This is a genomic window from Aliiroseovarius sp. S253, from assembly GCF_049800855.1.
Classification (GTDB): Bacteria; Pseudomonadota; Alphaproteobacteria; order Rhodobacterales; family Rhodobacteraceae; genus Aliiroseovarius.
Map to the genome: position 1 here is coordinate 226,349 of NZ_JBNAFW010000002.1, position 55,414 is coordinate 281,762.

The window sequence follows — 55,414 nt, forward strand, 5'->3', positions numbered from 1 at the left end:
CAGATACAGAACCGCAACCCGCGTGCCGAAATGTTCAACCACGCTTAGATCGTGGGTGATGAACAGATAGGTCAGACCGCGGCTTTCCTTGGCTTCCAGCATCAGGTTCAGAACCTGCGCCTGAATAGAGACGTCCAGTGCGCTGATCGGCTCATCTGCAATGATGAACTCGGGGTCCACAGTCAGGGCACGCGCGATGGCGATCCGCTGACGTTGCCCGCCCGAAAACTCGTGCGGATAGCGTTTGATCCAGGTGGGATCGACACCGACGGACATCATCACCTCGGTCACCTTGTCCCGCACCTCAGCCGCCGAGTACTTCGGATTGTGGTGACGCACCGGCTCTTCCAGCGCTTGCAGGATCGTCATACGCGGATTCAGTGACGCATAGGGGTTCTGGAAGATCATCTGGATCTTCTTGCGCAGGGGCAACATGTCATGGCGCGACAGATCATCAATGCGCTGCCCTTCGTAGTGGATCTCGCCTGCGCTGGGGGTCAGAAGACCAGCCACCAGACGGGCCACCGTGGACTTGCCGCAGCCGCTTTCACCGACCACGCAAAGCGCCTCGCCACGACTGACGTCCAGCGACACGTTGTTCACTGCATGGACCGAGCGCGCTTCCCGCGTGATCCGCCCACCTTTGAACTTCACCGTCTCAAGAAAGCCCTGGTCCAGATCAAACCGCTTCTCAAGCCCCTTGATTTCCAACAGGGGCGGCTGGGTTGCCATGTCCTTCATGCTTTGACCTCTCGCCGGGCGTCATTGGATTGCAGGCGCTGAACCTCGTGGCAGGCAACTTCGACCTCGCCGAAATGCGAGATCTCGGGGATGCGCGAGCGGCACAGGTCGGTCGCATATTCGCAACGCGGATTGAATGGGCATCCCGGGGGGATGTTCGTGAGTGATGGCATATTTCCCGGGATCTGCTTGAGCCGTTGGCCCGGCAGTGTCTGTTGTGGCAGGGCGTTGATCAGCCCTTGCGTATATGGGTGCTGCGGATCGTTGATGATCTCGCGCGTGCGGCCAGCTTCGATGATACGGCCCGCATACATGACTAAGGTACGTTCAGTCATCTGGCTGACCACGCCAAGGTCGTGCGTGATCAGGATCAGACCGACCTGATTGGACTGGCACAGCTCAAGCAGCAGTTCCATGATGTCCGCCTGAATGGTCACATCCAGCGCGGTGGTCGGTTCGTCTGCGATGATCATCTGCGGATCCAGCAAAAGCGCAATCGCAATGATAATCCGCTGCCGCATCCCGCCTGAAAGCTCGTGCGGATACTGATCCAACCGTTCTTCAGGCGAAGGAATATAGACCTCGCGCAGTTTCACGATCGCAATCTGGCGCGCCTCTTCGCGCGACAGCTTGCGGTGCGCCATCAGCGTCTCGATCATCTGCTGCCCGATGGTCAGAACCGGGTTCAGCGTCACCATCGGATCCTGAAAGATCATCGCCATGCGGTTGCCACGCATCCCGCGCAGCTGCCGGTCGTTCATGGTGACAACGTCTTCGCCCTCGAACATGATCTCACCATGGTCGATAAAACCGGGGCGGCTGAGCAGGTTCATCAGGGCAAAGCCGGTGATCGACTTGCCCGCCCCGCTTTCCCCAACGATCCCAAGGCGTTCGCCTTTCGCAAGATCAAAGGAAATGCCGTTCAAAGCGGTGACCGTCTGTTCGCGCATCGCGAATTTTACGGTCAGGTCACGGACGGAAAGAAGGCTCATCGCGTCACCCCTTATAAAGTTTCGGGTTCAGGACATCGCGCATCCAGTCGCCCAGAAGGTTGATGACAAGGACCAGCACGACCAGCACGACACCCGGAATGACGGTTATCCACCAGCTGCCCGAGAAGATATAGTCGAAGCCCGACGAGATCAGCGAACCAAGCGAAGGCTGGCTGGGCGGCATGCCCAGACCAAGGAAACTTAGCGACGCCTCCGAGATGATGGCGTTCGCCACCTGCACGGTCGAGATAACAAAGATCGGCGACAGCGAGTTCGGCAAGATATGCCGTACCATGATGCGCCCCGGCCCAAAGCCCAGCACACGAGCACTGTCGACATACTCTTTCTTCTTCTCGGCCAAAACGGTAGCCCGCACGGTCCGCGCATATTGCGGCCACTCAGCCACGCCGATCACGGCGATCAGGAAGAACACGGCATATTGGTTGAAGGTCTCGGACCCAAACATCGCTTGGGTCACTGCAAGGAAGATGATCGCAACCATCAGGGTCGAAAAGCTGAGCTGGATATCGGCCAGACGCATCAGAAGGCTGTCCAGGCGTCCGCCGACATAACCTGCAATCAGACCGATTGAGATGCCAAGGAAGGCTTGTAGCGCCACCGCGCAGACACCGATCAGCAGCGATAGGCGGGTGCCATACAAAATTGTCGACCACAGGTCGCGGCCCTGATCGTCGGTCCCAAGCGAGAAGTCAGGCAAGGAACCATCCACCCAGAACGGCGGATACTCCGAGTTCATGATGTCGATCGACGCCGGATCATAGGGATCAAAGGGAGCAAGCAAAGGCGACAGCAACGCGGATATCGCAATGATCAGGAAGATCGCCATGCTGAAAATCGCAACGGGGTTCTTGCGGAAACTATACCCGATGTTCGAGTTCCAGATCTTCGCAAAGCGCGAAGGGTCGGTGCCCGGGGTCATGGTGTTGCTGCTCATGCGCCCATCCTCGCAATGTTCACGGTCGGGTTCACAAGTCCATAGATCAGGTCAACGATCGTGTTGGTCACCACGAAGATGAAACCCACAACGATCAGATAGGCCACGATCAGGGGCGTATCGACGCGGTTCACAGCCTCAAGGAACATGAAACCCATGCCCGGCCATTGGAACACCGTCTCGGTCAGGATCGTATAGGCCACCATCGTGCCGATCTGCACGCCACCCACGGTGATAACCGGCAGAAGCGTGTTCTTCAGCGCGTGCAGGAAATAGATACGGCGCGGGCTAATGCCCTTGGCCTTGGCGAATTTCACGTACTCGGATTGGAGCACTTCCATCATTTCCGAGCGGATCAGACGCACAAACAAAGGCAGCATGATCGACGCCAGCGCAAAGGATGGCAGGATGATATGCATCCACCCATCGACAGTTGCGAAGTTGGTCTCCCAATAGCCGAACACGTGCACGACATCGCCACGGCCGAAAGATGGGAACCAGCCATAATGAACCGAGAAGACGAAGATCATCATGATCGCGGTCAGGAACACAGGGATCGAAATCCCGATAATCGATAGGCCCATGATCAACCGGCTTAGGATCGTGTCCGGCTTGATCGCCGTATACACACCCAGCGGGACCGACATGCCGATGATGATAATTGTTGCGCCCAGCACCAGCTCAAGCGTGGCGGGCAATTTTTTCAAGATCACGTCCAGCGCCGGTTCTTTGAAGAAGTACGACGTGCCCAGATCCCCCTGAAGCGCATTACCTGCGAACCGAAGATATTGGGTCATGAAGCTGTCGTTCAGCCCCAACTCGTCGCGCAATTGCTGACGCGTTTCTTCTGATACCGATTGCCCGACCAGCTCGCGCAGCGGGTCGCCCAGATTGCCCTGGATGGCAAAGCCGATCACCGAGATGACAAACATCACTGCAATCGCCTGAAATACTCGCTTTACGAGATAGGCAAACATCGTTTTGACCTTTGTAGACGTGTATCTGTTGCGCACCGTGTGATGTCAGGAGACAGGATGCTTCGCAAGAGCCAAGCAGAGACTGTACGCAATCAGGGTGTGATCCGGGCCAGCACATGGCCAGCCCGGAGATTACCTCTTACTGGACGACCAGGTCGCCGAAGTAAGGGAAGTTCAGAGCGTTGACGATGTCAGCCGAGTTCATGTTCGACTTCGATCCCCAAGCAAGGTTCTGCCAGTGCAGCGGAATGAAGGCCGCTTCGTCGTACAGGATACCTTCCAGCTTCTGCAGCTGCTCGGCACGTGCTGCCGGGTCGGTTTCGCTGTTCGACGCGTTCATCAGGTCATCCGCCATCGAGTTACAATATGCACCCGAGTTGTACTGACCATTGCCGGTAGCTTCATCCGGGCAAGCCGACAGGAACTGGTGGAAGTTCGCCGAATCTTCGGTATCTGCGTGCCAACCGATCATCATCATGTCAGCAGCGCGCTCGTCAAACTTGGGCCAGTATTGGGCTTTCGGCATGGTCTGCAGGTCAACCTTGATGTTGATCTGCGACAGCATCGAGGCAACAGCTTGTGCGATCTTGTCGTCGTTTACATAGCGGTTGTTCGGAGCCATCATCGTGATCGAGAAGCCATCAGCATAACCAGCTTCAGCCATCAGAGCCTTCGCTTTTTCCAGATCGAAACGCGGCGTGATTTCCGGGTTGTACCCCAGATAGCCAGCCGGCGATGCCTGAGCACCCACGGTGCCGAAGCCACGCATGATGCGGTCTACGATACCAGCGTTGTTCACGGCATAGTCGATGGCCAGACGCACTTTCGGGTCCTTGAAGGCCTCGACGCGGTTCTGGTTCATCTGGAAAGTGATGATGCGTGTGCCAGCCATGGTGATCAGGTCAACACCGTCAGCATCGCCAACGCGTTTCAGATCAGTCGGCGGAACAGGCGCGATGAAGTCAACGTCACCCGACAGAAGCGCGGCCACACGGGTCGGGTCTTCTTTAATCGGGGTCAGGATGATCTTGTCGACGTTGCCAGCGGTTTCAGTATCCCAGTAATCGCCGAAACGATCGAAGACCACTTTCACACCCTGCTCACGCTCGGACACAACGAACGGGCCAGTGCCCGAGATGTTACGCGAGGCAAAGCTGTCGCCGTGCTTTACGATTTCCGACTTATCTTTGCCGTCATCGGTGGTGCCGGTATAGAACGCGCTGTCCATCGGGAAGATGTAGGTCGCGGTGTGCAGCACCAGCGGATAGGGCTCGGCCGTTTTCAGGTCGAAGGTCATGTCGTCAACAACTTCAACATCCGTGAAGGGTGCGAAGATGCCTTTGAAATCGTCGCTGGCCTTCAGGCGGTCAAAGGTCCAGTCCACGTCTTTCGCGGTCAGCATGTTGCCTGAATGGAACTTCACACCGTTCTTCAGCTTGAAGCGCATGGTGGTGTCGTCGATCTGTTCCCAGCTTTCGGCCAGACGGGCTTCGAACTGCAGATCTTTGGTCCAGCGCACCAGCGGGTCAAAGACCATGTGCGACAGCTGAAGCGTGCCGCCAGACAGCTGTTCATGCGGGTCCATCGAGACCGGGTCAGCGTCATAAGCAACGCGCACGGTGGTTTCGGCATAAGCTGCCGATGCCAACGTCGCCACTGCGGCGGCTGCCGCAAGGCTACGGACAATCTTAGTCATGGATTTACTCCCCTGTGGTTGTGATCAAAACGCTAGAGCCGGGGGCAGATGGGCGCAAATGCCGATATCGAATAGGGTATGCAATGGGCGCATGAGGCAATCCACATCCAAGTTTAATCTTTTAAATCCATATTGTTACAAGCGCATCAAGATCCCTTCGGACTTAGTTGGGTCAAGCCAACAACGCTAGTTCCGCCCGAAACCAGCAGCCAGATGCTCGACCAGCAAGCGCACCCGTCGCGGCAAAAAGCTTGTTTCCGGACGCAAGACGAAGACACCTCCGCCGGCGGTAGAATCTGTGAATTCCGACAGCACTGGGATCAGGTTACCCTCGTTCAAATCCCGTTCGATCAGAAACTCTGGTAGCCACGCAATTCCAACCCCGTGAAGGCATGCAGATTGGAGCGCTTCAAGGCTGTTACACGTCATTCCAGGGCCAAGGCGAGCATGATGACTGTCACCGTTGGCCATGCCCCAATCCGCCACCAGCTTTTCCTGTTTCAGACGCAAGCACCTGTGATCCGCAAGCTCCTTTGGGTTCTGCGGAGCCCCATGCACCTCAGTATATTTGGGCGCAGCACAAATTACCCGCCTGTTCTCTGCGATTTTCCGCGAGATCAGAGTCGAGTCCGTCAGGGTGCCACTTCGGATCGCAATGTCGAACCCCTCGCCCACAAGATCGACAAGCTTGTCCGTCATTAGAAGCTCAATTTCCAGGTCAGGATGAAGCGACATGAAATCGTTCACCAATGGAACCACAAGCCGACGCCCCAGTGCTGCCGAACAAGTCATCCTGACGACGCCCCGTAGCCGACCGTCATCTTCGGCAATACCTTCTTCCAACGCTGTCATCCGCGCCAGAATGTCTCGGGCTTCCCCGACATAGCGTTGCCCGGCCTCGGTCAGGGACATGCGCCGCGTCGACCGGATAAGCAGGGGAACGCGCAGGCGTTTCTCAAGAAGATGCACACGTTTTCCAACCGCCGATGGCGTATATCCAAGCATACGCGCAGCTGCTGAAAAGCTGCCATGGTCGACAACGGCCAACAGGATTTCCAACTCTGATCTTTGCACCACTTGATCCTTTTCGGATCAGTTTATGATCCTAACTGCAGCATTTTCTACTTATCTTATCCATTTTATACCACAATAACATCCAACCCAAGGAGCCTCTCTGTGTCGACGACTACCAACTCCTCGCTGTTCTCGCCGCTTACATTGCCGAACGGGCGTGTTCTTAAAAACCGGATCATCAAGTCAGCCATGTCGGATTCTCTGGGGGATGGTCGTGGTAATCCGACACCCTCGCAGATGCGCCTTTATGAACGTTGGGCCGAAGGCGGACTTGCGGCGTCGATTATTGGAGAGGTCCAGGGCGATCCGCTTTACCCCGAGAAGCCGGGAAATCTGGTTCTGGACGACACCGCAGATAGCGTGGCGTTCCAAGAGCTCGCGCGGCGCGGCACGGTTAACGGGGCAGAGCTATGGCTGCAGCTTGGCCACGCGGGTGCCTTGTCGCATCTTCCAATCAGCCAGCCCAAAGGCCCCAGCGCCATGACATTCCCCGAATTTCGAGCAGAAGAGATGTCGTTGGCCGAGATCCAAGCCATCCCCGAAGGTTTCGCAAGAACGGCACGGCGCGCATCAGCATTGGGATATGGCGGCGTACAGATCCACGCTGCCCACGGCTTTCTTCTTAGCCAATTTCTGTCTCCGCTGTTTAATCGCCGGACAGATGCCTATGGCGGCTCGATCCAAAAGAGAATGCGGCTTCTAATCGACACGGTCGAGGCTGTTCGCGCGGCCGTACCTGACGACTTCACAGTAGCGATCAAACTGAATGCGACCGACCAACTTGATGGTGGGCTAACTGAAAACGATTCAGTGCAGGTTGTTGCGGCCCTTGAAGGCAAGGGCGTCGATTTGCTGGACATCAGCGGCGGCACCTATTTCCCCGGTGCGCCTTCAAGCTCTGAGCGGACAACCAAGGGGCCATATTTCCTCGACTTCGCACGCGCAGCCCGCACGGTGACGTCTATCCCGCTAATGGCGACAGGCGGTTTCAAGCACCGCCAGGAAGCCGAGCAGGCCATTGCGTCCGGGGATGTTGATGCCGTTGGGCTGGCACGTGGTTTTGTGCTTGATCCGAACCTGCCAATGACGTGGCGAACCAGTGGCGACGATCCCAGTTTTCCCCGTTTTGACACCCTGCCCCCCGGCGGCATGACCGCTTGGTTCACCATGCGAATGCTGGATCTTGGGCAGGATCGGGAAGCGGATGTTCACCGCAATCTTATCGAGGCAATCGACGAGTATGAAAGCCGGGACGATCAACGCATCACGCTTTGGCGCGATCGCTTTCAAGCGGCAAAGTCGCCAGAAATACGCGGCTAGAAAGAAGTTGGGCGACACTCGTAGATCCACGAATGCCGCCCAAACCTTAAACTGCGTCCTGAATTGATCAGAAGTCCAAGTTCTCCACAGACAGAGCATTCTGCTGAATGAACTCGCGGCGCGGTTCGACCACGTCGCCCATCAGCTTGGTGAAGATGTCGTCCGCCTCGGCCAGATCATCCACTTTCACTTGCAGAAGGGTACGCGCCTCGTGGTCCAATGTGGTCTCCCACAGCTGATCGGGGTTCATCTCGCCCAGACCCTTATAACGCTGCAAGGTCAGCCCCTTTTCACCTTCAGCCAGAACGGCACTCAACAGGTCAATTGGGCCCTGCACAAGGATCTCGCGATCCTTCCGCGAAAGATGCGAATGCTCGCGATAGATGTCGCGGGTGTCTTGCGATACTTCCGACAAACGCCGCGCTTCGCCCGAGCGTAGTACGGCACCGTCTAGCGTGCGGATTTCTTCGACGCCGCGCAGAACGCGCGCCAAGCGGATGCCATGATCCTGCGTGATCCGACCCTGCCAACCGCGCTCATATTCCACGGCGACTTTGTCCAGACGTGCGGCCACATCGTCGGCCACCAGCTGCAAATCTGCATCTGCACGGCCCGGATCAAAAGCGCCTGCAAGGGCGGCTTGCTCCAGAATGTTGCGCGGATAATGGGTCGGGAACGCATCCAGAATTCGTTTGAAATTCCGGGCTCCTTCGACCACGCGGGACAGATCGGCACCGGCGATTTCTTCGCCATTTGCAAGGCGCAGAACCGTTCCGTCGATCCCCTGATCGATCAGATAATCCTCAAGCGCGATCTGGTCTTTCACATAGACCTCGGACTTGCCACGGCTGACCTTATAAAGCGGCGGCTGCGCGATATAGAGGTATCCGCCCTCGATCAGTTCCGGCATCTGACGGAAGAAGAAGGTCAGAAGCAGCGTCCGGATGTGCGCGCCATCCACGTCGGCATCGGTCATGATGATGACCTTATGATAGCGCAGCTTTTCGATGTTGAACTCGTCGCGGCCAATCCCGGTGCCCAGCGCGGTGATCAGCGTACCGATTTCCTGACTGGACAGCATCCGGTCAAACCGCGCGCGTTCCACGTTCAGGATCTTCCCGCGCAGGGGCAGAACCGCCTGATCGTGACGCGACCGACCCTGCTTGGCAGACCCGCCAGCCGAGTCACCCTCGACCAGGAACAGTTCACGTTTCGCAGGATCTTTTTCCTGACAGTCGGCCAGTTTGCCGGGCAGAGATGCCACATCAAGCGAAGATTTCTTCCGCGTCATCTCGCGCGCTTTACGGGCGGCTTCGCGGGCCAAGGCAGCCTCGACGATCTTGCCGACAATCATGCGTGCGATCTGCGGGTTCTCATCAAACCACTCTTGCAGTTTCTCGTTCATCAAACCTTCGACCGCCGGGCGTACTTCGGACGACACCAGCTTGTCTTTGGTCTGCGAGCTGAACTTCGGATCGGGCACTTTCACGGACAGCACACAGGTCAAACCCTCGCGCGCATCGTCCCCGGTGAAGTTCACCTTTTCCTTCTTCGCCAGACCCGAGGAGTTGGCATAGAGGTTCAAAGTCCGCGTCAGTGCTCCGCGGAAGCCCGCAAGGTGCGTTCCGCCATCACGCTGTGGGATGTTGTTGGTGAAGGGCAGCACATTTTCGTGGTAGCCATCGTTCCACCACATCGCGACCTCAACCCCGATGCCATCCTTTTCGCCGGTGACAAAAATAGGTTCTTCCATAAGAGGTGTTTTCGAGCGGTCGAGATACTTCACGAACTCTTTCACGCCGCCATCGTAGTGCAATTCCGAGGTCAGCTTCTCGGCCGGGCGTTCGTCTTCGATGATGATCCGCACACCCGAGTTCAGGAACGACAGCTCGCGCAGGCGGTTTTCCAGCGTCTTGAACTGATAATCAAGGTTCGAGAACGTGTCGGTCGAGGCAAGGAACCGCACCTCGGTCCCGGTGCGGTCGCCACATTCGCCAACGACTTCCAGATGCTTCGCCGTCTCACCACGTTCAAAACGGGCAATATGCTCTTTCCCATCGCGCCAGACGCGCAGCTCTAACCAGTCGGACAGAGCGTTCACAACCGAAACGCCCACGCCGTGCAGACCGCCCGAAACCTTGTACGAGTTCGAGTCGAACTTACCACCAGCATGCAGCTGGGTCATGATAACCTCGGCCGCAGACACCCCTTCTTCGGGGTGCGTATCCACCGGAATGCCGCGACCGTTATCATAGACCGAAACCGAGTTATCAGCGTGGATCGTGACTGTTACGGCGTCCGCATGACCGGCCAGCGCCTCGTCAATGCCGTTATCTACGACCTCGTACACCATATGATGCAGGCCCGACCCATCGTCGGTGTCACCGATATACATCCCGGGGCGCTTACGCACCGCTTCTAAGCCTTTGAGAACCTTAATGGATTCAGCACCATAATCGGCACCGTTCTGCGCGTCATCAGCCATGAGGGCCTTCCTGTTATTCGTTCCCGAAAATATAGAGAATCAGGGCAGGAATGTCACGCAAGTGACACAAGTTTTCCGCCCCTGATGGCGATGTTTTTCCTATGCGAAGGGAATGATCAATCCAACGATGATCAACAGGCCCCCAGCAAGCTGATTCATCCGCTGAACCGAACGTTCGGACGACAGCAATGTACGCGCGCGCCCGACGAAAAATGCGATCGTCAGATTGCCCACCAAAGGCACCACGAAAGACGCAGTCGCAATCAACATGATGTCCTGTCGGGTCATCGCAGAAAGGTCAAAGAATCCGGGCAAGACGCCCATATAGAACAAGATTGCCTTCGGGTTCGCCAGGATCACAATCAGCCCCGCCAGAAAACCCGCCAGTACACCCGGTTGTGTCAGCTTGCCATCCGTGCGGATCTTACCCTGCGCGGACCGCAAAATTGTGACGCCCATCCACAGAAAGAACAGCGAGGCTACGATTTTTAGGGCAAACATCGCCCCATCAAAGCTGGATGCGATCCAGCCCATGCCCAGCGCCGCGGCAATCGCCCAGAAAAAATCCCCAATGGCGACGCCCATCGTCAGGGGCCAAGCTTGCGCGAACCCACCTGCCATGGTCCGCGCCACCAATGCCACCCAGACCGGTCCCGGGGTCAGGAACAGGATGAACAGGCCGATTATGTAGAAACCGAGCTCTGCGAACGTGATCGTCATGTCAGGTGACCATCCTCGTCCAGCTCCCAAAAGGGATTCATCGCATATTCCCAGACATGCCCGTCCGGATCCGCGAAATAGCCGGAGTATCCGCCCCAGAAGATCTTGTCAGGCCGCGTGACGACCGTGCCACCAGCGGCAATGGCAGCATCATAAGCAGCGTCAACCTCGGCCTCGGTCGGGAAATTCTGGCCCAGCGTCATCGCGCCTGTGCCCAGCGCCTCGACCGGGCGCTTCATGTCTTCGGCCAACCCGTCCAGAGTATAAAAGCCGAATTTCATGCCATTCATGTCATAGAAAGCCACCTTATCCATCACATTGGACGGCTCCCAGCCGATGGCACCATAGAACGCCACAGCGCGCTCCAGATCTTTGACGCCCAGAGTGATCAAGGTCACGCGATTGGTTTTCATGGCTTCACCTCTTGTACATCCGACACGCCGTCGGTCTCGGTCACTTCGAAATGTGCGGCGCGATCGCCAAGCTCTTCAAAAAGCTCTGGCCCTGTGCCGGTCATAAAGGCCTGCGCGCCCAAGGCGCAAATTTCATCATAAAGTGCGGCACGACGCCCAGCATCAAGATGCGCGGCCACCTCGTCCAGCAAAAGGATCGGAGGCGCCCCGAAATCCCGCGCCAACGCGCGGCCATTGGCAAGGATCAAGGATACCAGAAGCGCCTTCTGCTCGCCGGTCGAGCAATCTCGTGCAGCCACGCCCTTTGCCGCGTAAACCGCGCCAAGATCCGTGCGATGTGGCCCAACCAGAGACCGACCCGCCAACAGATCCCGCGACCGGCTATCGGCAAATGCGACCGCCAAATCGCCCTCGCTCTCTGGCAGGGCGCTGTCATCCACCTGCACCAGCGACAGGTCCGCTACGGGAAATGCGGTTTCGGCCAAGGCTTGCGCCTCTTTCAACTGCTCCAGACAATAGGCGCGGTTTGCGATGATGCGGGCACCCGCTTGCGCCATCTGCACCTCGAGCGCATCATACCAATGCGCATCGCGTTGTCCGTCTTTCAGCAAACGATTGCGTTCGCGCATCGCCTTTTCATAGGCCAGAACCGCGTCCGCATGGCCGGGCTCGAAGCTCATCGTCATGCGGTCTAGAAAACGCCGACGACCTTCCGCGCCTTCGACCCACAGACGGTCCATCACCGGGACAAGCCAGACAATCCGCGCGATCCGACCCAGCGCCACCTGCGCGGCTGCCTTGTCGTCGATCTTTACCTGTCGAGATGCCCCGGCCTCGCACCAAGTTTCAACCTCGTGCATTTGGTGCAGGCTTTGCAGCACGGCCGAGATTTTCCAGCCCACTGCTTCGGGCTTTCGGATCATCTCGTCCAGCGCGGCACGACGCAGTCCACGTCCGGGGGACAGCATGGACACAGCTTCAAGGATGTTGGTTTTACCCGCCCCGTTGCACCCGTGAAGGACAACAGGCCGCCCATCCAAGGACAGGCGGGCCAATTTGTGACTTCGAAAATGGCTGAGTGTCAGCTCGCGAAGGGCGAGTGTCATCACGCCCTCCTTTTCAACGCTTCAAGGACCGACAGGTCACACGCGCATCGGCATGACGACGTAGACGGCACTGGTGTCATTGCCTTCACGCATCAGGGTCGGATCGCCCGAGGAGTTGAACATGAAGACGGCGTTTTCGCGGTCTACCTGGCTGGCAATCTCTAGCAGGTATTTCGCGTTGAACCCGATTTCCAGCCGCTCATCGTTGTAGGCAACAGCCAGTTCTTCTTCGGCGGCACCCGCATCAGGGGCATTCACCGACAGAACCAAACGATCTTCGTCCAGCTGCAGCTTCACAGCACGCGAGCGTTCGCTGGATACGGTAGCCACACGATCAACGGCTTGTGCAAACTCGGTCGCGTCTACTTCCAGTTTGCGTGTGTTGCCCGATGGGATCACGCGGGTGTAGTCGGGGAACGTGCCGTCGATTACTTTCGACGTCAGGGTGATGACCGGCGTTGCAAAGCGTACCTTGGTTTCCGATACCGACACGGCAATCGTCGCGTCATCGTCATCCAGAAGCTTGCGCAGCTCGCCCACAGTTTTGCGGGGAACGATAATGCCGGGCATCTCCTCGGCACCTGCGGGCAGATCGGCGTCAATACGTGCCAAGCGGTGACCGTCGGTGGCGACAGCGCGCAGCACTTTGCCGCCATCCGCCTCGGACACGTGCAGATACACACCGTTCAGGTAATAACGGGTCTCTTCCGTTGAGATCGCAAATTTCGACTTGTCGAACAGGCGGCGCAGAACCGGTGCAGGAGCCGAGAAATTCGCCGAGTATTCCGACGATGCCATGACCGGGAAATCTTCCTTGGGCAGGGTCGCCAGTGAAAAGCTTGAACGGCCAGCTTCGACGCTTAGGCGCCCAGTCGCGCCGTCATCGGTCAGCTGGACCAAAGCCCCGTCCGGCAGTTTGCGCACGATTTCATGCAGGGTCACAGCCGATACGGTCGTCGCACCAGCGCGTTCGACCATGGCGTCGGTCTTGTCGACCACTTCGATGTCCAGATCGGTGGCGCGGAAGGAAACGCTGTTGCCCTCGGCCTCGATCAACACATTTGCGAGGATTGGAATAGTATTCCGGCGTTCTACAACAGATTGCGCCTGTGCCACGGCCTTCAGAAGCGCGCCGCGTTCGATACTGATCTTCATGTCCCACTCCTGACAGATACCGGGGCGGAGACCATATCAGGTTCACCGCCCGGCTCAATTCTTTATTCGGAATGTCCGCTTCTTTCGTGGGCGGGTCAAGGGTTTAAGGCCCAAAACCCACCAATTCAGGGTTGCATCACGCCTCGAGAGCGCGGCGCAGCAATTCCAGATCTTCCGCGATCTGATCATCGACGCCCTTCAGCTCGTCAATCCGCTTCACGCCATGCATGACCGTGGTGTGATCCCGGCCGCCGAAACGACGCCCAATTTCCGGCAACGACCGCGAGGTCATGTGCTTCGCCAGATACATCGCCACCTGACGCGGACGCGCGATGGTGCGCACGCGGCGGGGGCCGATCAGATCCGACAGACGGATGTTGTAGTGCTCGGACACTTTGCGTTGGATTTCCTCGACAGTGACCTTGCGGTCCGACGCACGAAGGATATCGCCCAGACAATCCTGAGCCAGCTCCAGCGTGATCTCGCGCCCTACCAGCGAGGCAAAAGCGAAGAGACGCATTAAAGCGCCTTCCAGCACTCGAACGTTGGTCGAGATGCGGTGCGCCAGATATTCAAGCACGCCATCAGCAATCACGAGGCCCTTATACTGCTCACGATAGGCGTTAACCTTGGTTTGCAGCACGCCCAGACGCAGTTCGTAGTCGGTCGGATGTAGATCCACGACCAGACCGCACTGCAGACGGCTTTTGATGCGGTCCTCAAGATCCTTGATTTCACCCGGCGCACGGTCGGCCGAGATGATGATCTGTTTGTTCTGGTCCACCAGCGCATTGAACGTGTGGAAGAACTCTTCCTGTGTACTGTCTTTGCCAGCGATGAACTGAACATCGTCCACCATCAGCACATCGACCGAGCGGAACAGCTGCTTGAAGTCGATCATCTGCTTCTCGCGGATCGCCTGAACGAAGCGATACATGAATTGTTCGGCGGACAAATATACGACGCGCAGATCGGGCTGGCGGGTCTTCATCTCGTGCGCAATGGCGTGCATCAGGTGGGTTTTACCAAGGCCAACACCGCCATACAGGAAAAGCGGGTTGAACGTGACCGGACCACCTTCTGCCACGCGGCGGGCAGCAGCATGGGCCAGCTCGTTCGGCTTGCCGACGACAAAGCTGTCAAAGGTAAAACGCGCATCAAGCGGCGCACCCGGCAGATCGCTTTGATCAGGCTTGGCCGCGACTGGTGACGAGGCCGATGATTTCTCGGTCGATTGCGCAACCGGGCGGGGGGTTACCTTTTCAGGAACCTTGAACTCGAGACGCGCGACTTTGACGCCCTCTCCGTTCAGGTGGTTCAGAATCTGGTCCCCAAAATTCTGACTGACCCAGTTACCTAGAAAGTTTGTCGGCACCAGAAAACGTGCCACGCCGCCATCTAGTTCGGCAAATTCCAAGGGTTCAATCCAGCTGGTATAGTTGTTTTGTCCCACTGCTTTCTGCAGCTTGTTTCGGACCTTGCCCCATTCTTCGTTCGTCATATTACCTCGACCCAGCGTTTTTGTTTAAGACAGCCCAAGACAGTCTCTCACAGGCACTAATATCCCATTCACACGGCGCACTTGCCGCGCGCCCCTTCATCGCGAAACACGAAATCCGCAACCCGCTGACCACGAGCATGCTTCAGATGCCGCGCCCAATAGTGAACCGCACCACATGGTTACCCATTCTGGCGACATGCCCAATTGGACGTCCGGAACATTACAGTCTGCGCAACCACCCTAGCAGGAAGGGCGGCGAAATGCCTTCAGGCGCACCTCATAAATGCAGGCACACAAAAGGCGTTGGGATCTGACTTCAAAGAATCAAATCCAGTTGTGGCAAAAAGGGTTTTCCCCTTAAAGTTCGTGGGTTTAGCCCACTTATGTCTGATAGTCCCAAGTCGGCGAAGTGAATCGCTAAATGCAAGCTAGCAATCCCTCTGGGACTGGCGCAATAGAACTTCACGCTTGACTCTGTGATTGCCGAAACGAATCCCGAAGGCTCATTGTAAAATCAAATTTCTTGGCAGGTTTAACAAAAAGAGCGTGCCCATTTGGACACGCTCTTTTTTTGTTTTCGGACGCTGTTCAGAAGTGAATCTGATTCAGCCCAGTGCTTTTACACGTGCGCTCAGACGCGAGACTTTACGCGCTGCGGTGTTCTTGTGGTAAACGCCTTTGGTCACGCCGCGCATCAGCTCAGGCTGAGCAGCTTTCAGGGCAGCAGCAGCTGCATCCTTGTCGCCCGACTCGATGGCTTCTTCAACGGCACGCAGGTAGGTGCGGATGCGCGAACGGCGGGCTTTGTTTACGGCGAAACGACGCTCGTTCTGACGGGCGCGTTTTTTAGCTTGGGGCGAATTTGCCATGTGTCTGATCCCTCTTTCGGGTGTGTTACGTTGTCTAAGCTGCGCGTACAGCACCCGACCGGGTTCAGAACCGGTGATTCTGGCCTAAGCGGGCCTCACGCGCATGGATGGGCTGCCCTTTAAGCCATTTCGGCCGCAAAGGGAAGCCCTATTGGTTTACTTGTCGCGGAACTGCGGTTGACGCTTTTCAGAGAAAGCGGCCATGCCCTCTTTCTGATCTTCGGTCGCGAAGAGCGAATGGAAGACGCGGCGTTCAAACAGAATACCTTCGGTCAGCGGAAGCTGCTCGGCGCGGTTCACGGTCTCTTTGATCGCCATAACGGTGATCATCGACTTTTCAGCAATCTTGGCCGCGGCCGACATGGCTTCGTCCATCAGCTTCTTAGCGGGAACAACGCGGCTGACCAGCCCCGAACGTTCGGCTTCTTCAGCATCCATGAAACGACCGGTCAGGTTCATATCCATAGATTTGGCGCGGCCAACCAGCTTGGTCAGACGCTGTGTGCCGCCCATACCGGCCATCACGCCCAAGTTCACTTCGGGCTGGCCAAATTTGGCAGTGTCAGATGCAATGATGAAGTCGCACATCATGGCCAGCTCACACCCGCCACCCAGCGCATAACCGGATACGGCTGCAATGATCGGCTTACGAATGCGCATGATGGCGTCTTCTTCCGGAGTGAACAGGTCACCGGTAAACACGTCTACAAAGCTTTTCTCGGCCATCATCTTGATGTCGGCGCCAGCGGCAAATGCTTTTTCCGAACCGGTGACGACGATGCAGCGCACCTTGTCGTTGGCCTGCGCTTCGGCCAGCGCCTCGCCCAGTTCGCCCAGCAATTCCAGGTTCAAAGCATTCAGGGCGTCGGGCCGGTTCAGCTTGACCAGCGTCACATGATCTTCGGTTTCAACGATGATGTTTTTATAGGCCATGGTTCCCCTGCCTTGTGTCACGAGTGGTTGGAGCGGAGTCCTAACACGCCACCCCATTGGATCAAGCTATCTTTGGCATTGCGGGCAATAGAATGTCGAGCGTCCAGATTGTGTAATAAGAGCAATTTCGCCCGTGCAGCCAGATGTGACGCAACGTTCACCCTCGCGACCATAAACGCGGAAATTGTGTTGAAAATAACCCAAATCACCATCCGCCTGCCGGTAATCCTTCAACGAAGACCCGCCGCTGTCGATGGCTTCCGATAGCACCTCGCGGATGATCGGAACCAATCCGGCAACACGCTGTTTCGCGATCTTTCCAGCCTTGCGCGTGGGGTGAATCCCGGCGCGGAACAGTACTTCGCAGACATATATATTGCCCAGCCCGGCGATGATTCCCTGATCCAGAAGTACCGTTTTGATGGGTGAGTTCTTATTACGCAGAGCTTCGACCAGATACGATTCGTCGAACTGGTTCCCCAACGGTTCGGGACCCAGCACGCGGATCAATTTGTGATCGTCCAACGCCCCCGTCGGGCACAGATCCATCGCCCCAAAGCGGCGCGGGTCATTGAAAGTCACTCGCGCACCGTTCTCCATGTCAAAAACCACATGATCATGCTTTTCCGGCGCAGGGTGTTCGTGGTGGAACTTCCCAAGCTTGTGGCCCGAGATCAGCATCCGCCCCGACATCCCCAGATGCACGATCAGAGTCTCATCCGTGTCCAAATCTACCAGCAGGTATTTCGATCGCCGCCCAAGCCGCTGCACTGTGGCCCCGGTCAGGCGTTCGGCCATCCGATCCGGAAAGGGCCAACGCAATCCTTCGCGGCGCGTTTCAGCTCGCCCAATACGCACGCCCTCCATCACAGGAAGCAATCCGCGGCGTACTGTCTCGACCTCGGGTAATTCGGGCATGTTCAAAGCCTCTCCATTGTGCGTCCCTTACTGTCACGATATGAGGGATCAACCGCAAGAAGCGAGTATGCCCAATGAGCACGTCAGACAACCGCACCACGCATTTCGGGTTCAAAACCGTGAACGAAGACGACAAGGCCGGAATGGTCCATGGCGTCTTTACCAATGTGGCCTCGAAATACGACATCATGAACGATGTTATGTCCGTCGGTATCCACCGCGTCTGGAAGGATGCGATGATGGATTGGCTGACCCCGCGCGACGGGCAGCGCCTTCTGGATGTGGCGGGCGGCACCGGCGACATTTCCTTCCGCTTTTTGGGCCGCGCCCCTGGGGCCGAGGCCGTCGTTCTAGACATGACCGAAAGCATGCTGGTCGAAGGCCGTCAACGGGCCGAGGCCTCACATCTTGCCAATCATCTGGATTGGGTCGTCGGCGACGCCATGGCACTGCCGTTCGAGGATAACAGCTTTGATCGCTACACGATCAGCTTCGGCATCCGCAACGTGACCCGCATTCCGGATGCGCTAAAAGAAGCGTATCGCGTTTTGAAACCCGGCGGTCGTCTGATGGTGTTGGAGTTCAGCCAGCTTCCGGATGAAGGCATGCAAAAGCTCTATGACCTTTATTCCTTCAACGTGATCCCCAAGATGGGGCAGCTGATCGCAGGCGATGCGGACAGCTATCAGTATCTGGTCGAGTCGATCCGCAAGTTCCCAGATCAGGAAACCTTCGCCCGCATGATCCGCGAGGCCGGGTTTGAGAACGTGAAGTATCGCAACCTGTCTTTGGGCATCGCGGCCCTGCATTCGGGGTGGAAAATCTAAGATGCGTGGACCTCACAACATCTGGCGCTTGATCCGTACCGGCGCAACCTTCCAGCGCACCGGCGCAATGGGCGTCGTACTGGACGCGATGAAGGCACCACCTGCCATTCGCATCGCCGCACATGTGGTAGGCTGGCCCTTTGCTTGGTTGGGGAAGAAAGGCGACCCGGCGTTGCCCCCGGTCACCCGCGCGATCACAGCGCTTGGTCCGGCTTATATTAAGTTTGGTCAAATCATGTCGACGCGCCCTGACGTCGTTGGGCCTGAACTGGCAGACCAGCTGCAATACTTGCAGGACAAACTGCCGCCGTTCAAACAATCCGTTGCGCGCAAGATGATCGAGAAAGAACTGGGTATCTCGATCGACCAAACCTTCTTGGAATTTTCAGAACCCGTCGCTGCAGCCTCAATCGCGCAGGTGCACAAGGCGCGGCTGGCCGACACCGGCGAAGCCGTTGCCGTCAAAGTTCTACGCCCCGGCATTGAACGCGCTTTCCGCACCGATATTGACGCCTTCCACTTTTCAGCCCGCGTGATTGAATGGCTGTTGCCCTCGACCCGCCGCTTGCGTCCGACCGATGTGGTCGAACACTTTGAAAGCGTCGTGATGGGTGAACTCGACCTGCGCCTTGAAAGCGCGTCGGCCAGCGAGTTCGCGGAAAACACCGCTCAGGACGAAGGCTTTGTCGTTCCTGAAGTGAACTGGGGGCTGTCCGGCCGCACCGTGATGACCCTTGGTTGGGGCGAAGGCATTCCTGCCAATGACCTCGAGGCCATCCGCGCCTCGGGTCTGGACATGCACAAACTTGGCGAGCGCGTGTTGCAACTTTTCCTGTCCCACGCGCTGCGCGACGGGCTGTTTCACGGCGACATGCATCAGGGCAACCTAAAATTTGCCGCCAACGGTGACATCATCGCGGTGGACTTTGGCATCATGGGGCGGATCGACGAATACACCCGCCGCGTCTATGCCGAGATCCTCTATGGTTTCATCACCCGCAACTATCGTCGCGTCGCCGAAGTGCATTTTGAAGCCGGATACGTCCCTGCCGACCGCGATGTCGAGGAATTCGCCCGCGCCCTACGTGCCGTGGGTGAACCGATCTTCGGGATGAACGCCACCCAAATTTCGATGGGGCGCCTGCTGGCTTACCTTTTTGAAGTGACCGAGAAATTCGGCATGGAAACCCGTACGGAGCTGATCCTGCTGCAACGGACTATGGTTGTGGTCGAAGGTGTCGCGCGCTCGCTAAGCCCGGATATCAATATCTGGAAAGTCGCGAAGCCGGTGGTGGAAAGCTATATCTCGAACTCGATCGGACCAAAGGCGCTGTTGCAGGATCTTGTACACACCGCACGCGTTCTAGCGCGCTTTGGCCCGCGCCTGCCAGAACTGGCCGAGGCCGCTTTGATCCGACAGTCTGAAGCGCATGTGGAAAACGACCGGGCCCGCCCGTTGCGCGCGATGAGCTATGTTGCCCTAGGTGGCGGCCTTGCTTTGGCAGCGGTCTGGGTTTCAACCCTGCTCTGACGCTCGGCGCTCTAGCTCTGCAACATCGCTATAGGCCGTGTCCCCATGCGCGGTTCTCCAGTGGCAATAGCACGCCATGCGCCAGTGAAAGAGTGGCGCAAGCGCGCCATAGCGTGCTGATCCGATGGCATCACCCCCGGCATCGACATAGGCCTTCAGGAACGCAGCTTGCTCTGCGGGTGAAAGGGGTCTGTTGCCATACAGAACTTGCATTGCCGGGGACAAAAAGATCGCAATATCTGCCGCCGGATCCCCGATGGCCGGACATTGCCAGTCGATCAAACGCAGCCCATTTTCAGTGGCCAGAATGTTGCCCGGCACAATATCTCCATGCAAGAAACACCGGCTTGCGGCAGGCAGGTCATCCGTGAAAGGCGGCGGAGGGGGAAGCGTGATCCCTGATGCGTCCGCCATGGCGCAGGTCTCGGCAATTAAGGTGACGGGCGACGTGATCGTCTCGGGCAATCCTTCGGGCGCTTCGATCTGATGAAGCGTGGCCATTAATCGTGCCACGTCCTCGACAGCCCCAGACCACGGTGTTCCGTCGACATGTCGATACAGAACGCTTGCGCCCAGCGCGCTGTCCAGAAAAGCGACAAAATCAGGCGCAATGCCAGTGCCTGCCAAGTGCTTCAGGGCCAACGCCTCGCGCGTACCGTCATTGGCAAAAAGGGGCGTAGTCGCCGCTTCGTCATACAGCTTGCACACAAGGTCGTGCGGCATGTCATCCGAGGTTATGCGCCAAACAGGGTTGCTGCGCCCCCCTTGAAGGCGGGACCAGTTGGCATGCTTCGACACATGCCCCTCTTCCTGCCAGATCAGGGCCAGCGATTGCTGCTGCCTGTCCTCTTCCAGCATTTCGGTCGGAATGTTGTCGCGAAAGGTCATGCAAGCTGTATAGCGCGGGCCTCAGCCGACGAAAACTCATTCGGCGGCTTCACGCAGGGCGGAAACGGCATCGGCGGTCACTCTGTTGCCGCTTTCGAGCACCAGCCATAGCTGACCGCCGCTATTTTGCGTTTCAACTATACGGCCATAGCTTTCCATCGGATCGGTAGATAAATGCTGCCCATTGCTGCGACTGGTCAGTTCAAAGGAATAGACGCCATGCGGCAGCCCATTCCCATTCTTGTCCTTTCCATCCCATTCCACAGGATCAGTCGAAACCGGAAGCGGCTTGCTGTCGACAATCGTGCCTTCCGAATTCTTCACCACAAGGATGACCTCGTCCGCAGCGACAGCCGGGCTCGGAGAAAGGGTGATAGGATCGCCATCGAACTGAACCGGAGCTGCCACACGCGCCTCTTTCCCGACCCAATCCGCAATATCTGACATGCCCATCAAGCCAAGTTGCGTTCCCATAGCCTTCAACAGGTCATTGGTGCGCACCTGCTGCTCGACACCCGAGAACGTCGCAAGTTGCACGGCGTAATCTGTTGATTCAATTGGGTTCAACGGATCTTGATTTTCCATCTGCGCCGTCAGCATCACCAGGAAAGTCTCAAAATCGGACGAGACCATTGGCCCGTCTGATGCCGAAGCCTGTGCATAGTCGGCCGGAGCCGCGGTCAACGCGGCGGGCATGGCTGTTGGGGTAACGTTCATGCTGTGCTCCTTACACTCGGATATCCACACCCGCACGACCCGCGACGTTCAGCACAAGTGGTGCAACGTCATCCGGTGCGCCTCGCGGATCGGAAGGCGGTTCATCTGAAGACCTAGCGGACTCGCCGTCGGGGAAAGCCCCCCTGCCCCCATCTGAAGTCTGTTGTTGAAACGTGAAATTTACTTCGGACATGCCGAACGCGCGCATCTCGTGCGCCAGTTGGTCGATATGCCTGCGCATCAGGTCCAGTGTGTCGGGCCGCTCGAAACTGAGGGTGACGTGCATGGCAGATCCCTCGGTCTGAAACGATATGCGCAGCCGCCCAAGCTCTTCTGGGCTGAGCGTGAGCTCAACTGGCCGGTCCGGCTGCTGCCGTACAATCTCGGCGATTTGCGTCGACACAAACCGGGGGACATCCGCGCCACGCGCAGGCAGATTTGATTTCAGATCACTGGTTGAAGAAGAAACCTGCTCGACCACTCGAAACGCGACATCTTCAAAAAGCCGGTGATCGCGGTCATGTTCTGTCACCTGCAGTACAGATACCGAGCTCAAAGGAAATGAGGCCATTTCTGGCATCGCCGGAGCGGGCCTGGTTATCAAAACGGGTTCCGGCGCAGAGAGTGTTGCGGGTGCTCTGGGGCCCGAAGAATCGATGTGCTTTGATACGCCCTGCACCGTCTCGACTGTACCGCCGGCCGGTATGAAAGAATCCACCCGCGCGACTTGAGGGCCAATAATCTTGGTCGATACGGCTCTGTCGTTCTGCGAATGGAGCCGAGTTTCCGCCTGCATCTCGATGCCTTTTTTAGGCATGTCGACCACCGATTTGTCATCCAAAGGCTCGGCCAAAGCGGAAATTGGGTTCGGAGCACGCTCAATCCGGGGATCGCGTGCCGCTAGATCATGTGTGGGAATACCTGATTCTTTGTCTGGCAAAATCGGGTTCGGGGACGACACAGAGTGAGGCCGATCAACGAAATCTAGCGCAGTCTCTGATGACGCTTGTTTAAGAGCAGTAGCATTGGGGATCTGTTCCTGTGGCGATGCGGGCGCGGCGGACAACTCCGCCTTCGTTATCCTAGCCTCAACCGAGGGCGCTTCTGCAAGTTTCCACGACCCCACATCCGCTGGGCTTGGCGTTTTGGCGGTTTGATCTGGCTGGGCAGGAGGTGCATCCGTTAATTCTCCCTGATGGATCAGGACTGGTTCATATGTCGCAAACTCAGCTTCTGACACATCCCGAACTGGCGACTTCAGTGTCTCAACCGCTCTAGAACCATCCTGAACAGATGTATTAACAGCCTTCTCTGTCGGGGAAATGACCTCTAGAAACTCATCCTGCATATTGCCCGCGAGTTTCGATTCGTAAGGATCTACAGTGAAGGGTTCCGCCATAAGGTCACGTTCTGTGTCCACTCGACTTTCAGCAACAGGAGTGCTGCCGGCGGGTGCCGAAGTCGTTCCCCCCATCACCTTCGATGGCAGTGTAACCGAAAGGTTCAGAAGCTCTTCCTGAGCCCCGAAAACAGTATCGAATGGTGCCCCCAGCTGCCCAGTCGCCTCCTCAAAATCCGCTGTTGGGATTTGAAGTTCGCGATCCGTCTGCCCGGCATTTGGGAAAGGTTGTTGCGCAATATGCATGTGTTCCATCCGGGAGTTCTGCCTCGGTAGGTTGCAGATTTGCAGATAGGAATTACCAAATCTTTACCGCTGATCGCGATACTCGGAAAAACTGTGATCAATTTGAAAGGTCGAAACCATGGACCCTGTTTCAGGTGTATCGACGCCCGTCATAACGCAAAAACCAAGCGCAACAGATACAGACAAAGCGCTTTGGAACGCCGCAAAAGAGCTTGAGGCAAGCTTTCTGTCCGAGATGCTGAAATCCGCCGGGATAGGCAAAACACCCGACAGTTTCGGCGGTGGGGTCGGCGAGGATCAGTTCGCCTCATTTCTGCGCCAGGAACAGGCGCGTGGCATGGTTGAGAGTGGTGGAATCGGACTCGCCCAATCTCTTTTCGAAGCACTGAAGGAGCAATCAAATGTCTAGTTTATACGCGCTACTCACGCTACTCGAGGATGAACGCCAGCTGATACTGAATGGCGAACTTGACGCCCTGCCCAAGCTGACCGACGCAAAAACCGAGATACTGTCGCAAATGGTGCAAAGTACGCTCAGCCAGAATCAATTTGCACAGCTTCAGACCATAGCCGCCCGCAATCAGAGCCTTCTGGTGGCGGCGGCAAATGGTATTCGCTCTGCGCGAGACCGGCTCGACGCTATTCGAAATCCAAATCAAGGCGTTAAAACCTATACGCGTACAGGTGCCGCACAGGTGCTTTCGCGCGCTCACCCGAACTTCGAGAAGCGCGCGTAGCATCATCAGTTTAGTTCAACTTGTTCAAATTCTAACCTGAGTGATTCAGGTTTCCTTCAGAGTTTTCACCGCAGTTTCACTTTGCATCCAGACGGGTGGCGCAGCCGATTAAGACGGGTTGCAGATGTCAGAAGGCAAAGGGTTCCCGATCAAGTCGGGGTCATAAAAACAGGCGCGAAGCGCCTTAGATTGAAGGAAACTAAGATGTCCAGCATTCTGACCAACAACAGCGCCATGGTGGCGCTTCAAACGCTGAAATCTATCAACTCGAACCTAGCCAATACACAGGCCGAAATTTCGACCGGCAAGGCAATCGGTTCGGCCAAGGACAACGCTGCTGTCTGGGCGATTTCGAAAGTTATGGAAGCTGACGTAAAGGGCTTCAAAGGCATTTCGGAAAGCCTGTCCCTGGGTGAAAGCACCGTTGCGGTGGCACGCCAAGCATCAGAAACGGTTACGGATCTTCTGACCGAGATCAAAGGCAAGATTGTTGCCGCACAAGAAGACAACGTGGATCGTGCCAAAATCCAAACTGACATCGTGGCTTTGCGTGATCAGATCACCTCGGTTGTTGGTGCCGCGCAGTTCAATGGCCTAAACTTGGTCGATGGCACTCAGTCGGGCACGAACTCGAATGGCAATGTAGGTGTCGATGTTTTGTCATCGCTCGATCGTAAATCTGACGGCTCTGTCGTTACCAGCTCGATCGGTGTGGATGCCCAGAACCTGTCGCTGACCGCAGGTACTGATCTTGCTGCGGCGGCTGCTTCAGTAGGTACCGATACAGGCACAGCCGGTGTGATTGACGCCAACGATGGCGGTACAAACGATTCGATTACTCTGGATACGTTCGCGTTCCTCGATGCATCTGGCGGCGCAACCGCAACTTCAGCTGTCCTTCCAAACACGGCAGGCGTCGACACCGCTGTTAACACCGGCCTTGTTGTTGGTGACCAGCTGTCGCTGACTGTCGGTACGGTTCAGGGCAACTATGTCGTGAAAGAAGGTGATACCGCCGAATCGGTCGTTGCAGGAATGAAGAACGCCATGGTGGCCGCCGGACTGGATAGCGGTGCTTTGACCATGGATATCGACAGCAACGCCGGTCAGCTGGTCATCACCAACGAAACCAACGCGGATATCGCGTTCTCGTTTGAAGCAACCCGTGGATCGGGTGGCCTGTCCGACCTTGGAACGATCGATGTTTCGACCTCGTCGGGCGCCGATGCAGCTTTGGGCGCGATCGAGAACATGATCCAGACCTCAATTGACGCGTCGGCATCGTTTGGTTCTGTCGAAGGCCGGATCGAAATCCAGTCGGATTTCGTCGGCAAGCTCTCCGATTCTCTGAAGTCGGGGATCGGTGCATTGGTTGATGCCGATATGGAAGCCACTTCGGCTAAGCTTCAAGCCCTTCAGGTGCAGCAACAGCTTGGCACACAAGCGCTCTCAATCGCCAACCAAGCGCCACAGAACATCCTATCGCTATTCCGCTAAAGGAGCTGGGGGCGCCAAAATGGCGCCCCCCTCTTTGACCTTTTAAATTTCGTTACCGGAAGGAAACCCCGTGAACGCAATCAGTATGGCCAAAACGGCCTATGCCACTTCGTCCCGAACACCGCTTCAAACCAACCGAGGCACAGAGTACGAGCTCTTCGCGCAGATCACGCATCGTTTGGATCAATACGCGAAAAAACAGACTTCTGTCTTTGCAGATCTGGCGCAAGCCCTTCACGACAACCGCAAGCTATGGACGTTGCTTGCTGCGGATGTCGCCGAAGATGCGAATGGTTTGCCCGCAGAGCTGCGTGCCCGCATATTTTATCTGGCCGAGTTCACCGCCGACTATACCCGGCAGGTTCTAAGCGACAACGCAGATCCCTCGGTATTGGTAGACATAAACACCGCAGTCATGCGTGGCCTGCGTCGCACGGGGGTTCCAGCATGAGCGGCCTTGTTCTGAAACTCAGCCCAAAAGAACGTGTCCTGATCAACGGAGCGGTAATCGAGAACGGTGACCGCAGATCGCGCCTCTCTATTGTGACGCCGAACGCCAACATTCTGCGCTTGAAGGACGCAATTCACCCCGAAGAGGTGAACACACCCGTTCGGCGCGTCTGTTATATCGCACAGTTGATCTTGTCTGGTGACGCCGATCAGGACGAAGGACGGTTGCAACTCTTGCGCGGAATCGAGCAACTGAGTCAGGTTTTGACCGACCCGGATAGCCGCTCGGTTCTGGACAAGGCGACCGGCGCTGTTCTCGACAACCAGTTCTATCAGTCGCTCAAGCAGCTCCGGGCCCTGCTGCCACGCGAAGAACGCCTTTTGTCAGCCCGCTACGCATGAGCTTTCAGCCGGTCATACCGTTCAATGGCGCGGCCGGCTGGGCCTTTCTGCAGCGCACAAAAGATGCCCAGCAATCAGCGTTTGAAAGCAACCCGGCCGTCCAGCGCAACGTTCAATACTTCCAAGACAATATTGGCGACATCGCCACAGCCGAACAGCTTGTGAGCGATCGTCGTCTTCTGTCTGTTGCTCTCGGAGCTTACGGGCTGATCGATGACGTCAACAACACCTATTTCATTCGAAAAGTTTTGGAAGACGGTACGTTGGATACTGATGCGTTGGCCAATAAGCTTTCGGACAAGCGCTATTTTGAGATGGCGAAGGAATTTGGGTTTGGTGATTACAACATCCCACGTACTCAAATATCAGATTTCGGCGTCCGAACAGTTGAGGCCTATAAAGAACGCGAATTCGAAGTTGCGATCGGCAACCAGGACCGAGATATGCGTCTGGCAATGAGCCTCGAACGTGATCTGGGCAATATCATCGACAAATCCACCAGCGATGCTGGGAAATGGTATTCGGTCATGGGCAACCCGCCGCTTCGCCAGGTCTTTGAAACAGCGTTGGGTCTGCCCTCGTCTTTCGGCACCATCGATATCGACAAACAGCTTGAAATCTTCCAAGAAAAATCCGAGCGCTATTTTGGGTCTTCAAGCGTCGATCAGTTCTCGGACCCTGAAAGACTGGATGAACTGACTAGACTGTTTTTGGCACGTTCTCAGATCGCGCAGGGTACGGCTGCACTCAGCTCGAACGCGATCGCCTTAACATTGTTGCAAAATTTTTAGCCCAAGCCGGCTTCTATCTTCATGCACTGGCTCAACCGTTCAAAACTGGCACTCGTATCCACCACTTCGGGTGCGGCAAGGAAATCGTCAATTTTTGGCCAAGCCTCAACGGCATGATCAAGAATGGCATCTGCCCCTGCTGCATAGAGCCCGGCCTGAATCATCATTTCAGAGCGGTCATATAAACCCAGCAACTTCCGGCCTTGCAGCAAGATCGCATTTTCCTCGTCGGATGCGGCATCCGGTAGAGCGCGCGAAACCGAGCGCAAAACATCTATTGCCGGAAAACGCCCGCGTTCTGCGATTTTCCGATCCAAGACGACATGACCGTCCAGAACCCCTCGCAGTATGTCCGCCACCGGTTCTTCCATGTCGGATCCTGCAACAAGCACCGAAAAGACCGCCGTGATGTCTCCAGCATGCCCGACACCCGGGCCTGCCCTTTCACAAAGCGATGTAATCTGTTGGGTCGTGGACGGGGGAAACCCGCGCAGACTTCCAGTCTCACCCGCGGCAAGCACAACCTCGCGATGAGCCTCTGCGAACCGAGTAATACTATCGGCCAGAAACAAAACCTGTCGGCCAGAATCGCGAAAGTGTTCGGCCACGGACATAGCCATCCATGCACAGCGCCGCCGCATCATGGGCGACTGGTCCGATGTGGCAGCTACGACGACCGCACGTTTCATCCCGTCCTTGCCCAACACCCTCTCCACAAAGTCGCGCACCTCGCGCCCCCGTTCCCCGATTAACGCAATCACAACCACATCTGCATGCACGCCCCGCGCCAGTTTGGCCAGAAGAGTAGATTTCCCAACTCCAGAGCCTGCGAACAGACCGATACGCTGTCCACTGACAATCGGCAGAAATGTATTGAACACCGTCATTCCCGTCTCAAGTCGATCACCCAATGGTCGGCGCGCCGTTGGGTTCGGCACCTCTCCTTTTAATGAGCGTGGCTGGGATCCCTGCAGAATCGGCGTCCCGTCCAGACTCCGCCCCAATGGATCTACGACACGCCCGATCCAGCTGTCATCTGGGGCAATACACGTACCCCCTAGCAGCAAAACCTCATCCCCAATCTGAAGGCCTGCGCAATCCCCATCAGGCAGAACCGAAATGGAATGTTCCCCAAGCTCTAGAACTTCGCCCATCCGTGGTTTTCCAGTGCTGGGCCGAATTTCAACGAGGTCAGCCTGAGCTGCAGTTTTGGTCAACCCGGCGACCTCAAGCACGCCTTGTCGGATGCCAGTCACCCGACCAATCGGCCGTACGACTTGTAGAGATGTGACTTCAGCAGACACCTGCTCGAACCCAACATTGTGCATCGGCGTTCTCCTAAAATTTTCATTGAAACTGTTTATAAAGGAATCAGGGTTAAGCCTTGGTTGAAGCCAATCGAGGGAGAAGCCCCGATGTTTGAAAAACTGACTATTTTTGCCAAGGCGAACGACCTTGCGCTCCATGCCGCGGCCCGACAATCCGTAATCGCACAGAATGTGGCGAATGCGGACACGCCGGGGTATCGCGCCCGCGACATCCCCTCATTTGCCGAGGCATATCAGCCAAGCCAAACTAACCAAATGCGCGCCACACGCGACGGGCATTTCGGCGCAGGAATCACGACGTCGTCGGATCTAGAAAGCGATTCTGTTTACCGCGCTGGCGCGACGTCTCCCAATGGGAACTCGGTATCACTCGAGACTGAGATGATGATGGCCGCCGAAGCCAAACGAGACCACGATATGGCGCTGGCCGTTTACAAATCAACGCTGGGCATCGTGCGCAGTTCGTTGGGCCGGAGGTAACGGATCATGAGTGATCTTAGAAATTCTGTCGCGGCCGCCGCGTCTGGTATGCAAAGTCAGGCCAATCGCCTGCGTCACGTGTCTGAAAATATCGCCAATGTCGATACCCCCGGCTATCGCAGAAAGATGGTCAGTTTTCAGGCGGCCCTTGAAGGCGGGCGGGCCACCGGAATGGTGGAAACCGGACGTGTCCAACTGGACAAGACCACCCTGCCCAGCATCTATGATCCCTCGCATCCACTTGCGGATGAAAGCGGTCACTATCAAGGCTCCAACGTCGACCTGGTGATCGAGATTGCGGACGCCCGCGAAGCGCAGCGGAGCTATGAAGCCAACCTGAAAATGTTCGATCAGTCGCGCCAAATGTCGCGCGGGTTGTTGGACCTGCTGCGCCGGTAGGAGGATAGATTATGGATATTCGCGCAACACTTGCATCGCAGCAATATGCGGCCTCCCGTCAGGCGGCTCAGCCAACGGCGAATACTGAACAAAAAGTGAACAATTTTGCGGGCGTGGCGCAAGACTTCGCTCAGACCGTGCGGAACGGGGAACGGACAGCGATGGCTGCCCTATCTGGCGATGCCGATCCGCATGCCTTGGTGCAGGCGCTGGCCCAAACCGAATTGGCTGTCGAAACCGCCGTCACGGTCCGTGACAAGGTCGTCGAGGCCTATCAGGAAATCCTAAGGATGCCGGTCTGATGGACGAGATTATCTTCTATGACACGCTGCGCGCGGGACTTTGGGATGCAGTTCTAATCTCGCTGCCCATTCTGTCGGTCGCGTTGATTGCCGGTCTGATCGTTGGCCTGTTCCAAGCGCTGACCTCGATCCAAGAGATGACCCTGACATTTGTCCCCAAACTCGTGGCCATTCTGGTCGTCTTCTGGGGCAGCATGGGGTTCATGACAGAAACACTGGTCAGCTTTTTCCAGCTGCGCGTCGTGCCCTTGATCGCAGGAGGGTGAGATGGACAATATCGGCTATACATCCCTGACACGGCAATCCGGCTTGATGCGCGAAATGCAGAGCATCGCCAACAACATTGCGAACACATCGACCACCGGATTTCGGCGCGAAGGTGTGATTTTTTCCGAGTATATTCATGCGCTTGAGCGCGACGATCCCTCGCTTTCCATGGCGACTGCCAACACGCGCGCATTGAACCTAGAGCAAGGCGCGCTGACCCAAACCGGCGGCACGTTCGACTTCGCCATCGAGGGCGATGGGTTCTTTTTACTCGACGGGCCGACAGGCCAGTTTCTTACCCGCGCGGGTGTCTTTACCCCATCGGCGGAGGGCGAGCTTGTGACCCCCGACGGCTATCGCCTGCTAGACGGCGGTGGGTCGCCGGTGTTCATCCCGCCTGATGCGAATGCTGTATCGATGGCAGCCGACGGGACGCTGTCAGCAGATGGACGGGCGCTGGCCTTGATCGGGCTGTTTACCCCGGTTGAACAGACCGACCTTCAGCACCGTGACGGCGTTCGGTTCGAAGCCCCCGGTGGGATCGAGCCCGCCCTGACCGAAGCCACGATACTGCAGGGGTTTATCGAAGGATCTAACGTCGATCCCATCGCAGAGATCGCCCGCATGATCGAGGTCCAGCGAAGTTATGAGCTGGGTCAGAAATTCATGGAGAAAGAGGATGAACGCATCCGCTCGGTCACGAAAACGGTCATCGGATAACAGGAGGCATAAATGCGCGCACTGAACATTGCAGCTACCGGGATGTTGGCCCAGCAAATGCGGGTCGAAACGATCTCGAACAACCTCGCGAACATGTCGACCACCGGCTACAATACGCGCCGTGCCGAATTTGCAGACCTGCATTATCAGCAGGCCACGCGGGCGGGAACGATCAATGCCGCAGATGGAACAGTTTTACCAACCGGCGTCCAACTTGGACTGGGGGTCCGTCCGACCTCGGTCACGATGATGGTACAGCAAGGGACACTGGCCCAAACCGGCGGCGATCTGGATGTTGCGATCGAAGGTCGCGGGTATCTTGAAGTCACTCTGCCCTCGGGCGCGTCAGGCTATACTCGTGATGGCGGGCTGAAACTGTCTGGGGATGGGCTGATTGTGACCTCGGACGGCTATTCAGTCGCGCCGGAAATCACCATTCCCAGCGATGCTCGCCAGATCTCGATCAACGCGGATGGCGAAGTCTACGCCTATTTCGACAATACCGTCGAACCCGAGCTCATGGGCGCATTCACCCTAGCCAGCTTCACCAATGACAAGGGGCTCGAGGCAATCGGGTCAAACCTCTTCCGCGAAACGCCTGCCTCGGGTCCCGCCTTTGTTGGAGCACCCGGCGAGGACGGACGCGGGACCTTGCGGCAGGGCTATTTGGAAAACAGCTCGGTCGACGCTGTGCGTGAAATCACCGAACTGATTGCCGCACAGCGGGGGTACGAACTGAACTCAAAAGTTATCACCGCAGCGGACCAGATGCTTGCGGCCACCACACAGGTGCGCTGATGAAACGCTTCATTCCCCTGATGTTGGCAATACTCGCCACGCCTTGCACCGCCGACACGGTCATTGCTGCCAGAAACCTGAGGCCCGGCATGATCGTATCAACGCAAGACGTGAAACTGGTCGACACCGAAATCGCGGGTGGCTTTCAGCTACTTGGAGATGTCATCGGACAAGAGGCGCGCGTGGTGCTTTATGCCGGTCGGCCGGTTCTACCCAACGACATCGGGCCACCCGCCGTGATCGATCGGAACCAGATTGTAACGCTGGTCTACAAAGCCGGGTCCATGACCATCCTAACCGAAGGCCGCAGCCTTGGCCGTGGTGCTATCGGGGACAGGATACCGGTGATGAATCTGGCTTCACGTACGACAGTCACTGGGTCGGTCTCTCCCTCCGGAGACGTCATTGTTTCCAACACAATCAACCACTTTTGATAAGGTAAAACTATGCGTTCAATCCTGTCCTTCCTCATCCTGACTGTGGCAGTAACCGCCTGTTCCCGCGTGGAAAACATCGGAAAGGAACCTGAGTTAAACCCGGTTGAGATGAGCGCCGAGCATCTGGCTATGAACGCTTCGGGCTTGCCGCAAGACATCCCGCCACAAGGCACAGTGGACCGCTCGTCTTTGTGGAGCGGAGGGCGCCAATCGCTTTTAGGGGATCGACGCGCCCAGCAGGCAGGCGACATTCTGACCGTGGTGATCGAAATCAACGACCGCGCCGAGTTCTCGAACAGTTCGGCGCGCGCGCGGGGGGCGTCCGAAGATATGGGCATTCCCAACCTGTTTGGGCTACCGCAATCCATCGACAAGGATTTGCCCGAAGGAGCATCCCTTGGAAATGCAGTCGGTCTGTCGTCAAACAGTTCCTTCAATGGAAATGGATCGGTGAAGCGCAACGAAAAGTTGGAGCTGCGCGTGGCTGCGACGGTCTTGGGCACGCTACCCAATGGCGTGTTGCAGATCCAGGGCACGCAAGAAGTGCGGGTGAACTTTGAACTGCGCGAGCTTCTGGTCACTGGGTTCGTGCGGCCTGAGGACATTTCGCGGCAAAACGAGATTCCATATGACAAGATCGCGTCAGCCCGCATTTCCTATGGCGGGAGAGGCCAGATCAGTGATGTTCAACAGCCCCGCTACGGACAGCAGGCCGCCGACATTATACTTCCGTTCTAAAGGGGCTCCAAATGGGCAAGATCATTCCAATTTTCCTGGCCCTGCTTGGTCTTGGTATCGGTGCTGGGGCGGGCATGATGCTTCAGCCCGAACCCGATCTGGTCGAGGTAAATCCCTGTGGCGACACCGATACTGACGCTCAGAAGAGCTCGGGAAATCCGACCGAAAACGCGCCTTCGGATACCGAGTTCGTGAAGATGAACAACCAATTCGTGGTGCCTGTCGTTGCCGATGGTAACGTCTCGTCGCTGGTGGTGATGTCGCTGAATATCGAGGTCGAACTGGGCGGGCGCGAAGCTGTTTACCAGCGCGAACCCAAGCTGCGCGACGAGTTTCTTCAGGTGATGTTCAACCACGCCAACACGGGTGGATTTGATGGTACCTTCACACAATCTAGCCGTTTGGACCCTCTGCGAATGGCCCTGCTTGAAGTGGCGCAATCCATTCTGGGGTCAGGGGTAAAGGATGTGTTGGTCACAAATATAGTGCGCCAGGACATCTAGTTTCTAATCGGCATATCTGCCCAAAATCACCAACTTGTTTGAAACACTTCAACCTGCAAAGCGAAGTTGTTAGTCTGCGGAAAAGGGGGACCAGTGAATGCAGTTAAAATCCGTGGATGTGTCGAAAACAGCGTCAGCCACCACCATTATTTTTCGGGCTTTGAAACAGGCCATCGTGGAGGGTGAACTGGAGGACGGCACCCCGCTGAGGCAGGATGAAATTGCGAAGATGTTCAACACTTCGCGCATCCCGGTCCGAGAAGCCATTCTGAAACTGGAAGAGCATGGATTGGTGACATCACAAAGGTACAAAGGGGCCGTCGTATCGTCACTGTCGCAGGATGAAGTAAGCGAGATTTTCGATTTCCGCGTCCTGCTGGAACCTCATGTCATCGCACAGGCAGTCCCGCAAATGTGCGCCGATACCTTGCGTACGGCACGTGGCCATTACGAAGCGTTGGCGACATCGACAGATTCTTCGGAATGGGGGGATCTAAACCGGAAGTTTCATGCAACGCACTATGCTGCCAGCGGCCTGACCTATCACATGGCAGCAATCGACAATGCTCTAAACCGGATTGATCGTTATCTGCGGGCACGTATCATGATGGACGATGGGATGATCCGAGCCAACAATGATCACCAAATGATCCAGGAAGCCTGCGAAGCTGGTGACGCTGAGAAGGCAGCTGAATTGACCTTCACACACATCGTCGAAGCACGTGACAAATTGATGACCCATCTGAAGTAAGGCGTGCTTGCACCCGGCGATCGACGTTTCAGCCTGCAGACTTGGCATCGAAAACTGGTCTTCTGCGCAAATACCCAGAAAGATCAATCTTATCGGATATGCGTGATCACACTGCCTAGGCCGTCGATCTGCGCCACACAGGTATCGCCAGACTGAAGGGGGCCGACATTCTCTGGTGTTCCGGTGAAAATCAGATCGCCAGCGCTGAGTTCCACCAAGGTCGAAAGATAGGCGATCACATCCGCAACCGGCCAAATCAGATCGGAAATATCCGAGTTCTGGCGCGTCTCGCCATTTACGCTTAGCGATATGGCGCCTTTGGTGAAATGCCCCACATCGGCAACGGGATGCAGTGTGCCGCAGGGAGCCGATCGGTCGAACCCCTTGGCCATATCCCAAGGGCGCCCATTAGATTTCGCGTCCGCTTGCACATCGCGACGCGTCAGATCGTTGCCAACCGCATAGCCCCAGACATGATCCAGAGCAGCATCGGCAGCAATGTTCGCACCGCCATTGCCAAGCGCCACGACCAGCTCGACCTCGTGATGCAGGTTCGATGTGCCCTGAGGATACGGGATGCTCGCGCCGTCCGCGACCAAAGCGTCTGCAGGCTTGGAAAAGAAAAAGGGCAGCTCCCGATCTGGGTTCGATCCCATCTCGCGGGCGTGGGCAGCATAGTTCTGCCCGACGCAGAAGATCCGACGTACGGGAAATTTCTGGTCCGAGCCAGCGATTGGAAGAAACGGTTGCGCGGGAGCGGGAATGGCCCAAGTCATTTCAGGAACACCTTGCCTTTCATCGTGTCTGCAATCGGTGCGCCCATCAGTGACAGAACGGTAGGCGCAAGCTGAGTCTGGCACAGAATATCGCTGTCATCGACCACCTCTGCATCCCCGAAATAGTAGAGCGCGACGTCTTGTTGCAGGTCTTCATGACCCCCGTGATGGCCGCGATCCGTCTGGCCGTGATCGGCAGTGACAATCACCTCGTACCCCTGATCACGCCAGCGCTTGATGAAGGGGGCCATCTGTTCATCCATCTTGAAGCACGCATCGTCCATTTCATGGCATTCATGCCCAAATCGATGACCCATGCTGTCCAGCGTGCAGGTGTGCAGAATGCCATAGTCGATCCCTTTGCGTTCACACAGCCTGGTCAGCGTGCCGAATAGATCGACATCAGCCGGGGTGCATTGGTTGATCAACCCATAGCCGGTCATCGTGTGAAAACGCCCGTGGTTGATCGACGTGCTTTCAGGCTCGTCATATTCGACATCCCGCACCACGTCGAAAGGTGCGCGGTTGAAGAACTCGGACCAGAAGGAATGCGTCACGGCACCTGTCACACCGCCAGCCTTGCGAACTTGGCTAAAGATATCATCATGCGACAGGCGAAAGACATCGTGATTACCCGTGCAGCCATGCTCCTGTGGGGTCACGCCTGTGTGGATCGAGGCATAGCAGCTGGCCGAAGTCGAAGGCAGCACTGCACGCATCTTCAACAGCTTCGCGTCACCCGATTGCACCCAGCCTTCAAGGTTGCCAAACAAACGGCGCCAGTTGCGATGCGGCACCCCGTCGATGATGAGAAGCAGGAGTTTTCTGTCCATGTCAGCGCCCTTCCAGATTGCGCGTTGAGTTGCGTCAGACTAGGCGCGGGTCGTCACGGAATTATGTAACAGATGCGCCAGAATGGGTCGGTTTTGGTCCGGCGAATAGAAAACGGGGGCGCAATTTCAGCGCCCCCGGTACATTCGATGCCCGGCGATCAGTTGCCGGCGCTTTCCATCTTGCGGTTCCCCACGACCTCTTCCAGCCAACCAAGACGCATCTCGGGGACAGAGCTGAGCAGCAGGTCGGTGTAGTCGTCGAACGGAGGTGCCAACACCTCGGCTTTCGGGCCATAGCGTACGACGCGCCCTTGATACATCACCGCGATGCTGTCGGCGATGGCCTTCACCGTCGCAAGGTCATGCGTGATGAACAGATAGGCGACGTTCTCGATCTTCTGAAGGTTTTCCAGAAGCTTCAGAATGCCGTCTGCAACCAATGGATCCAGCGCTGAAGTCACCTCGTCACAGATGATGACCTTGGGCTTGGCAGCCAGCGCACGGGCGATACAGACACGCTGTTTCTGCCCGCCGGAAAGCTCTGCCGGATAGCGGTCCATGAACTCTGGACCCATCTCGATTTCTTCCAGAAGTTCCAGAATCCGCTTTTTCTTTTCCGCACCGCGCATGCCGAAATAGAATTCAAGCGGACGGCCGATGATCGTCCCAACGGTCTGGCGTGGGTTCATGGCCACGTCAGCCATCTGATAGATCATCTGAAGCTCGCGCAGGTCATCACGCGACCGCCCTTCCAGATCCGATGACAGATCGCGTCCATCAAAATGGATCTTACCCTCGCGCGGAGGCAACAGGCCAGTGATCACGCGGGCCGTGGTCGACTTGCCCGACCCGGATTCACCCACTACGGCCAAGGTCTGGCCCGGGTGAAGCTCCATCGTGACATTATGCAACACGTCGAAATTCGTGCCCTTATAGCGCGCCGTGACATTTTCCACGGTCAATACGGGATTGTCCGTGGGCGGCTTGCCATCGTGTTGGGTGGAGCGGACCGACACCAGATCGCGGGTATATTCCTCGACCGGGTGATTGATGATCTGATCTGTGGTGCCATGTTCAACCATGTCACCCATGCGCAGCACCATGATCTCGTCCGAGACCTGAGCAACCACCGCAAGGTCATGCGTGATATAGAGCGCTGCAACCCCGGTGTCCCGAATGGCTTCCTTGATCGCCATCAGGACGTCGATCTGCGTGGTAACATCCAGCGCCGTTGTGGGTTCGTCGAATACCACCAGATCGGGCTCGGGGCACAGGGCCAAGGCCGTCATGCACCGCTGTAGCTGACCACCAGACACCTGGTGCGGATAGCGATCGCCGATGTTCTCGGGATCCGGCAGACCCAGCTTGGTGAACAGCTCGATTGCGCGGGCTTCGGCCTCTTTCTTCGAGAACTTGCCCTGATGCAGCGAGGCTTCGATCACCTGCTCCATGATCTTCTTCGCCGGGTTGAAGCTGGCCGCAGCCGATTGGCTGACATACGTCACCTCGGTTCCACGCAGTTTACGCAGGTCCTTCAGGTTCGTGCCCAGGATCTCGCGACCATTGACCCAGACCTTGCCGCCGGTGATCTCGACCCCGCCCCGTCCATAGGCCATCGAGGCCAGACCGATGGTGGATTTACCAGCACCCGATTCCCCGATCAGGCCCAGCACTTTGCCCTTCTCCAACTCGAAGGATACGCCGTGCACAATATCGATGTTTCGGGGTTTCTCGCCGGGCGGATAGATCCGCGCGCCGATTTTCAGGTTTTCGACCTTCAGAAGTGTATCGCTCATCCGCGGCCTCCTTTCAGGCTGGTGGTGCGGTTCAGCACCCAGTCGGCAACAAGGTTCACGGAAATTGCCAGCGTCGCGATGGCCACGGCGGGCACAAGCGCTGCCGGTATGCCATAGACGATGCCGTCTTTGTTTTCCTTCACGATGCCGCCCCAGTCAGCGTTGGGCGGTTGTACGCCAAGGCCAAGGAACGAAAGCGTCGACACGAACAGCACTGCAAAGATGAAACGCAGGCCCATTTCGGCCACCAGAGGAGACAAGGCGTTTGGCAGGATCTCGCGGAAGATGATCCAGCGACGTCCCTCGCCACGCAGTTTGGCGGCTTCAACGAAATCCATGACGTTGATATCAACCGCCACAGCGCGGGCCAGACGATAGACACGAGTCGAGTCCAGAAGACCCATTACCAAAATCAAGATGAGCAGCGTCACCGGCATAACCGACAGAACGACAAGCGCAAAGATCAGCGTCGGGATGGACATGATCAGGTCGACAAAGCGGCTCATCAGCTGATCGACCCAACCGCCAACCACGGCAGCGGTAAAACCAAGGATCGAGCCCAGCGTGAAGCTGAGGATCGTGGCGGCGGTGGCGATAAAGATCGTCGTGCGTCCACCATAGATCATGCGTGTCAGCAGATCGCGTCCAATGTTGTCGGTCCCCAACCAGTGCTCGGACGAGGACGGCTCCCAAACGTCACCGACGATCTCGGTCATCGAATAGGGCGCAATCAACGGGGCAAAGATTGCCATGAAGAAGTAAAGCCCAGTGAAGAACAGGCCGATCAAGGCCGCAGGAGGTATTCTTATCATTTCGGATGCCTCAGCCTTGGGTTCGCCAGGATCGACACGATGTCAGCCACCATGTTCAATCCGATATAGACCGCCGCGAAGATCAGACCGCAGGCCTGCACAACGGGCACGTCACGTTTGGCCACGTGGTCGACCAGATACTGGCCCATGCCGGGATAGACGAACACCACCTCGACAACCACAACGCCCACGACAAGGTAAGCAAGGTTCAGCATGACCACGTTTACAACCGGCGCAATCGCGTTCGGGAAAGCGTGGCGGGCGATGACCTGAAAGCTTGTCAGGCCCTTCAGTTCAGCCGTTTCGATATAGGCCGACTGCATTACGTTCAGAATGGCGGCGCGGGTCATACGCATCATATGCGCCAGCACAACCATGGTCAGAACAGTCACGGGCAACGCAATGGCGTTGAGTTTCTCACCCAGAGACATGCTGTCATAGATCGTGGACACGGTGGGCGCCCAGCCCAGTTTAACGCCGACATAGTACATCAGCACGTAGCCGATCAGGAATTCAGGCACCGAGATCGACGCCAGAGTCACCGCTGAAATCAGTTTGTCGGGCCAACGTTCGCGATAGCGCACGGCAAGCAGGCCAAGGAAAATGGCCAGCGGCACGGCCACGACGGCAGCCCAGAACGCCAAGAACAGCGTGTTCTTCAACCGCCCACCAAGGCTGTCGACAATGTCGCGCCCATTGGTCAAGGCAGTGCCAAGATCGCCCTGCAGAGCACCGAACAGCCAGTTGAAATAGCGTGTGGTAGCGGGCTGATCCATGCCCAGCTCTTTACGTAGGTTGGCAAGGCTTTCGGGCGTGGCGGATTGTCCAAGGATGTTCTGCGCGACATCACCCGGAAGGATGGTGGTGCCTGCAAAGATCAGCACCGAAGCTGCGAGGAGCAGAAGGGTGCTCAGCGCAAGGCGCTGAGCAACCAGTTTAAGGACGGGATGCATGAGAATCCCTTATTTCAACCAGCAACGTGATGCTGCCAGACCGGACATCAGTTCAGCGTTCGGATCCGGCATATAGCCACCGATGTCGTTGCTGACGCCATCAATGAAGTCATTGAACATCGGGACGATCACGCCGCCTTCGTCATGCAGGATCTTTGCCATATTGCTGTAAAGCTCTTTACGCTTGGCCGGATCCAGCTCAGCCTTGGCGGCTTGCAGCATGCTATCGAACTCGGCATTTTTGAAACGGGTGTCGTTCCAGTCAGCCGTCGACAAATACGCGGTCGAGTACATCTGATCCTGAACCGGACGGCCAGTCCAGTACGACGCACAGAACGGTTGCTTGTTCCATACTTCCGACCAGTAGCCGTCATTCGGCTCACGCTTGATTTCCAGCGGGATGCCAGCGGCAGCCGCGCTCTGCTGGAACAGTTGAGCTGCGTCAACAGCGCCCGGGAAGGCGGTTTCAGCGACGCGTAGGATGATCGGTGTTCCGTCGTGGCCCGAGTTCTTATAGTGCTCTGCGGCTTTGACCGGATCGTACTCGCGCTGCTCCATGCTGTCATCGAACAGCGGGTAGGCTGCGTTGATCGGAATATCGTTACCGACACCACCATAGCCACGCAGAATCTTGTCCACCATTTCCTGACGGTTGATCGCGTATTTCAGCGCAAGGCGCAGCTCTTTGTTGTCAAAGGGCGGCGTGTCGGTGTGCATGATGAACACATAGTGGCCACGGCCCGAGACGTTCTGCACGGTGATGTTCGGAGCGCGATCCAGCAGGCTCGCAATCTTCGGATCAACCGAGTTCACCATGTGCACCTGACCCGACTGCAAAGCCGACATACGCGCAGTGGCGTCGTTGATGATCAGAATCTCGGCCGAATCTGCGTGCCCTACGCTGTCGTCCCAGTGGTTGGCGAATTTGGTGAAGGTGTGACGAACGCCCGGCTCGTTGCTTGCGATCTGGTAAGGACCAGAGCCGATGCCTGCGGTGGGGTCATCCATGCCGCCATTGGGCTGGATCACCAGGTGATAGTCGGCCATCAGATAGGGAAGGTCAGCATTCGGCGTATCAAGGTTCAGCGTCAGCGTGTTGCCGCTGACCGACATGCTTTCGATGCCTTTCACGATCCCCAAGGCACCCGACTTGGATTCTTCGTTCGAATGACGCTCAATCGTTTTCATCGCGTCTTCGGCGGTCAGGGTTTTGCCATTGTGGAATTCTACACCCTGACGAATGTTGAAGTGCCAGGTTTTCGCGTCAGCCGAGCTGTCGATGCTTTCAGCAACGCGCATATCGATCTCACCGGCCGGCGATACGTTTACAAGAGTATCGCCCCAGATTCCCAAGGAAGCGCGAGGTGCTTGTGACGCGACCAGACCCGGATCCAGCGAATCCGTACCGGCACCGCCATTCATCCCCAGCTTGATGGTGCCGCCCTTGTTGGGTCCAGCAGCCATAGCAGCGGTGGACAGCATGGTACTTGCTGCAGCCGTCGATACGCCCAGCGCACTTGCACGCCCCATGAAGTCACGACGCGACAGTTTGTTTTCCGCAACGCGTTTGGACAGATATTCGAGTTCTTTTTTCATTGATGGCTCCCTGAGTGGTCGGCGTGTGACAATAGACCGCCGTTTTTATTGGTTCGGCTAATAGAGTTGCGCAGAACCCGACGCATCGCAAGGGTGGATACCGACTCTCGGTTACAAGTTTACGACATAGAGGGGCTCTCACCTGCAGCAAACTCAGAGTTTGAAGCCCCCTAAGTCGGTGTGGGTCAACAAAAAAAGGGCCAGATAAAATCCAGCCCTTTCAAATATTTATATATGTCTTTGCGCTTACAGATCAGAAGTTAAGCGAGATGTCACGGTGATAAGCCGTACAAGAAGCCATCTCTAACGCCTGATCACGCGTAAAGCGCGGCTGTTGGCGGAGACCCAGCGTACCTCTGATTCCGTCCAGATAGGCATTCAGCCCATCGCGCAGCTTGGCATCTGCGTCGGCGCGCCACGCTTTTTGGCCCTCAAAGGCGGCAACAGCATCCTCATAAGCTGCCATTGCTTTCTCTCGATCCGGGGTCTTGGACTTCAGTGCCTTGCGCGCTTTGCCAAGAGCCTTCTTCACATCGTCCGCACCTTCGACTTTGCCGAACACTTTGGACAGTTCATTCACAAGCTCTTGCGCCTCGTTTTCCGGCGTCGACATAATCGTCGCCTTCATGTCGCGCAGATCCTGTTCCAACGCGGCGAACGCGTCGTTGGCGTCAAGCACAGCCAGAACCGATAGCGGAGCTTCCCATGCCTCATCCGCGGCACGACGATACTTGGAGCGTGCGTTGTTTTCGGCCTTGGTCAGAGTCAGGAATTCCTTGTTTACCTCGGCCCAGCTTGCTGGGATCCCTGCATGAAGGTGTTCCATCTCGGCATTCAAAGCCGCGACCTTCGTCTCAAGCTTGGCCTTTTCAGCCGCCTGACTTTCGTCACGCATCCGGCTGGCTAGCTTTTCGAACTCATCCACTTCGCGCTGGATATTTCGGATCTGTTTTTCGATCCCGCGCACCAGTCGCAACTGCGGACGATATTCGCCCGAAGCAGCCTGCACGTTATCTGCCGCAACAAAGGCAGCATCCAGCTGTGCAACAGCGTTATCTGCAGCATCCAGACCATCAGTCAGGTCACCCGACAGATCCTTCGGCAGCGCTGACAGATCAAGCCCGCGTGCAGCGGCGATTGCATCACGCGTGGCCGAGCTTTCTGCCAGTTGCTGGCCTACGTAATCCTCGACGCAAAGCTGTAGCTTCGGGTTACGCGGCGGCGGGCTGCTTTCCGACAGGAAGCTTACGCGGTTTGGCAGATAGTTCACCAAAGGCGGATACAGACCCACAATCACCAGCGCCGCAATCTGCAGCGAGATGAAGGCAATCACGCCCTTGTACATCTGCACCGTCTTCACGATCGCCGGGGCAACCCCGCGCAGATAGAATAGCGCGAAGCCAAAGGGCGGTGTCAGGAAGCTGGTCTGAATGTTCAAACCAATCATCACACCCAGCCAAACGGCGGTGATGTTTGCCTCGGGATCGGCCAGCAGGATCGGGGCCACGATCGGCACCACGACCACGGCGATCTCGATGAAGTCCAGGAAGAAGCCCAGAACGAAGATCACCAACATAACGATGAAGAACTGCGTCCAGAACCCGCCGGGCAAGCCCAGTAGGAATTCTTTCACCAGATCCTCGCCCCCGAATGCACGGAAGGCGGCGGTCAGCATGGCGGCACCCAGAAGGATGATGAACACCAACGAAGTCGTCTTGGCGGTTTCCAGCATGACACCGGCAAGCGTGTTCTCAATCTTCAGAACGCGCCAGCAGGACCACACCAGTGCCGCCATCAGCATGACTGACCCGACGGCTCCCAGAATGATCCCGAACCGGTCCGAGCTATCCTCGACAGCCTTCACGTTCATGTCGAAATTAATCAGAGCGAAGGCAATGACGGCCAAAGCGGCAATGGCCAAAAGCGCCGGATAGTACAGCGATTTGCTGGCTTTCGGCAGGCGATAGCCGGCCATAATCATCGCACCCGCGGCACCGATTGCACCTGCTTGGTTTACCGTAGCAACACCGGCAATGATCGACCCCAGAACAAGGAAAATCAGCGCCAACGGCGGCACCAGAGTGATCAGCATGTTTCTCAAGAAAGCGCCGTCATACTTGCCCTCATAGGGCACAGCCGGGGCCTGCTTGGGCTTCAGGATCGCGTAGAAAAGGATATAGGCCATATAAAGCCCAACCAGCAGCATACCCGGAATGAACGCGCCCAAAAACATCTCGCCCGCCGAAGTCGAGCCGACGTCGAACACAGACGGCATCGACAACTCTCCGGTCGCGTCCTTGTGCAGCGCTTTACGCGCGGTCGAAGCTTGGTCCGTGGCCGAGGCCAACTGGTCTGCCAGAATGATCAGCACGATCGAGGGCGGAATGATCTGCCCCAGCGTACCCGAGGCCGCAATCGTACCCGTCGCCAGCGACGGCGAATAGTTGTTGCGCAGCATCGCAGGCAGTGAAATCAGGCCCATCGCCACAACGGTTGCGCCGACGATCCCTGTGGTGGCCGCCAGCAGCGCACCCACGAAGACAACCGAAATGCCCAGACCACCCGGCACGGGGCCGAACAGCTGTGCCATCGCAACCAGAAGGTCCTCGGCGATCTTCGAGCGTTGCAGCATGATGCCCATGAAGATGAACAGTGGGATGGCGATCAGGGTATCCCTCTCGACCTCCCAATAGACGCCCCTAAGGTTCGTCACCCCGGCAGACAGCCATTGGTTTGGTCCGCCCGAGTGGAAATAGGCATCTGTCGAGCCTGCAAAAATGTAACCGGCACCGGCCGCAAGGCCGATAGTGATGATGGCCGCGCCGGGAAGCGCAAAGGCCACGGGATAGCCGGACCCAAGGGCTGCGGCCATGATCAGAATAAGAAGGGCTAGGAAGTAGAATTCCATCTGTCGTGTCCTTAGTGGGCCGCCGGGGCGACTTCTCGGTGTCCGGGCTCGTCACGTCTGTCGGCGACGGCCTCAAGGAAATAGCTGACGAACTGGATCAGCATGGTGATGGCAAACACGCCTAGGAAGGCGGCCATCTGGTATTTGATGAACATGCCAACGCCGCCAGCCTGAGAAATCTCGAAGTTGACGATGGGGCTGTTGATGATCGCGGTCTTGCCGTTGAAACCAACGACGAGGATCACCCAAACGGTGCTCATCCCCAACACGATCGATCCAAAGGCGTTTACGAAACCACGGGTGGTACGCCCAAAGCCTGCGTACAGAACGTCAACGCGGACGTGGCCTTCCTCGAACAGGGTATAGGCTGATGCAAACAGGAACAGGGCCGCGTACCAGTAACGCACCAAATCGCCCATCAGCGCTTGTTCATAGCTGAAGACAAAGCGTGAGATCACGATCAGAAGTTCGGCCGCGACGATCATCAACGCCAGCCACGTGAACCCCAAGGTCCGGGTAAACAAGGCGATGACAAAACCAGCCACGATCAGCGGCATGTGGATATACGGGCCAACCCAGCGCGATTTATTGAACAGTTTGGTGGTTTCTTCGCTGAACATGCCAGCAAGAATGCCTTCGACCCGCATGAAAGCGATGGCACTGTCGGCGATGCCAACCAGCAAGACCGACCAGAACATTGCGCGGATCAGATAGACGTTGAACTTGTGGATCTTCATCGCATCCCAGCGCAACGCGGTTGCTTTGGTGCCAAGCACATAGACGGCGGCAACGCCGACGCTGACGATATAGACCGCAAGATTGGCCCAGCTACCACCGGTCGCGCCGCCTTGAAAGATTGGCTTCGTGCCGGGCATGCCGAAGCCTACCACCAATGCGTTGTTCACTAGAAACGCGAATAAGAAGCCAAGCATGCCCCATGCAAACAGCCGTGCCGTGATTGCCGGACTGCCTTCGCGTGAAATGTCGGAAAAATCGGTTGCCATCAGCTCCCCCGAGGTCGGTTGGAGTAAGGCGTCAAAGCAGTGGTCGCTTCTGTGCCTTACAAAAGAGCGGGGCCATTTCGGCCCCGCTCAGATTGTTTTTTAACGATCAGCGAATTATTCGCCCAGACCCAACACGCGGTTACGCTGGTTTACATAGCCGATCTCGAACTGAGCCATCATGTTGCCCATTTCACGCAGCTTTGCCTGGAAGTCATCATTGATACGCGCAGCCAGCTCGGAGTGGTCGCGTGTTTCTTCAAAGACTTCTGCAGCTGCTTCACCGAAGCTATCCCAGACGTCGTCGTTGAACGAACGAACCTGTACGCCCTGCTCGTCGACGAGCTTGGTCAGGTATTCACCGTTCTTCGCGATGGTTTCATCGTGGGCGTATGCGTGCTCTTCAACACAGGCCGCTTCGATGATTGCCTTTTCATAGTCGGACAGACCGCCCCACCAGCTTGCGTTCATGCCCATGGCAAGACCGCCACCTGGCTCGTGCATACCTGCGGTGTAGTAGAACTTGGCGGCTTCATAGAACTTCATGAAGTAGTCGTTGTACGGACCAACCCACTCGGTCGCGTCGATGGCGCCCGATACGAGGTTTTCATAAATCTGCGAACCCGGCAGCGACACGGTCGATGCGCCCAGTTTCGACAGAACCTGACCACCCAGACCCGGCATACGCATTTTCAGACCCTTCAGGTCGTCTGCGCTTTCGATTTCTTTGTTGAACCAGCCGCCAGCCTGCGTGCCGGTCGAGCCACAAGCGAATGCCTTCAGGCCAAACTCGCCCGAGACTTCGTCCCACAGCTGCTGACCGCCACCGAAACGGATCCATGCGTTCCATTCCGGGGTCGACATGCCGAACGGTACCGAAGTGAAGTAAGCAAAGCCCGGGTGCTTGCCGGTCCAGTAGTAGTCGGCTGCGATGTAGGCCTGCGCGTTGCCCGAAGCAACTTCGTCAAACGAGTCGAAAGCACCAACACGTTCGCCGGCTGCAAAGTACTCAACATTCAGCGCACCGTCAGACAGTTGGCCGATACGAGCAGCCAGACGCTGGGCCGAAATACCCAGGCCCGGGAAGTCGCGTGGCCATGTCGATACGATGGTCATGGTCTTGCCACCTTGGGCAAGTGCGGGCGTTGCAAGAGCGGTTGCACCAGCGCCCAGCGCTGCACCTTTTAGAAACTTACGGCGTTCCATATTGGAATTTCCTCCTCCGAGTTCTCAATTCTATTCTTCTGGGACGCACAGGATAAGCACTGGCCCGCCTGCGCTGCCACGCCAATTACTACGCAGCTAGATTTAGATTTCAATTGGAATCTACTTAACTGGTAAAATTTTCTTACCAATTAACACCTATCCCACTGTCGGCCCTACAGAACTAACAACGGGATGCAATCGCTTCAGTTGAACTGAAGCGCAACATGCACCGAATTGACATCCCTTTCTTCGCGACAGCCTGCTTGACGTCGCGTCCGATTCCCTCCGAAGCCGTATTAATTTAATTTCTGGACATTTCATTTTCTGAACTATATTTGAGCACTCACCAAAGAAGGACTCCATCGAATGAACGCGCAAACTGAATTTGACCCCGACGGGCTTGAACCCGAGCTGCGTGCCCTGATGGGTGTCTTTTCGCTCTATACCTATATCGACACGAACATGCGTCAGCCGGGCGATGACTGCAGCGGCCCTACATTGGAGCGCAAGGTGTTGGTCAAGCTGGATCGCCCCAAACGGATCGGCACATTGGCCCGTGATCTGGACGCGCTGCCGTCAACCATGACAACCGTCGCAGACCAAATGGAAGAGCGCGGCTTGATTGAGCGGATGCGTGACCCGGAAGACCGCCGCGCATGGCTGTTGTGCTTGACCGAGAAAGGCCAGCAACAGCGCAAGGAAATCGTCGGGCTTGCCCACGAGCTTCTGCACGAAACTCTGGGCCTGTCAGATGACGAGGTCGAAGCATTCGCCCAAATCTCTTTGAAGATCCACCTGAAAATTCAAGAATTAAACAACGGTTGAGTGAGGCACATGACCCATCGTACCAGTCCCCTAGTTGCTGTTGCATTGGCAACCGCTTTGTCCCTTGGCACTGCTGCCGCACAAGACAGCACCACCCAGCCGGACACCGTGAAACCCGTCAAGCTGATGACCATCTCGGAAAGCCAGCAGACGTTCTCGCGCACCTTCTATGGCAAGGTCGTTGCCCGCCAGACCATTGATCTGGCGTTTCAGGTCGGCGGTCAGATTGTCGATTTGCCGATCATCGAGGGCGAACTTCTGCCCGAAGGCAGCCTGATTGCGCAGCTGGACCAAGAGCCGTTCTCGTTGGCGCTTGAGCAAGCCCTCGTTCAGAAAGATCAGGCTGACCGCACGCTTGAACGCCTGACAAAACTGCGTGGGAACACGGTCAGCCAAGTGACGATTGACGACGCTGAAACGCAGACCAGCCTTGCTGACATCGCGTTCCGTCAGGCCGAGAAGAATTTGAACAACGCCACGCTTTATGCACCGTTTGACGCGCTTGTGGCGTCGCGCAACGTCGGCAACTTCAACACCATCGGAGCCGGCGCCCCCATCGCGCGTCTGCATGACATGAGCGAGATTCGCATCGAGATCGATGTGCCCGAGATCCTTTTTCAGTCCGCCGGGGATGAAGAAAACATACTGATCATGGCCCATTTCGCAGGCCACGACGAAGCCTATCCGCTTGGAATTCGCGAGTTTAACGCCGAAGCCGCGGCGGCTGGTCAGACGTATCGCCTAACCCTTGGAATGGAGCCCGTTGAAGACCTTCAGTTGCTTCCCGGCTCTTCTGTCGACGTCCGCATCAGCGCGACCACCAACGCCTCCGAGATTAAACTGCCCGCAACCGCCATCGCGGTCGATCCACAAGGCAACACCGTCGCAATGCGCTTTGTTGAAGGTGCCGACGGCAAAGGTACCATCGCCGCCGTCCCGGTTCAGGTGGCAACTGCCCCGGACGGCAGCTTCATTGTGACCTCGGGCCTGTCAGATGGCGACATCATCGTCGCTGCCGGGGCGTCCTCGGTGAAGGACGGTGAATCCGTACGTCCTTTTAACGGCTTTGCGAACTGAGGCCCGACATGATGAACATCGCACGCGCCTCGATCGAGAAGCCGCTTTATACGTGGCTGATCATCCTCACCATGCTGTTTGGTGGGACATATGGCTTTTTCAACTTGGGCCGCCTTGAGGACCCAGCTTTTACCATCAAGCAGGCCGTAGTGGTCACGCAGTACCCCGGTGCCAGCGCCGAACAGGTCGCGACCGAAGTGTCCGAACCTCTGGAAAGCGCCCTTCAGAAGATGGAGGAGGTCGACAAGATCACATCGACCAACCGCCCGGGTGAAAGCCGCATTGATATTGAAATCAAGTCAACTTACCCGGCCGCTGCGCTGCCAGACATCTGGACACGACTTCGTGCCAAGGTGCGTGACACTTCGCGCAGCCTGCCGTCGGGGGCTTTGGCTCCTTTCGTGAACGACAGTTTCGGGGATGTGTTTGGTCTGTACTATGCCGTCACCAGTCCCGGCTTCACGGATGCTGAGCGGCATGACCTCGCCACCTTTATGCGGCGCGAGTTGCTGGCGGTCGATGGCGTCGCAGATGTAGATCTGGCGGGCCTACCGTCCGAGGTGATCTATATCGAACCCAACATGACGCTGGCGGTCAATCAGGGCATTCCACCCAATGCCATTGCCGGGGCAGTATCGACGTCCAACTCGGTCGCAGCTGCGGGCGGTTTGAACAACGACGCTGGCCGCACGATGTTCCGCGCGCCGGAAGGCTCGGAAACCATCGGCGACATCGCATCGCTGAACGTGGGCGTAAACGGCGTACTGGTAAACATCGCAGACCTTGCCCAAGTCTCGCGCGAGCGGGTGGCAAATCCCGATCAGATCATCCGTTTCAACGGTCAAGAAGCGTTCACCATCGCCATCGCCGGCCTTGAAAGCGAAGACATCGTCGAAGTGGGCCACCGTGTCGACGCAAGACTGGCCCAACTTGGCGAAAACATCCCACACGGGATCGACCTGCACCCAATCTATCAGCAGCACCTTGTGGTCGAGCAAAGCTCGAACGACTTCCTTGTGAACCTCGCCATGTCGGTAGGGATCGTGATTGTCGTGCTGGGGGCCTTCATGGGCTGGCGTGCAGCCATTGTGATCGGGTCGACACTTCTGTTGACCGTGGTTGGCACGATCCTGTTCATGTGGCTTTTCTCGATCGAGATGGAGCGGATTTCGCTGGGTGCCCTGATCATCGCGATGGGGATGCTGGTGGACAATGCCATTGTAGTTGCGGAAGGGATGCAGATCTCGATGCTGCGCGGACGCAACTCGCGTCAGGCCGCAGATGACGCCGCCAAGAAAACACAGATCCCGCTTCTGGGTGCGACCGTCATTGGCATCATGGCCTTCGCAGGCATCGGGCTGTCGCCTGATTCCACCGGCGAATTCCTGTTCTCGCTGTTTGCGGTGATCGGCATTTCGCTGCTTCTGTCTTGGGTGCTGGCGCTGACCGTGACACCTTTGCTGGGGCACTATCTGTTCAAGCATGACAATCAAAACGCCGAAGACGCCTATAGCGGGCCGTTCTTCCGCATGTACAAGCGCACGCTTGATCTGGCCCTGTCGGCGCGTTGGATGGTGATCGCCGCGCTGGTCGCTATCACGGTGGTCTGTTTTGCAGGCTTTGGTCAGGTGAAGCAGCAGTTCTTCCCGAACTCGAACACACCGCTGTTCTTTGTCTATTACAAGCTTCCGCAAGGCAGCTCGATCCATCAGGTGGCAGATGACCTAAACCAGATGGAAGCGTGGCTTCTTGAGCAGGAAAAGGTGGTGTCGGTTGCGTCCTATGCCGGACGTGGCGCGTCCCGTTTCATGCTGACTTATGATGGCGGCAAGGACAATCAAAGCTATGGCCACCTGATCATCCGCACCGAGGTTTTGGACGACATTCCAGACTTGCATGCGCGGCTTGAAAACTTCGGCAAGGAAACTTTCCCGCAGGCCGAGTTCCGCGTGCAGCGTCTGGTCTTTGGCCCTGGTGGCGGAGATCCCATTCAAGCCCGCTTCTCGGGCAGCGACCCGAAGGTCTTGCGAGAACTGGCTGACCAAGCCGCACAGATCATGCAAGAAAACTCGGACAATCTTCTGAACCTGCGCACGGACTGGCGCGAGCAGGAACTGGTGATCAAACCGATCTACGCCACCGAACGTGCCCAAACTGCAGGCGTGAACCGCGAAGACATCGCCGCCACGCTTGAGTTTGCTACTGATGGGCAGCGTGTGGGCGTCTATCGCGAACGGGAACGTCAGATCCCGATTTTCATGCGCAAGCCACAGGACGAGCCGTTCAACATCTATGATCAGTTGGTCTATTCCCCGGTTGCCGCCAGCCACCTTCCCATTGAACAGGTGACCGACGGTTTCGAGGTGCGCACAGAAAACACACTGGTGCATCGCCGCAATCGCGTTCCCACGATCTCGGTCGGGGCGGATGTGGTGCCGGATGTCACCGCCGCGCATGCGCATTCCGAGATCCGCGCCGCGATCGAGGCCATGCCGCTTCCCGCAGGCTACAAGCTGGAATGGGGTGGCGAGTTCGAGAACTCAAGCCAAGCGCAGGCCAGCCTTGGGGCACAGCTTCCGATCAGCCTTCTGATCATGGTGATGATCTCGATCCTATTGTTCAATGCGATCCGTCAGCCGATCATCATCTGGCTTCTGGTGCCCATGTCGGTGAACGGGGTTGTCGTCGGGCTTCTTGGTACAGGCATGCCGTTTAGCTTTACCGCCCTTCTGGGTCTGCTCAGCCTGTCCGGGATGCTGATCAAAAACGGAATCGTTCTGGTCGAAGAAATCGACCTTGTCCGCGCCGAGGGCAAAGCATTGCGCCCTGCGATTATCGAAGCTTCGGCATCAAGGGTACGCCCGGTGGTTCTTGCCGCCGTCACCACTATCCTTGGTATGGCACCGCTGCTGACCGACGCGTTCTTCGTGTCAATGTCGATCACCATCATGGGCGGTCTGGCCTTCGCGTCGATCCTGACGCTGGTTGCCGCTCCGGTGTTCTACTACGTGTTCTTCAAACGCGACGAAAAACGCGAAGCCAACCCTGCGACCTGACCTACTCCACTCACAGACGCAAAAAGAGAAGGGCGACCCATTGGGTCGCCCTTTTTGTTACAATTGGTGCTGAAGGCTGGATGTGTGGGCTCGGCACTTTCCAACTGACAGTTCTATTCTTCAAGAACGAGGTCCAACCGTTCGGACAATGGAACGCTTTGACAACACAGGATGTCACCCTTCGCGATATCCGCGTCCTCAAGCGCCATGTGAGCCGTCATGTGGACTTTGCCCTCGGTCAACCGCGCCTTGCAGGCACCACAGACGCCGGATTGGCAGCTAAAGGGGATGTCTACTCCGGCGGCCAATGCAGCAGTCAGCAGTGTCTCACCTTTATCGACCATAAATTCATGCGTCGAACCGTTCAGTGAAACACTGGCTTTCGCTGCTACCGTTTCGTCAGCATTCACTTCGGCCTTGGGGCCCCCACCGAAGCTTTCCATGTGGATGCGATTTGCGGGAACATCGACCGCCATCAACGCAGACTTTACATCTTGGTTCATCTTGCCGGGGCCACAAATCCAATATTGGACGTCCTGCGCTTCAGGAGGTGTTTCGCCAATAGCCGCCGCGATTGCCTCGGCATCAACCCTGCCTGTTCGCCATGGTGTAAACCAGCTCCAGATTGACGGCGCGGACAGGACATGGCGTACCGTCAATCGATCTGAATGCTGATCAGTTAGGCCAGTAAGACATTCCTGATAGATGATGCTGTTCGCGTCAGCGTTGCCATAGATCAGGTGTGCGACCGAATGTGGTTCATGCGACAGCACTGCATTGATCATCGCAAATAACGGTGTGATCCCACTGCCAGCGCCAAAGAAATAGTGCGTGCGTCGCGCCGTAGTGCTTGGGGTCAGGGTAAAGCCACCGAAAGGGGGCATGACGTCGACCTCGTCCCCAACGGAAAGCGCGTCACCGATATGGTTGGATACTTTGCCATCCTTGACCCGCTTGATAGTAATCCGAAGCGCCTTACCCGGAGGGTTCGAGATGGTATAGCTGCGCCGTTCTTCCTGACCTTCGAGCATAAATCGAAGGGTCAGGTGCTGCCCAGCCGCCCAGCGGAAATCGTCTTGCAAGACATCAGGGACATCGAAAACAACGCTGGTGGCCGCCCCGTCTATTTCCGGGGTGATACTGGCAACAGTCAGTCTGTGAAAATCGCGCGACATTGTGGACCTCAACGGTAGTCGATTGTGGTGGTCAGCGACCGAATGACCGGCGTACCCAGATGGGAGACGATCAGAAAGCGATCTGTCTGCTTCATCTGACCACGATACCGTTGCCACAGATAGCTAACCCAAGTGGTCGCGGTTATGACGGTGCCTTCATCAGTCTCTTCGGTGCGAAACGAAGGGTCTTTGCGGAAGGTCTCGGTATAGCCTCGCATGGTCTCGGCATACTCGGGATCATCCCCCCAATCGGGTGTCGTTTCCCAGTCTGCCGTCTTGTAGTTGAATTGGTCGTCAGGCTCACCCATGCCGTACTTAATTGTGATCGAATGCTCGGCTTCGGGATGCCAATCTTGCCAACTGTTGGCCAACCCCGCCTCGTCATTCGCGGCGAAGTAACGTTGGGCTAGATCCATCGGCTCCGATTTCGGAGCGGCCAGTGCCAACCCTGCTGCAAGAACAAGCCCAATCGCGGTTGCGGTAATACGTTTCATGTATCGTTTCCCTTGGTTTGATTGATGCGTGTTGTGATTTCACCAAGGCGTGACAGCGATTGCAGTGTCATCGGCAGTACCAGCGCTGCCTCGACGAAATCCCAACTATAAGTGATGATCGAAAAAATCTTGCCGGTGGTGATCTCGATTTCCTGAGTTGCGAACCACAGATTGAACATCACCACACCCAAGAGCACGGCAAAGATCAGACCATAGACCACACCTTCTGTATCCGAGACGCGCACTTCTGACTTACGAAGGGCCAGAAGATGCGCGCCAAGCCGAGGCAGCGAACGGGTCTCATGCACTTTGACCTGCTTTTCGACCTCTTCGTTCAGCGCACTGTTCAGGCGGAAAAATCGACGGTGTGCCAAGCCATAAATAGCCAGCACAGCACAGAATGCCCCCGCCGAGACCAACGCCAATGTCGGGTGAAAACTAAGCAAGATCACCACTGCGGCGCCCAGACGGACAAGTGCAGTCATGCTTTCTGGTGCTTCCTCTTCAAGGAAATCGACCAGCTCATGCCCCATCCCCATCCGCGCGCTCAGCTTCGAGACCGGCATGCCGGGTGATCGGCGCGCCAGCGCCTTGCCCAGCTCTACGCGCATGAACCCATAAGCGCGCGTATCATAGAGCCGTCGTTATGTGCCCAGAAGAATCAACCCTGCCAGCGCGCCACCTAATTGATAGAACGCTAGAAAATCGCCCGCCAGAAGACCGTCGATGGCGAAGCCGATCAGCAACGGGATCACTGCAAAAAGACCCACCTCGACCAATGTCATCGCCCAGGTCACTCCGACTTGTGGCCAAAAGGCCGCGAACAAACCGCGAAGTGTCAGCGGCTTGCCCTCCATCAACCCAACGCGACGTTCGGACAGGCGGCTCATTTTTCGCGCGCCTCCTCAACGGTCATGAAATCAAGAATGGCCTGCTGGTGCCCAGTGATCGGGCTTTCCCCAATCGCCGCGGGTCCGATCTCAAGATGCGGACTGACCAATGCCTTTTGCTGCTGTTCGCAGGCATAGACATCCTCGGCAGTGAAATCGCCCGAAGCCATCGGGTCATCCTCTCCTGTGGCGTCGTGATCGTTGTATTTCGGTCCGCCAAAGCCTTTCCAGAAGTTCCAGCTGCTCCAGCCCTGTTTGGTAAACTCCCAGCTAGACACATTGGCCAGTTTGGTACGATTTTCCACGCGTGTCAGGTTTGGACCCAACGGCGTGATGATGAAGATGTTCCAACTGTCCTCGCTTGCGCCAAGCCCAATCCCCGGAAACAGCATTGGCACCCACGCGCCTGTATGTGGCTCAGCGATCACGCGAGGCGTGGGCAGGTTTGCTTCCAAGTCCTTGGCATAATCGGCCGAGGGCGGCTCCCAGAAATGGTAGTGCGGCCCTTTCCATCCATACTCGGCCTTCGCATGGTCATACATGTGGAGCGTATTCGAATGCAGATGGCTCAGATGATAGACATCGATGTAGTTCTCGACGACGATCTTCCAGTTGGCTTTGATTTCATAGCTCTGACGTGCTTCTTCATATTCCACCAGTTCCTCTGGCTTATGCGGGCCAAGATGAGGATCCACCGCGCCAAACCACTCGACCAGAGACGGCGCATCAGGGTCAGGATGCACAAACAGCATGCCACGCCAGACATCGACACTGGCAGCCTTCAGACCAAGGCACTTCTTGTCGATCCCGTTCGGGTATTCTGTCGCCTCATCCGGCACCGAAATCAGGTTGCCTTCAAGATCATACGTCCAATCATGATACGGACAGGTCAGCGCCTTTTGCGTCTTGCCGACAGCGCGGATCAACTGCGTACCCCGGTGGCGGCAGATGTTGTGAAACGCCCGCAGCCGATGGTCACGTCCCATCACAATGAAAATGTTGTTCAGCCCAGCCTGGACCGAGATGTAGTGCCCCGGCTCGGGCACGTCCTCGACCAGGCCGGCAAACCGCCAGCTGCGTGAAAAAATCAGACGTTGTTCGCGGTCGAACCAGTCTTGCGATGTGTACGCCTCGACGGGCAGGCGGTGGTACATATTGGTCATAGCAAACCTCATACAAGCCAATGGGAATATTGCGGAAACAGGGATGCGGCGAACATCATAAGGCCGAACAAAGCCCAGAGCGTTGTGACCGCCCAAAACAACACCGGGTCTTCGTCACGGTTCACTTCAAAAACCAGATGGGATTGGCCTGTTGAGATCGCAGGCACGATCCACCACAGGAAAAGCAAACCCCAAACCCAGTACAATCCAAGAAGGGCAGCGATCACGAGGACCGGGAACGCGACGTAGTTAAGAACGCGGGAGGTGTTCATTTCGGGGTCTCCAGACTGGCCGCGAGGATAAGAGCGGCCTGTTTCAGTTCATCACGCCATACTGCAGGAGGTTGCAGCGGCGTCATGGCGTCAAGATTCACGTAGGACGAGGTAATTCCCTGCGCCGCAGCGCGAATTGTTCCGCGATCAGATTCGGGGGACATGCGGGCCAGCGATCGTTCAATCACGGCAATAAATCTTTCAAGGCTTGCGAGCAGTGGTGCGCGGGCGTCTGGATAATCCTCCACAGCAGCGGTCAGCGCCTGCCAAGCCAACATCAAGCGTGGGTCAGACCCACCGTTTTCCATAAACAATAGCTCGACCAGTTGCTCAGGTGAGCTCAAGTCATCCACCGCCTCGCTCATTGCTGCGGTCGAAAGTGTAAAGCCTTCAACCACGTGCGCCACAAGCGACGCGACCATTTGATCCTTGTTACCCAGGTAATGACGCAGCAACGGTCGCTTCACACCCGCCTGCACCGCGATACGTTCCTGCGTCGCGCCTTCAAGGCCAAATCG

At 56.8% G+C, this 55,414-nt stretch carries 56 protein-coding genes and 1 pseudogene (2 of these 57 cut by a window edge); 22 read left to right on the forward strand and 35 right to left on the reverse strand.

What is annotated here, in order from left to right; genetic code table 11:
• From ACP15F_RS12585 to ACP15F_RS12610, 6 genes are all read right to left on the reverse strand, one after another.
• Positions 1-741, reverse strand: partial view of an ABC transporter ATP-binding protein gene (locus ACP15F_RS12585; protein WP_424941178.1) — the 5' portion only. 306 nt of this gene lie to the left of the window's left edge; only the first 741 of its 1,047 coding nucleotides appear in the window; its start codon is at positions 739-741; its stop codon lies beyond the left edge, outside the window.
• Positions 738-1,733 carry an ABC transporter ATP-binding protein gene (locus ACP15F_RS12590; protein ID WP_424941179.1) on the reverse strand — a complete coding sequence of 332 codons (996 nt, stop codon included), beginning with the start codon at positions 1,731-1,733 and terminating at the stop codon, positions 738-740. The genes ACP15F_RS12585 and ACP15F_RS12590 overlap by 4 nt, the downstream gene beginning before the upstream one ends.
• Positions 1,734-1,737: 4 nt before the next feature.
• Positions 1,738-2,688, reverse strand: coding sequence for an ABC transporter permease (locus tag ACP15F_RS12595; RefSeq protein ID WP_424941180.1), 951 nt, complete (start codon positions 2,686-2,688; stop codon positions 1,738-1,740).
• Positions 2,685-3,665 (reverse strand): ABC transporter permease, encoded by a 981-nt coding sequence (locus ACP15F_RS12600; protein WP_424941181.1) that lies wholly within the window; start codon positions 3,663-3,665, stop codon positions 2,685-2,687. The genes ACP15F_RS12595 and ACP15F_RS12600 overlap by 4 nt, the downstream gene beginning before the upstream one ends.
• Positions 3,666-3,804: 139 nt before the next feature.
• Complete coding sequence (locus ACP15F_RS12605; RefSeq protein WP_424941182.1) at positions 3,805-5,361, reverse strand: ABC transporter substrate-binding protein; 1,557 nt, start codon at positions 5,359-5,361, stop codon at positions 3,805-3,807.
• A gap of 186 nt (positions 5,362-5,547) precedes the next feature.
• Positions 5,548-6,435: a LysR family transcriptional regulator gene (locus ACP15F_RS12610; RefSeq protein ID WP_424941183.1), complete on the reverse strand. Its 888-nt coding sequence runs from the start codon at positions 6,433-6,435 to the stop codon at positions 5,548-5,550.
• 102 nt (positions 6,436-6,537) lie between these two features.
• Here ACP15F_RS12610 and ACP15F_RS12615 point away from each other — a divergent pair, with 102 nt between their 5' ends.
• Positions 6,538-7,755 carry an NADH:flavin oxidoreductase/NADH oxidase family protein gene (locus ACP15F_RS12615; protein ID WP_424941184.1) on the forward strand — a complete coding sequence of 406 codons (1,218 nt, stop codon included), beginning with the start codon at positions 6,538-6,540 and terminating at the stop codon, positions 7,753-7,755.
• Between the two features lie 67 nt (positions 7,756-7,822).
• On the opposite strand, the gene gyrB is transcribed toward ACP15F_RS12615, so the two are convergent.
• The 9 genes from gyrB to mutM all read right to left on the reverse strand — a co-directional run bounded on the left by gyrB (position 7,823) and on the right by mutM (position 17,855).
• A complete protein-coding gene (gene gyrB / locus ACP15F_RS12620; RefSeq protein ID WP_424941185.1) occupies positions 7,823-10,240 on the reverse strand; it encodes a DNA topoisomerase (ATP-hydrolyzing) subunit B in 2,418 nt (805 codons plus the stop codon).
• Positions 10,241-10,339: 99 nt separating this feature from the next.
• On the reverse strand, positions 10,340-10,960 hold the full coding sequence (locus tag ACP15F_RS12625) for a LysE family translocator (protein ID WP_424941186.1): 621 nt from the start codon (positions 10,958-10,960) through the stop codon (positions 10,340-10,342).
• Entirely contained in the window at positions 10,957-11,373 is a 417-nt protein-coding gene (locus ACP15F_RS12630; protein ID WP_424941187.1) for a VOC family protein, read from the reverse strand. Before ACP15F_RS12630 ends, ACP15F_RS12625 begins: the two co-directional genes overlap by 4 nt.
• Complete coding sequence (gene recF / locus ACP15F_RS12635) at positions 11,370-12,479, reverse strand: DNA replication/repair protein RecF (RefSeq protein WP_424941188.1); 1,110 nt, start codon at positions 12,477-12,479, stop codon at positions 11,370-11,372. Before recF ends, ACP15F_RS12630 begins: the two co-directional genes overlap by 4 nt.
• A 36-nt stretch (positions 12,480-12,515) precedes the next feature.
• Complete coding sequence (gene dnaN / locus ACP15F_RS12640) at positions 12,516-13,634, reverse strand: DNA polymerase III subunit beta (RefSeq protein ID WP_424941189.1); 1,119 nt, start codon at positions 13,632-13,634, stop codon at positions 12,516-12,518.
• A 136-nt stretch (positions 13,635-13,770) separates the two neighbouring features.
• Positions 13,771-15,135 (reverse strand): chromosomal replication initiator protein DnaA, encoded by a 1,365-nt coding sequence (gene dnaA, locus ACP15F_RS12645; protein WP_424941190.1) that lies wholly within the window; start codon positions 15,133-15,135, stop codon positions 13,771-13,773.
• Positions 15,136-15,740: 605 nt separating this feature from the next.
• A complete protein-coding gene (gene rpsT / locus ACP15F_RS12650; RefSeq protein ID WP_424941191.1) occupies positions 15,741-16,004 on the reverse strand; it encodes a 30S ribosomal protein S20 in 264 nt (87 codons plus the stop codon).
• Positions 16,005-16,160: 156 nt separating this feature from the next.
• On the reverse strand, positions 16,161-16,937 hold the full coding sequence (locus tag ACP15F_RS12655) for an enoyl-CoA hydratase (RefSeq protein WP_424941192.1): 777 nt from the start codon (positions 16,935-16,937) through the stop codon (positions 16,161-16,163).
• Positions 16,938-17,003: 66 nt separating this feature from the next.
• Positions 17,004-17,855: a bifunctional DNA-formamidopyrimidine glycosylase/DNA-(apurinic or apyrimidinic site) lyase gene (gene mutM, locus ACP15F_RS12660; RefSeq protein ID WP_424941193.1), complete on the reverse strand. Its 852-nt coding sequence runs from the start codon at positions 17,853-17,855 to the stop codon at positions 17,004-17,006.
• A 74-nt stretch (positions 17,856-17,929) separates the two neighbouring features.
• On the opposite strand from mutM, the gene ubiE reads away from it, so the two are divergent.
• Both ubiE and ubiB read left to right on the forward strand, forming a co-directional pair.
• On the forward strand, positions 17,930-18,682 hold the full coding sequence (gene ubiE / locus ACP15F_RS12665; protein ID WP_424941194.1) for a bifunctional demethylmenaquinone methyltransferase/2-methoxy-6-polyprenyl-1,4-benzoquinol methylase UbiE: 753 nt from the start codon (positions 17,930-17,932) through the stop codon (positions 18,680-18,682).
• Between the two features lies 1 nt (position 18,683).
• Entirely contained in the window at positions 18,684-20,213 is a 1,530-nt protein-coding gene (gene ubiB, locus ACP15F_RS12670; protein ID WP_424941195.1) for a 2-polyprenylphenol 6-hydroxylase, read from the forward strand.
• Here ubiB and ACP15F_RS12675 read toward each other — a convergent pair.
• The 3 genes from ACP15F_RS12675 to ACP15F_RS12685 are packed head-to-tail and all read right to left on the reverse strand — an operon-like array spanning position 20,199 to position 23,463.
• Positions 20,199-21,101 (reverse strand): phosphotransferase family protein, encoded by a 903-nt coding sequence (locus ACP15F_RS12675; protein ID WP_424941196.1) that lies wholly within the window; start codon positions 21,099-21,101, stop codon positions 20,199-20,201. The genes ubiB and ACP15F_RS12675 overlap by 15 nt on opposite strands.
• A 36-nt stretch (positions 21,102-21,137) precedes the next feature.
• A complete protein-coding gene (locus ACP15F_RS12680; protein WP_424941197.1) occupies positions 21,138-21,818 on the reverse strand; it encodes a flagellar hook capping FlgD N-terminal domain-containing protein in 681 nt (226 codons plus the stop codon).
• Positions 21,819-21,828: 10 nt separating this feature from the next.
• Positions 21,829-23,463: a flagellar hook-length control protein FliK gene (locus ACP15F_RS12685; RefSeq protein WP_424941198.1), complete on the reverse strand. Its 1,635-nt coding sequence runs from the start codon at positions 23,461-23,463 to the stop codon at positions 21,829-21,831.
• Between the two features lie 118 nt (positions 23,464-23,581).
• Between ACP15F_RS12685 and ACP15F_RS12690 the strand changes: the two genes are divergently transcribed.
• The 6 genes from ACP15F_RS12690 to ACP15F_RS12715 all read left to right on the forward strand — a co-directional run bounded on the left by ACP15F_RS12690 (position 23,582) and on the right by ACP15F_RS12715 (position 27,340).
• A complete protein-coding gene (locus ACP15F_RS12690) occupies positions 23,582-23,872 on the forward strand; it encodes a rod-binding protein (RefSeq protein ID WP_424941199.1) in 291 nt (96 codons plus the stop codon).
• Complete coding sequence (locus tag ACP15F_RS12695; RefSeq protein ID WP_424941200.1) at positions 23,865-24,200, forward strand: hypothetical protein; 336 nt, start codon at positions 23,865-23,867, stop codon at positions 24,198-24,200. Before ACP15F_RS12690 ends, ACP15F_RS12695 begins: the two co-directional genes overlap by 8 nt.
• Positions 24,201-24,404: 204 nt before the next feature.
• Positions 24,405-25,697: a flagellin gene (locus tag ACP15F_RS12700; RefSeq protein ID WP_424941201.1), complete on the forward strand. Its 1,293-nt coding sequence runs from the start codon at positions 24,405-24,407 to the stop codon at positions 25,695-25,697.
• A 70-nt stretch (positions 25,698-25,767) separates the two neighbouring features.
• Positions 25,768-26,148, forward strand: coding sequence for a flagellar biosynthesis regulator FlaF (flaF, locus tag ACP15F_RS12705; protein ID WP_424941202.1), 381 nt, complete (start codon positions 25,768-25,770; stop codon positions 26,146-26,148).
• Positions 26,145-26,549: a flagellar biosynthesis repressor FlbT gene (gene flbT / locus ACP15F_RS12710; RefSeq protein WP_424941203.1), complete on the forward strand. Its 405-nt coding sequence runs from the start codon at positions 26,145-26,147 to the stop codon at positions 26,547-26,549. Before flaF ends, flbT begins: the two co-directional genes overlap by 4 nt.
• Positions 26,546-27,340: a DUF1217 domain-containing protein gene (locus ACP15F_RS12715; RefSeq protein WP_424941204.1), complete on the forward strand. Its 795-nt coding sequence runs from the start codon at positions 26,546-26,548 to the stop codon at positions 27,338-27,340. Before flbT ends, ACP15F_RS12715 begins: the two co-directional genes overlap by 4 nt.
• Here ACP15F_RS12715 and ACP15F_RS12720 read toward each other — a convergent pair.
• Positions 27,337-28,668: a FliI/YscN family ATPase gene (locus ACP15F_RS12720; protein WP_424941205.1), complete on the reverse strand. Its 1,332-nt coding sequence runs from the start codon at positions 28,666-28,668 to the stop codon at positions 27,337-27,339. The genes ACP15F_RS12715 and ACP15F_RS12720 overlap by 4 nt on opposite strands.
• 87 nt (positions 28,669-28,755) lie before the next feature.
• Between ACP15F_RS12720 and ACP15F_RS12725 the strand changes: the two genes are divergently transcribed.
• From ACP15F_RS12725 to ACP15F_RS12770, 10 genes are all read left to right on the forward strand, one after another.
• Entirely contained in the window at positions 28,756-29,148 is a 393-nt protein-coding gene (locus tag ACP15F_RS12725; protein ID WP_424941206.1) for a FlgB family protein, read from the forward strand.
• A gap of 6 nt (positions 29,149-29,154) precedes the next feature.
• Positions 29,155-29,547 (forward strand): flagellar basal body rod protein FlgC, encoded by a 393-nt coding sequence (gene flgC, locus ACP15F_RS12730; RefSeq protein WP_424941207.1) that lies wholly within the window; start codon positions 29,155-29,157, stop codon positions 29,545-29,547.
• Positions 29,548-29,558: 11 nt separating this feature from the next.
• The gene (fliE, locus tag ACP15F_RS12735) at positions 29,559-29,849 is read left to right on the forward strand and encodes a flagellar hook-basal body complex protein FliE (protein WP_424941208.1); all 291 of its coding nucleotides are present in this window, start codon (positions 29,559-29,561) and stop codon (positions 29,847-29,849) included.
• Positions 29,846-30,115: a flagellar biosynthetic protein FliQ gene (locus ACP15F_RS12740; protein WP_133487000.1), complete on the forward strand. Its 270-nt coding sequence runs from the start codon at positions 29,846-29,848 to the stop codon at positions 30,113-30,115. Before fliE ends, ACP15F_RS12740 begins: the two co-directional genes overlap by 4 nt.
• A 1-nt stretch (position 30,116) precedes the next feature.
• Positions 30,117-30,836 carry a flagellar hook-basal body complex protein gene (locus ACP15F_RS12745; RefSeq protein ID WP_424941209.1) on the forward strand — a complete coding sequence of 240 codons (720 nt, stop codon included), beginning with the start codon at positions 30,117-30,119 and terminating at the stop codon, positions 30,834-30,836.
• Positions 30,837-30,848: 12 nt separating this feature from the next.
• A complete protein-coding gene (flgG, locus tag ACP15F_RS12750) occupies positions 30,849-31,634 on the forward strand; it encodes a flagellar basal-body rod protein FlgG (RefSeq protein WP_424941210.1) in 786 nt (261 codons plus the stop codon).
• On the forward strand, positions 31,634-32,068 hold the full coding sequence (gene flgA, locus ACP15F_RS12755) for a flagellar basal body P-ring formation chaperone FlgA (RefSeq protein WP_424941211.1): 435 nt from the start codon (positions 31,634-31,636) through the stop codon (positions 32,066-32,068). Before flgG ends, flgA begins: the two co-directional genes overlap by 1 nt.
• 12 nt (positions 32,069-32,080) lie before the next feature.
• Positions 32,081-32,809, forward strand: a complete 729-nt coding sequence (gene flgH, locus ACP15F_RS12760; RefSeq protein ID WP_424941212.1) for a flagellar basal body L-ring protein FlgH — start codon at positions 32,081-32,083, stop codon at positions 32,807-32,809.
• 11 nt (positions 32,810-32,820) lie between these two features.
• Positions 32,821-33,312 (forward strand): flagellar basal body-associated FliL family protein, encoded by a 492-nt coding sequence (locus tag ACP15F_RS12765; protein WP_424941213.1) that lies wholly within the window; start codon positions 32,821-32,823, stop codon positions 33,310-33,312.
• A 97-nt stretch (positions 33,313-33,409) separates the two neighbouring features.
• Positions 33,410-34,063 (forward strand): GntR family transcriptional regulator, encoded by a 654-nt coding sequence (locus ACP15F_RS12770; RefSeq protein WP_424941214.1) that lies wholly within the window; start codon positions 33,410-33,412, stop codon positions 34,061-34,063.
• Between the two features lie 89 nt (positions 34,064-34,152).
• Here ACP15F_RS12770 and ACP15F_RS12775 read toward each other — a convergent pair whose 3' ends face one another.
• The 9 genes from ACP15F_RS12775 to ACP15F_RS12815 form a co-directional block, all read right to left on the reverse strand.
• Positions 34,153-34,839, reverse strand: coding sequence for a fumarylacetoacetate hydrolase family protein (locus ACP15F_RS12775; protein WP_424941215.1), 687 nt, complete (start codon positions 34,837-34,839; stop codon positions 34,153-34,155).
• On the reverse strand, positions 34,836-35,672 hold the full coding sequence (locus ACP15F_RS12780; RefSeq protein ID WP_424941216.1) for an alkaline phosphatase family protein: 837 nt from the start codon (positions 35,670-35,672) through the stop codon (positions 34,836-34,838). The genes ACP15F_RS12775 and ACP15F_RS12780 overlap by 4 nt, the downstream gene beginning before the upstream one ends.
• A 158-nt stretch (positions 35,673-35,830) precedes the next feature.
• Positions 35,831-37,468 (reverse strand): ABC transporter ATP-binding protein, encoded by a 1,638-nt coding sequence (locus ACP15F_RS12785; RefSeq protein ID WP_424941217.1) that lies wholly within the window; start codon positions 37,466-37,468, stop codon positions 35,831-35,833.
• On the reverse strand, positions 37,465-38,280 hold the full coding sequence (locus ACP15F_RS12790; protein WP_424941218.1) for an ABC transporter permease: 816 nt from the start codon (positions 38,278-38,280) through the stop codon (positions 37,465-37,467). Before ACP15F_RS12790 ends, ACP15F_RS12785 begins: the two co-directional genes overlap by 4 nt.
• Positions 38,277-39,233, reverse strand: a complete 957-nt coding sequence (locus ACP15F_RS12795) for an ABC transporter permease (RefSeq protein ID WP_424941219.1) — start codon at positions 39,231-39,233, stop codon at positions 38,277-38,279. Before ACP15F_RS12795 ends, ACP15F_RS12790 begins: the two co-directional genes overlap by 4 nt.
• Positions 39,234-39,242: 9 nt before the next feature.
• Entirely contained in the window at positions 39,243-40,829 is a 1,587-nt protein-coding gene (locus ACP15F_RS12800) for an ABC transporter substrate-binding protein (RefSeq protein ID WP_424941220.1), read from the reverse strand.
• Positions 40,830-41,082: 253 nt separating this feature from the next.
• Positions 41,083-43,737, reverse strand: a complete 2,655-nt coding sequence (locus ACP15F_RS12805; RefSeq protein WP_424941221.1) for a TRAP transporter large permease subunit — start codon at positions 43,735-43,737, stop codon at positions 41,083-41,085.
• 11 nt (positions 43,738-43,748) lie between these two features.
• Positions 43,749-44,741 carry a TRAP transporter small permease subunit gene (locus ACP15F_RS12810; RefSeq protein WP_424941222.1) on the reverse strand — a complete coding sequence of 331 codons (993 nt, stop codon included), beginning with the start codon at positions 44,739-44,741 and terminating at the stop codon, positions 43,749-43,751.
• 114 nt (positions 44,742-44,855) lie between these two features.
• The gene (locus ACP15F_RS12815) at positions 44,856-45,944 is read right to left on the reverse strand and encodes a TRAP transporter substrate-binding protein (RefSeq protein ID WP_424941223.1); all 1,089 of its coding nucleotides are present in this window, start codon (positions 45,942-45,944) and stop codon (positions 44,856-44,858) included.
• 366 nt (positions 45,945-46,310) lie between these two features.
• Here ACP15F_RS12815 and ACP15F_RS12820 point away from each other — a divergent pair, with 366 nt between their 5' ends.
• From ACP15F_RS12820 to ACP15F_RS12830, 3 genes are read left to right on the forward strand one after another with little or no spacing between them, the layout of a single operon-like run.
• Positions 46,311-46,769 (forward strand): MarR family winged helix-turn-helix transcriptional regulator, encoded by a 459-nt coding sequence (locus ACP15F_RS12820; protein ID WP_424941224.1) that lies wholly within the window; start codon positions 46,311-46,313, stop codon positions 46,767-46,769.
• A gap of 9 nt (positions 46,770-46,778) precedes the next feature.
• Positions 46,779-47,846, forward strand: a complete 1,068-nt coding sequence (locus ACP15F_RS12825; protein WP_424941225.1) for an efflux RND transporter periplasmic adaptor subunit — start codon at positions 46,779-46,781, stop codon at positions 47,844-47,846.
• Between the two features lie 11 nt (positions 47,847-47,857).
• On the forward strand, positions 47,858-50,902 hold the full coding sequence (locus ACP15F_RS12830) for an efflux RND transporter permease subunit (protein WP_424941631.1): 3,045 nt from the start codon (positions 47,858-47,860) through the stop codon (positions 50,900-50,902).
• A gap of 113 nt (positions 50,903-51,015) precedes the next feature.
• Here ACP15F_RS12830 and ACP15F_RS12835 read toward each other — a convergent pair whose 3' ends face one another.
• The 7 genes and pseudogenes from ACP15F_RS12835 to ACP15F_RS12865 form a co-directional block, all read right to left on the reverse strand.
• Positions 51,016-52,077: a 2Fe-2S iron-sulfur cluster-binding protein gene (locus ACP15F_RS12835; protein WP_424941226.1), complete on the reverse strand. Its 1,062-nt coding sequence runs from the start codon at positions 52,075-52,077 to the stop codon at positions 51,016-51,018.
• An 8-nt stretch (positions 52,078-52,085) separates the two neighbouring features.
• The gene (locus tag ACP15F_RS12840) at positions 52,086-52,571 is read right to left on the reverse strand and encodes a hypothetical protein (protein WP_424941227.1); all 486 of its coding nucleotides are present in this window, start codon (positions 52,569-52,571) and stop codon (positions 52,086-52,088) included.
• Positions 52,568-53,203 (reverse strand): annotated as a pseudogene (locus ACP15F_RS12845) (ABC transporter six-transmembrane domain-containing protein); the annotation flags it as partial. The gene ACP15F_RS12840 and the pseudogene ACP15F_RS12845, both read right to left, overlap by 4 nt.
• A gap of 12 nt (positions 53,204-53,215) precedes the next feature.
• Positions 53,216-53,461 carry a hypothetical protein gene (locus ACP15F_RS12850; RefSeq protein ID WP_424941228.1) on the reverse strand — a complete coding sequence of 82 codons (246 nt, stop codon included), beginning with the start codon at positions 53,459-53,461 and terminating at the stop codon, positions 53,216-53,218.
• On the reverse strand, positions 53,458-54,624 hold the full coding sequence (locus ACP15F_RS12855) for an aromatic ring-hydroxylating oxygenase subunit alpha (protein WP_424941229.1): 1,167 nt from the start codon (positions 54,622-54,624) through the stop codon (positions 53,458-53,460). Before ACP15F_RS12855 ends, ACP15F_RS12850 begins: the two co-directional genes overlap by 4 nt.
• 8 nt (positions 54,625-54,632) lie before the next feature.
• Positions 54,633-54,896 (reverse strand): hypothetical protein, encoded by a 264-nt coding sequence (locus ACP15F_RS12860; RefSeq protein ID WP_424941230.1) that lies wholly within the window; start codon positions 54,894-54,896, stop codon positions 54,633-54,635.
• Positions 54,893-55,414, reverse strand: partial view of a TetR/AcrR family transcriptional regulator gene (locus tag ACP15F_RS12865; RefSeq protein WP_424941231.1) — the 3' portion only. It continues 69 nt past the right edge of the window; only the last 522 of its 591 coding nucleotides appear in the window; its start codon lies beyond the right edge, outside the window; its stop codon occupies positions 54,893-54,895. The genes ACP15F_RS12860 and ACP15F_RS12865 overlap by 4 nt, the downstream gene beginning before the upstream one ends.

What these genes read in the sequence shown, in the direction of transcription:
- ACP15F_RS12590 (WP_424941179.1), bottom strand. Translation starts at nt 1,733, where the DNA reads ATGAGCCTTCTTTCCGTCCGTGACCTGACCGTAAAATTCGCGATGCGC.
- ACP15F_RS12595 (WP_424941180.1), bottom strand. Translation starts at nt 2,688, where the DNA reads ATGAGCAGCAACACCATGACCCCGGGCACCGACCCTTCGCGCTTTGCG.
- ACP15F_RS12600 (WP_424941181.1), bottom strand. Translation starts at nt 3,665, where the DNA reads ATGTTTGCCTATCTCGTAAAGCGAGTATTTCAGGCGATTGCAGTGATG.
- ACP15F_RS12605 (WP_424941182.1), bottom strand. Translation starts at nt 5,361, where the DNA reads ATGACTAAGATTGTCCGTAGCCTTGCGGCAGCCGCCGCAGTGGCGACG.
- gyrB (WP_424941185.1), bottom strand. Translation starts at nt 10,240, where the DNA reads ATGGCTGATGACGCGCAGAACGGTGCCGATTATGGTGCTGAATCCATT.
- ACP15F_RS12625 (WP_424941186.1), bottom strand. Translation starts at nt 10,960, where the DNA reads ATGACGATCACGTTCGCAGAGCTCGGTTTCTACATAATCGGCCTGTTC.
- ACP15F_RS12630 (WP_424941187.1), bottom strand. Translation starts at nt 11,373, where the DNA reads ATGAAAACCAATCGCGTGACCTTGATCACTCTGGGCGTCAAAGATCTG.
- recF (WP_424941188.1), bottom strand. Translation starts at nt 12,479, where the DNA reads ATGACACTCGCCCTTCGCGAGCTGACACTCAGCCATTTTCGAAGTCAC.
- dnaN (WP_424941189.1), bottom strand. Translation starts at nt 13,634, where the DNA reads ATGAAGATCAGTATCGAACGCGGCGCGCTTCTGAAGGCCGTGGCACAG.
- dnaA (WP_424941190.1), bottom strand. Translation starts at nt 15,135, where the DNA reads ATGACGAACGAAGAATGGGGCAAGGTCCGAAACAAGCTGCAGAAAGCA.
- rpsT (WP_424941191.1), bottom strand. Translation starts at nt 16,004, where the DNA reads ATGGCAAATTCGCCCCAAGCTAAAAAACGCGCCCGTCAGAACGAGCGT.
- ACP15F_RS12655 (WP_424941192.1), bottom strand. Translation starts at nt 16,937, where the DNA reads ATGGCCTATAAAAACATCATCGTTGAAACCGAAGATCATGTGACGCTG.
- mutM (WP_424941193.1), bottom strand. Translation starts at nt 17,855, where the DNA reads ATGCCCGAATTACCCGAGGTCGAGACAGTACGCCGCGGATTGCTTCCT.
- ubiE (WP_424941194.1), top strand. Translation starts at nt 17,930, where the DNA reads ATGAGCACGTCAGACAACCGCACCACGCATTTCGGGTTCAAAACCGTG.
- ubiB (WP_424941195.1), top strand. Translation starts at nt 18,684, where the DNA reads ATGCGTGGACCTCACAACATCTGGCGCTTGATCCGTACCGGCGCAACC.
- ACP15F_RS12675 (WP_424941196.1), bottom strand. Translation starts at nt 21,101, where the DNA reads ATGACCTTTCGCGACAACATTCCGACCGAAATGCTGGAAGAGGACAGG.
- ACP15F_RS12680 (WP_424941197.1), bottom strand. Translation starts at nt 21,818, where the DNA reads ATGAACGTTACCCCAACAGCCATGCCCGCCGCGTTGACCGCGGCTCCG.
- ACP15F_RS12685 (WP_424941198.1), bottom strand. Translation starts at nt 23,463, where the DNA reads ATGCATATTGCGCAACAACCTTTCCCAAATGCCGGGCAGACGGATCGC.
- ACP15F_RS12690 (WP_424941199.1), top strand. Translation starts at nt 23,582, where the DNA reads ATGGACCCTGTTTCAGGTGTATCGACGCCCGTCATAACGCAAAAACCA.
- ACP15F_RS12695 (WP_424941200.1), top strand. Translation starts at nt 23,865, where the DNA reads ATGTCTAGTTTATACGCGCTACTCACGCTACTCGAGGATGAACGCCAG.
- ACP15F_RS12700 (WP_424941201.1), top strand. Translation starts at nt 24,405, where the DNA reads ATGTCCAGCATTCTGACCAACAACAGCGCCATGGTGGCGCTTCAAACG.
- flbT (WP_424941203.1), top strand. Translation starts at nt 26,145, where the DNA reads ATGAGCGGCCTTGTTCTGAAACTCAGCCCAAAAGAACGTGTCCTGATC.
- ACP15F_RS12715 (WP_424941204.1), top strand. Translation starts at nt 26,546, where the DNA reads ATGAGCTTTCAGCCGGTCATACCGTTCAATGGCGCGGCCGGCTGGGCC.
- ACP15F_RS12720 (WP_424941205.1), bottom strand. Translation starts at nt 28,668, where the DNA reads ATGCACAATGTTGGGTTCGAGCAGGTGTCTGCTGAAGTCACATCTCTA.
- ACP15F_RS12725 (WP_424941206.1), top strand. Translation starts at nt 28,756, where the DNA reads ATGTTTGAAAAACTGACTATTTTTGCCAAGGCGAACGACCTTGCGCTC.
- flgC (WP_424941207.1), top strand. Translation starts at nt 29,155, where the DNA reads ATGAGTGATCTTAGAAATTCTGTCGCGGCCGCCGCGTCTGGTATGCAA.
- fliE (WP_424941208.1), top strand. Translation starts at nt 29,559, where the DNA reads ATGGATATTCGCGCAACACTTGCATCGCAGCAATATGCGGCCTCCCGT.
- ACP15F_RS12745 (WP_424941209.1), top strand. Translation starts at nt 30,117, where the DNA reads ATGGACAATATCGGCTATACATCCCTGACACGGCAATCCGGCTTGATG.
- flgG (WP_424941210.1), top strand. Translation starts at nt 30,849, where the DNA reads ATGCGCGCACTGAACATTGCAGCTACCGGGATGTTGGCCCAGCAAATG.
- flgA (WP_424941211.1), top strand. Translation starts at nt 31,634, where the DNA reads ATGAAACGCTTCATTCCCCTGATGTTGGCAATACTCGCCACGCCTTGC.
- flgH (WP_424941212.1), top strand. Translation starts at nt 32,081, where the DNA reads ATGCGTTCAATCCTGTCCTTCCTCATCCTGACTGTGGCAGTAACCGCC.
- ACP15F_RS12765 (WP_424941213.1), top strand. Translation starts at nt 32,821, where the DNA reads ATGGGCAAGATCATTCCAATTTTCCTGGCCCTGCTTGGTCTTGGTATC.
- ACP15F_RS12770 (WP_424941214.1), top strand. Translation starts at nt 33,410, where the DNA reads ATGCAGTTAAAATCCGTGGATGTGTCGAAAACAGCGTCAGCCACCACC.
- ACP15F_RS12775 (WP_424941215.1), bottom strand. Translation starts at nt 34,839, where the DNA reads ATGACTTGGGCCATTCCCGCTCCCGCGCAACCGTTTCTTCCAATCGCT.
- ACP15F_RS12780 (WP_424941216.1), bottom strand. Translation starts at nt 35,672, where the DNA reads ATGGACAGAAAACTCCTGCTTCTCATCATCGACGGGGTGCCGCATCGC.
- ACP15F_RS12785 (WP_424941217.1), bottom strand. Translation starts at nt 37,468, where the DNA reads ATGAGCGATACACTTCTGAAGGTCGAAAACCTGAAAATCGGCGCGCGG.
- ACP15F_RS12790 (WP_424941218.1), bottom strand. Translation starts at nt 38,280, where the DNA reads ATGATAAGAATACCTCCTGCGGCCTTGATCGGCCTGTTCTTCACTGGG.
- ACP15F_RS12795 (WP_424941219.1), bottom strand. Translation starts at nt 39,233, where the DNA reads ATGCATCCCGTCCTTAAACTGGTTGCTCAGCGCCTTGCGCTGAGCACC.
- ACP15F_RS12800 (WP_424941220.1), bottom strand. Translation starts at nt 40,829, where the DNA reads ATGAAAAAAGAACTCGAATATCTGTCCAAACGCGTTGCGGAAAACAAA.
- ACP15F_RS12805 (WP_424941221.1), bottom strand. Translation starts at nt 43,737, where the DNA reads ATGGAATTCTACTTCCTAGCCCTTCTTATTCTGATCATGGCCGCAGCC.
- ACP15F_RS12810 (WP_424941222.1), bottom strand. Translation starts at nt 44,741, where the DNA reads ATGGCAACCGATTTTTCCGACATTTCACGCGAAGGCAGTCCGGCAATC.
- ACP15F_RS12815 (WP_424941223.1), bottom strand. Translation starts at nt 45,944, where the DNA reads ATGGAACGCCGTAAGTTTCTAAAAGGTGCAGCGCTGGGCGCTGGTGCA.
- ACP15F_RS12820 (WP_424941224.1), top strand. Translation starts at nt 46,311, where the DNA reads ATGAACGCGCAAACTGAATTTGACCCCGACGGGCTTGAACCCGAGCTG.
- ACP15F_RS12825 (WP_424941225.1), top strand. Translation starts at nt 46,779, where the DNA reads ATGACCCATCGTACCAGTCCCCTAGTTGCTGTTGCATTGGCAACCGCT.
- ACP15F_RS12830 (WP_424941631.1), top strand. Translation starts at nt 47,858, where the DNA reads ATGAACATCGCACGCGCCTCGATCGAGAAGCCGCTTTATACGTGGCTG.
- ACP15F_RS12835 (WP_424941226.1), bottom strand. Translation starts at nt 52,077, where the DNA reads ATGTCGCGCGATTTTCACAGACTGACTGTTGCCAGTATCACCCCGGAA.
- ACP15F_RS12840 (WP_424941227.1), bottom strand. Translation starts at nt 52,571, where the DNA reads ATGAAACGTATTACCGCAACCGCGATTGGGCTTGTTCTTGCAGCAGGG.
- ACP15F_RS12850 (WP_424941228.1), bottom strand. Translation starts at nt 53,461, where the DNA reads ATGAGCCGCCTGTCCGAACGTCGCGTTGGGTTGATGGAGGGCAAGCCG.
- ACP15F_RS12855 (WP_424941229.1), bottom strand. Translation starts at nt 54,624, where the DNA reads ATGACCAATATGTACCACCGCCTGCCCGTCGAGGCGTACACATCGCAA.
- ACP15F_RS12860 (WP_424941230.1), bottom strand. Translation starts at nt 54,896, where the DNA reads ATGAACACCTCCCGCGTTCTTAACTACGTCGCGTTCCCGGTCCTCGTG.